Source organism: Halalkalirubrum salinum, from assembly GCF_005543295.1.
GTDB lineage: Archaea > Halobacteriota > Halobacteria > Halobacteriales > Haloferacaceae > Halalkalirubrum > Halalkalirubrum salinum.
This window is the reverse complement of the sequence record NZ_SRSG01000003.1, coordinates 56,033-111,153: the sequence shown is the minus strand read 5'-3', so window position 1 is coordinate 111,153 and position 55,121 is coordinate 56,033. Positions and strand designations below refer to the sequence as shown.

61 protein-coding genes and 1 pseudogene (2 of these 62 running past the window's edge) are annotated in these 55,121 nt (G+C 59.3%); 35 read left to right on the top strand and 27 right to left on the bottom strand.

All coding sequences use genetic code 11. The features are described 5' to 3' along the window. Window positions 1-536: the 3' portion of a non-canonical purine NTP pyrophosphatase gene (locus E5K03_RS01005; RefSeq protein WP_138004519.1), read on the top strand. 91 nt of this gene lie to the left of the window's left edge; only the last 536 of its 627 coding nucleotides appear in the window; its start codon lies off the left edge, out of view; it ends in the stop codon at window positions 534-536. Between the two features lie 18 nt (window positions 537-554). Here E5K03_RS01005 and E5K03_RS01000 read toward each other — a convergent pair whose 3' ends face one another. The 3 genes from E5K03_RS01000 to E5K03_RS00990 all read right to left on the bottom strand — a co-directional run bounded on the left by E5K03_RS01000 (window position 555) and on the right by E5K03_RS00990 (window position 2,362). Next, entirely contained in the window at window positions 555-1,217 is a 663-nt protein-coding gene (locus tag E5K03_RS01000; RefSeq protein ID WP_240729907.1) for a DUF7384 family protein, read from the bottom strand. A gap of 179 nt (window positions 1,218-1,396) precedes the next feature. Further along, on the bottom strand, window positions 1,397-2,053 hold the full coding sequence (locus E5K03_RS00995; protein WP_138004518.1) for a potassium channel family protein: 657 nt from the start codon (window positions 2,051-2,053) through the stop codon (window positions 1,397-1,399). Between the two features lie 66 nt (window positions 2,054-2,119). After that, window positions 2,120-2,362, bottom strand: a complete 243-nt coding sequence (locus E5K03_RS00990; RefSeq protein WP_138004517.1) for a DUF7120 family protein — start codon at window positions 2,360-2,362, stop codon at window positions 2,120-2,122. A gap of 147 nt (window positions 2,363-2,509) precedes the next feature. Between E5K03_RS00990 and E5K03_RS00985 the strand changes: the two genes are divergently transcribed. Then, entirely contained in the window at window positions 2,510-3,313 is an 804-nt protein-coding gene (locus tag E5K03_RS00985; protein WP_138004516.1) for a sulfite exporter TauE/SafE family protein, read from the top strand. Between the two features lie 32 nt (window positions 3,314-3,345). On the opposite strand, the gene E5K03_RS00980 is transcribed toward E5K03_RS00985, so the two are convergent. Beyond that, window positions 3,346-3,762, bottom strand: coding sequence for a thiol-disulfide oxidoreductase DCC family protein (locus tag E5K03_RS00980; RefSeq protein WP_138004515.1), 417 nt, complete (start codon window positions 3,760-3,762; stop codon window positions 3,346-3,348). A 136-nt stretch (window positions 3,763-3,898) separates the two neighbouring features. Between E5K03_RS00980 and E5K03_RS00975 the strand changes: the two genes are divergently transcribed. Further along, window positions 3,899-4,159 carry a glutathione S-transferase N-terminal domain-containing protein gene (locus E5K03_RS00975; RefSeq protein WP_138004514.1) on the top strand — a complete coding sequence of 87 codons (261 nt, stop codon included), beginning with the start codon at window positions 3,899-3,901 and terminating at the stop codon, window positions 4,157-4,159. A 71-nt stretch (window positions 4,160-4,230) separates the two neighbouring features. Further along, window positions 4,231-5,160: a metallophosphoesterase gene (locus E5K03_RS00970; protein ID WP_138004513.1), complete on the top strand. Its 930-nt coding sequence runs from the start codon at window positions 4,231-4,233 to the stop codon at window positions 5,158-5,160. 96 nt (window positions 5,161-5,256) lie between these two features. Here the strand turns inward: E5K03_RS00970 and E5K03_RS00965 are convergent, their stop codons facing one another. From E5K03_RS00965 to E5K03_RS00950, 4 genes are all read right to left on the bottom strand, one after another. Beyond that, entirely contained in the window at window positions 5,257-5,715 is a 459-nt protein-coding gene (locus E5K03_RS00965; RefSeq protein WP_138004512.1) for a hypothetical protein, read from the bottom strand. Window positions 5,716-5,718: 3 nt separating this feature from the next. Continuing rightward, window positions 5,719-6,258 carry a DUF7342 family protein gene (locus tag E5K03_RS00960; protein ID WP_138004511.1) on the bottom strand — a complete coding sequence of 180 codons (540 nt, stop codon included), beginning with the start codon at window positions 6,256-6,258 and terminating at the stop codon, window positions 5,719-5,721. 183 nt (window positions 6,259-6,441) lie between these two features. Then, window positions 6,442-8,232, bottom strand: coding sequence for a translation initiation factor IF-2 (infB, locus tag E5K03_RS00955; RefSeq protein WP_138004510.1), 1,791 nt, complete (start codon window positions 8,230-8,232; stop codon window positions 6,442-6,444). 93 nt (window positions 8,233-8,325) lie between these two features. Beyond that, complete coding sequence (locus tag E5K03_RS00950) at window positions 8,326-10,185, bottom strand: cation:proton antiporter domain-containing protein (RefSeq protein WP_138004509.1); 1,860 nt, start codon at window positions 10,183-10,185, stop codon at window positions 8,326-8,328. A gap of 124 nt (window positions 10,186-10,309) precedes the next feature. Here E5K03_RS00950 and E5K03_RS00945 point away from each other — a divergent pair, with 124 nt between their 5' ends. Continuing rightward, complete coding sequence (locus E5K03_RS00945) at window positions 10,310-10,555, top strand: PRC-barrel domain-containing protein (RefSeq protein WP_138004508.1); 246 nt, start codon at window positions 10,310-10,312, stop codon at window positions 10,553-10,555. After that, entirely contained in the window at window positions 10,556-11,014 is a 459-nt protein-coding gene (locus tag E5K03_RS00940) for an NOB1 family endonuclease (RefSeq protein ID WP_138004507.1), read from the top strand. It abuts the gene before it with no gap. A gap of 48 nt (window positions 11,015-11,062) precedes the next feature. Here E5K03_RS00940 and E5K03_RS00935 read toward each other — a convergent pair whose 3' ends face one another. Continuing rightward, window positions 11,063-11,812, bottom strand: a complete 750-nt coding sequence (locus tag E5K03_RS00935) for a CPBP family intramembrane glutamic endopeptidase (RefSeq protein ID WP_138004506.1) — start codon at window positions 11,810-11,812, stop codon at window positions 11,063-11,065. A gap of 97 nt (window positions 11,813-11,909) precedes the next feature. After that, entirely contained in the window at window positions 11,910-13,202 is a 1,293-nt protein-coding gene (locus tag E5K03_RS00930; protein WP_138004505.1) for a glucose-6-phosphate isomerase, read from the bottom strand. 119 nt (window positions 13,203-13,321) lie between these two features. On the opposite strand from E5K03_RS00930, the gene E5K03_RS00925 reads away from it, so the two are divergent. Both E5K03_RS00925 and E5K03_RS00920 read left to right on the top strand, forming a co-directional pair. After that, on the top strand, window positions 13,322-13,840 hold the full coding sequence (locus E5K03_RS00925) for a hypothetical protein (protein ID WP_138004504.1): 519 nt from the start codon (window positions 13,322-13,324) through the stop codon (window positions 13,838-13,840). Between the two features lie 66 nt (window positions 13,841-13,906). Beyond that, window positions 13,907-14,392: a DUF5812 family protein gene (locus E5K03_RS00920; protein ID WP_138004503.1), complete on the top strand. Its 486-nt coding sequence runs from the start codon at window positions 13,907-13,909 to the stop codon at window positions 14,390-14,392. Window positions 14,393-14,468: 76 nt separating this feature from the next. Here the strand turns inward: E5K03_RS00920 and E5K03_RS00915 are convergent, their stop codons facing one another. After that, complete coding sequence (locus tag E5K03_RS00915) at window positions 14,469-15,872, bottom strand: PAS domain-containing sensor histidine kinase (RefSeq protein WP_138004502.1); 1,404 nt, start codon at window positions 15,870-15,872, stop codon at window positions 14,469-14,471. 135 nt (window positions 15,873-16,007) lie between these two features. On the opposite strand from E5K03_RS00915, the gene secF reads away from it, so the two are divergent. Next, a complete protein-coding gene (gene secF, locus E5K03_RS00910; RefSeq protein WP_138004501.1) occupies window positions 16,008-16,880 on the top strand; it encodes a protein translocase subunit SecF in 873 nt (290 codons plus the stop codon). A gap of 4 nt (window positions 16,881-16,884) precedes the next feature. Further along, a complete protein-coding gene (locus E5K03_RS00905) occupies window positions 16,885-18,444 on the top strand; it encodes a preprotein translocase subunit SecD (RefSeq protein ID WP_138004500.1) in 1,560 nt (519 codons plus the stop codon). A gap of 20 nt (window positions 18,445-18,464) precedes the next feature. Here E5K03_RS00905 and E5K03_RS00900 read toward each other — a convergent pair whose 3' ends face one another. Genes E5K03_RS00900 through E5K03_RS00890 form a run of 3 tightly spaced genes read right to left on the bottom strand, consistent with a single transcriptional unit; the run spans window position 18,465 to window position 20,853 of the window. Beyond that, the gene (locus E5K03_RS00900; protein WP_138004499.1) at window positions 18,465-18,827 is read right to left on the bottom strand and encodes a hypothetical protein; all 363 of its coding nucleotides are present in this window, start codon (window positions 18,825-18,827) and stop codon (window positions 18,465-18,467) included. 57 nt (window positions 18,828-18,884) lie between these two features. Continuing rightward, window positions 18,885-19,577, bottom strand: coding sequence for a ribonuclease HII (gene rnhB / locus E5K03_RS00895; protein WP_138004498.1), 693 nt, complete (start codon window positions 19,575-19,577; stop codon window positions 18,885-18,887). Further along, window positions 19,570-20,853, bottom strand: coding sequence for a tRNA pseudouridine(54/55) synthase Pus10 (locus E5K03_RS00890; RefSeq protein ID WP_138004497.1), 1,284 nt, complete (start codon window positions 20,851-20,853; stop codon window positions 19,570-19,572). Before E5K03_RS00890 ends, rnhB begins: the two co-directional genes overlap by 8 nt. Window positions 20,854-21,075: 222 nt before the next feature. Here E5K03_RS00890 and E5K03_RS00885 point away from each other — a divergent pair, with 222 nt between their 5' ends. After that, the gene (locus tag E5K03_RS00885; protein WP_240729906.1) at window positions 21,076-22,116 is read left to right on the top strand and encodes a DMT family transporter; all 1,041 of its coding nucleotides are present in this window, start codon (window positions 21,076-21,078) and stop codon (window positions 22,114-22,116) included. Window positions 22,117-22,152: 36 nt separating this feature from the next. Here the strand turns inward: E5K03_RS00885 and E5K03_RS00880 are convergent, their stop codons facing one another. Both E5K03_RS00880 and E5K03_RS17040 read right to left on the bottom strand, forming a co-directional pair. Continuing rightward, the gene (locus tag E5K03_RS00880) at window positions 22,153-22,461 is read right to left on the bottom strand and encodes a hypothetical protein (protein WP_138004496.1); all 309 of its coding nucleotides are present in this window, start codon (window positions 22,459-22,461) and stop codon (window positions 22,153-22,155) included. 173 nt (window positions 22,462-22,634) lie between these two features. Continuing rightward, entirely contained in the window at window positions 22,635-22,781 is a 147-nt protein-coding gene (locus E5K03_RS17040) for a hypothetical protein (protein ID WP_171006560.1), read from the bottom strand. A 168-nt stretch (window positions 22,782-22,949) separates the two neighbouring features. Between E5K03_RS17040 and E5K03_RS00875 the strand changes: the two genes are divergently transcribed. The 7 genes from E5K03_RS00875 to E5K03_RS00845 all read left to right on the top strand — a co-directional run bounded on the left by E5K03_RS00875 (window position 22,950) and on the right by E5K03_RS00845 (window position 30,080). Then, window positions 22,950-23,372, top strand: a complete 423-nt coding sequence (locus E5K03_RS00875) for an arsenate-mycothiol transferase ArsC (RefSeq protein ID WP_138004495.1) — start codon at window positions 22,950-22,952, stop codon at window positions 23,370-23,372. 168 nt (window positions 23,373-23,540) lie between these two features. After that, entirely contained in the window at window positions 23,541-23,831 is a 291-nt protein-coding gene (locus E5K03_RS00870; RefSeq protein ID WP_240729905.1) for a helix-turn-helix domain-containing protein, read from the top strand. 2 nt (window positions 23,832-23,833) lie between these two features. Then, window positions 23,834-24,166, top strand: coding sequence for a hypothetical protein (locus E5K03_RS00865; RefSeq protein WP_171006559.1), 333 nt, complete (start codon window positions 23,834-23,836; stop codon window positions 24,164-24,166). A 162-nt stretch (window positions 24,167-24,328) separates the two neighbouring features. After that, entirely contained in the window at window positions 24,329-25,366 is a 1,038-nt protein-coding gene (locus tag E5K03_RS00860; RefSeq protein WP_138004493.1) for an ABC transporter ATP-binding protein, read from the top strand. Then, window positions 25,363-26,169: an ABC transporter permease gene (locus tag E5K03_RS00855; protein WP_240729904.1), complete on the top strand. Its 807-nt coding sequence runs from the start codon at window positions 25,363-25,365 to the stop codon at window positions 26,167-26,169. The genes E5K03_RS00860 and E5K03_RS00855 overlap by 4 nt, the downstream gene beginning before the upstream one ends. A 105-nt stretch (window positions 26,170-26,274) precedes the next feature. Next, window positions 26,275-27,624 carry a M28 family peptidase gene (locus E5K03_RS00850; RefSeq protein ID WP_138004492.1) on the top strand — a complete coding sequence of 450 codons (1,350 nt, stop codon included), beginning with the start codon at window positions 26,275-26,277 and terminating at the stop codon, window positions 27,622-27,624. 77 nt (window positions 27,625-27,701) lie between these two features. Then, a complete protein-coding gene (locus E5K03_RS00845; RefSeq protein WP_138004491.1) occupies window positions 27,702-30,080 on the top strand; it encodes a methyl-accepting chemotaxis protein in 2,379 nt (792 codons plus the stop codon). A 68-nt stretch (window positions 30,081-30,148) separates the two neighbouring features. On the opposite strand, the pseudogene E5K03_RS00840 reads toward E5K03_RS00845, so the two are convergent. Then, window positions 30,149-30,550 (bottom strand): annotated as a pseudogene (locus E5K03_RS00840) (IS200/IS605 family accessory protein TnpB-related protein); the annotation flags it as partial. Between the two features lie 77 nt (window positions 30,551-30,627). Between E5K03_RS00840 and ggt the strand changes: the two are divergent. From ggt to E5K03_RS00815, 5 genes are all read left to right on the top strand, one after another. Further along, the gene (gene ggt / locus E5K03_RS00835; protein WP_138004490.1) at window positions 30,628-32,262 is read left to right on the top strand and encodes a gamma-glutamyltransferase; all 1,635 of its coding nucleotides are present in this window, start codon (window positions 30,628-30,630) and stop codon (window positions 32,260-32,262) included. A 166-nt stretch (window positions 32,263-32,428) separates the two neighbouring features. Beyond that, window positions 32,429-33,028: a tRNA (pseudouridine(54)-N(1))-methyltransferase TrmY gene (trmY, locus tag E5K03_RS00830; RefSeq protein WP_138004489.1), complete on the top strand. Its 600-nt coding sequence runs from the start codon at window positions 32,429-32,431 to the stop codon at window positions 33,026-33,028. A gap of 206 nt (window positions 33,029-33,234) precedes the next feature. Next, window positions 33,235-34,260 (top strand): PAS domain-containing sensor histidine kinase, encoded by a 1,026-nt coding sequence (locus E5K03_RS00825; RefSeq protein WP_138004488.1) that lies wholly within the window; start codon window positions 33,235-33,237, stop codon window positions 34,258-34,260. Beyond that, window positions 34,257-34,607 carry a CHY zinc finger protein gene (locus E5K03_RS00820; RefSeq protein WP_138004487.1) on the top strand — a complete coding sequence of 117 codons (351 nt, stop codon included), beginning with the start codon at window positions 34,257-34,259 and terminating at the stop codon, window positions 34,605-34,607. Before E5K03_RS00825 ends, E5K03_RS00820 begins: the two co-directional genes overlap by 4 nt. 62 nt (window positions 34,608-34,669) lie before the next feature. Then, complete coding sequence (locus E5K03_RS00815; RefSeq protein WP_138004486.1) at window positions 34,670-35,230, top strand: NUDIX hydrolase; 561 nt, start codon at window positions 34,670-34,672, stop codon at window positions 35,228-35,230. On the opposite strand, the gene E5K03_RS00810 is transcribed toward E5K03_RS00815, so the two are convergent. Next, on the bottom strand, window positions 35,231-36,070 hold the full coding sequence (locus E5K03_RS00810; RefSeq protein ID WP_138004485.1) for a CPBP family intramembrane glutamic endopeptidase: 840 nt from the start codon (window positions 36,068-36,070) through the stop codon (window positions 35,231-35,233). 132 nt (window positions 36,071-36,202) lie between these two features. On the opposite strand from E5K03_RS00810, the gene tgtA reads away from it, so the two are divergent. Beyond that, window positions 36,203-37,687 carry a tRNA guanosine(15) transglycosylase TgtA gene (tgtA, locus tag E5K03_RS00805; RefSeq protein ID WP_138004484.1) on the top strand — a complete coding sequence of 495 codons (1,485 nt, stop codon included), beginning with the start codon at window positions 36,203-36,205 and terminating at the stop codon, window positions 37,685-37,687. Window positions 37,688-37,690: 3 nt separating this feature from the next. Here tgtA and E5K03_RS00800 read toward each other — a convergent pair whose 3' ends face one another. After that, window positions 37,691-38,155 (bottom strand): pyridoxamine 5'-phosphate oxidase family protein, encoded by a 465-nt coding sequence (locus E5K03_RS00800; RefSeq protein ID WP_138004483.1) that lies wholly within the window; start codon window positions 38,153-38,155, stop codon window positions 37,691-37,693. A 553-nt stretch (window positions 38,156-38,708) separates the two neighbouring features. Between E5K03_RS00800 and E5K03_RS00795 the strand changes: the two genes are divergently transcribed. Both E5K03_RS00795 and arcS read left to right on the top strand, forming a co-directional pair. Next, entirely contained in the window at window positions 38,709-39,377 is a 669-nt protein-coding gene (locus tag E5K03_RS00795) for a helix-turn-helix domain-containing protein (protein WP_138004482.1), read from the top strand. A gap of 102 nt (window positions 39,378-39,479) precedes the next feature. Beyond that, entirely contained in the window at window positions 39,480-41,237 is a 1,758-nt protein-coding gene (arcS, locus tag E5K03_RS00790; RefSeq protein WP_138004481.1) for an archaeosine synthase subunit alpha, read from the top strand. 14 nt (window positions 41,238-41,251) lie between these two features. On the opposite strand, the gene E5K03_RS00785 is transcribed toward arcS, so the two are convergent. The 5 genes from E5K03_RS00785 to E5K03_RS00765 form a co-directional block, all read right to left on the bottom strand. Beyond that, window positions 41,252-42,754 (bottom strand): J domain-containing protein, encoded by a 1,503-nt coding sequence (locus E5K03_RS00785; protein WP_138004480.1) that lies wholly within the window; start codon window positions 42,752-42,754, stop codon window positions 41,252-41,254. Beyond that, on the bottom strand, window positions 42,747-43,244 hold the full coding sequence (locus E5K03_RS00780) for a hypothetical protein (RefSeq protein ID WP_138004479.1): 498 nt from the start codon (window positions 43,242-43,244) through the stop codon (window positions 42,747-42,749). Before E5K03_RS00780 ends, E5K03_RS00785 begins: the two co-directional genes overlap by 8 nt. 44 nt (window positions 43,245-43,288) lie before the next feature. Then, the gene (locus E5K03_RS00775) at window positions 43,289-44,104 is read right to left on the bottom strand and encodes a DUF5794 domain-containing protein (protein WP_138004478.1); all 816 of its coding nucleotides are present in this window, start codon (window positions 44,102-44,104) and stop codon (window positions 43,289-43,291) included. A 263-nt stretch (window positions 44,105-44,367) separates the two neighbouring features. Next, the gene (locus E5K03_RS00770) at window positions 44,368-45,645 is read right to left on the bottom strand and encodes an McrC family protein (protein WP_171006558.1); all 1,278 of its coding nucleotides are present in this window, start codon (window positions 45,643-45,645) and stop codon (window positions 44,368-44,370) included. Between the two features lie 10 nt (window positions 45,646-45,655). After that, entirely contained in the window at window positions 45,656-47,269 is a 1,614-nt protein-coding gene (locus E5K03_RS00765) for an McrB family protein (protein WP_138004476.1), read from the bottom strand. 230 nt (window positions 47,270-47,499) lie between these two features. Between E5K03_RS00765 and E5K03_RS00760 the strand changes: the two genes are divergently transcribed. After that, window positions 47,500-49,125, top strand: a complete 1,626-nt coding sequence (locus E5K03_RS00760) for a pentapeptide repeat-containing protein (RefSeq protein WP_205742929.1) — start codon at window positions 47,500-47,502, stop codon at window positions 49,123-49,125. A gap of 53 nt (window positions 49,126-49,178) precedes the next feature. On the opposite strand, the gene E5K03_RS00755 is transcribed toward E5K03_RS00760, so the two are convergent. Continuing rightward, window positions 49,179-49,865, bottom strand: coding sequence for a hypothetical protein (locus E5K03_RS00755; RefSeq protein ID WP_138004474.1), 687 nt, complete (start codon window positions 49,863-49,865; stop codon window positions 49,179-49,181). 153 nt (window positions 49,866-50,018) lie between these two features. On the opposite strand from E5K03_RS00755, the gene E5K03_RS00750 reads away from it, so the two are divergent. Beyond that, a complete protein-coding gene (locus E5K03_RS00750) occupies window positions 50,019-50,540 on the top strand; it encodes a redoxin domain-containing protein (protein ID WP_138004473.1) in 522 nt (173 codons plus the stop codon). Next, complete coding sequence (yqeC, locus tag E5K03_RS00745; RefSeq protein WP_138004472.1) at window positions 50,537-51,478, top strand: selenium cofactor biosynthesis protein YqeC; 942 nt, start codon at window positions 50,537-50,539, stop codon at window positions 51,476-51,478. The genes E5K03_RS00750 and yqeC overlap by 4 nt, the downstream gene beginning before the upstream one ends. Here the strand turns inward: yqeC and mobA are convergent, their stop codons facing one another. Beyond that, on the bottom strand, window positions 51,479-52,099 hold the full coding sequence (gene mobA, locus E5K03_RS00740) for a molybdenum cofactor guanylyltransferase (RefSeq protein ID WP_138004471.1): 621 nt from the start codon (window positions 52,097-52,099) through the stop codon (window positions 51,479-51,481). Window positions 52,100-52,227: 128 nt separating this feature from the next. Between mobA and E5K03_RS00735 the strand changes: the two genes are divergently transcribed. The 6 genes from E5K03_RS00735 (at window position 52,228) to E5K03_RS00710 (ending at window position 55,026) form a co-directional block, all read left to right on the top strand. Next, window positions 52,228-52,623: a hypothetical protein gene (locus E5K03_RS00735; RefSeq protein ID WP_138004470.1), complete on the top strand. Its 396-nt coding sequence runs from the start codon at window positions 52,228-52,230 to the stop codon at window positions 52,621-52,623. Window positions 52,624-52,711: 88 nt separating this feature from the next. Then, window positions 52,712-53,008, top strand: a complete 297-nt coding sequence (locus E5K03_RS00730; RefSeq protein ID WP_138004469.1) for a ubiquitin-like small modifier protein 1 — start codon at window positions 52,712-52,714, stop codon at window positions 53,006-53,008. Continuing rightward, on the top strand, window positions 53,005-53,316 hold the full coding sequence (locus tag E5K03_RS00725; protein WP_138004468.1) for a hypothetical protein: 312 nt from the start codon (window positions 53,005-53,007) through the stop codon (window positions 53,314-53,316). Before E5K03_RS00730 ends, E5K03_RS00725 begins: the two co-directional genes overlap by 4 nt. Before the next feature lies 1 nt (window position 53,317). Beyond that, window positions 53,318-53,692, top strand: a complete 375-nt coding sequence (locus tag E5K03_RS00720; RefSeq protein WP_138004467.1) for a hypothetical protein — start codon at window positions 53,318-53,320, stop codon at window positions 53,690-53,692. 288 nt (window positions 53,693-53,980) lie between these two features. After that, window positions 53,981-54,679, top strand: a complete 699-nt coding sequence (locus E5K03_RS00715; protein ID WP_138004466.1) for an AzlC family ABC transporter permease — start codon at window positions 53,981-53,983, stop codon at window positions 54,677-54,679. Next, the gene (locus E5K03_RS00710; RefSeq protein WP_138004465.1) at window positions 54,676-55,026 is read left to right on the top strand and encodes an AzlD domain-containing protein; all 351 of its coding nucleotides are present in this window, start codon (window positions 54,676-54,678) and stop codon (window positions 55,024-55,026) included. The genes E5K03_RS00715 and E5K03_RS00710 overlap by 4 nt, the downstream gene beginning before the upstream one ends. Here the strand turns inward: E5K03_RS00710 and E5K03_RS00705 are convergent, their stop codons facing one another. After that, a protein-coding gene (locus E5K03_RS00705) for a DMT family transporter (RefSeq protein ID WP_138004464.1) crosses the window boundary here: on the bottom strand, window positions 55,027-55,121 show its final stretch. It continues 805 nt past the right edge of the window; the window shows 95 of its 900 coding nt (coding positions 806-900); its start codon lies beyond the right edge, outside the window; its stop codon occupies window positions 55,027-55,029.

The following is a 55,121-nucleotide window of genomic DNA, read 5'->3' as shown; positions in this document are numbered from 1 at the left end:
CCGAGATTCAACACGACGATCTCGAAGCGATCGCTGCGGCCGGCGCGCGCGAGGCGTACCGCGAGGTCGGCGGCCCAGTTATCGTCGACGACGCTGGCCTCTTCGTCGACGCCTTCGACGGGTTCCCCGGCCCCTACTCGGCGTACGTTGAGGAAACGATCGGGATCGAACGAGTCCAGACACTCGCCGAACCGCTGGCGGATCGCTCGGCGTCGTTTCGGTGTGCGCTGGCGTACTGCGACGGCGAGCCGTTTTCGGCATCACCAGATCCGATCGACCGCGACGACCGCACGACAGCGGCTGCGGCAGGCGCCGAACAGGACGCCACAGAGCGCGAACCGCTGCCCGTTAAGCTCTTCGTGGGATCGGTGCCCGGGACGATCGTTGAGCCGCGCGGCACCGGCGGATTCGGGTACGATCCGATCTTCGAGCACGACGGATCGACGTTCGCAGAGATGAACGCTGCTGAAAAGAACGCGCTATCACACCGCGGCCGAGCACTCGCGAAGTTCGCCGAGTGGTACGAAACCCGCTGATCGATGTGCGCATATCCGCTACACGGCCTCACTCGATCGTGGCGGTCGATCGGGCCCCTCGTAAGGCACCTCGTGAACTGACCCGAACAGCGACTCTGCGTTGAACACGGCGGCGAACGCCGCCGGCTCGCGGATGCTAATCGGAAACCGATCGTTGAGCGCCGCTGCGGCTCCCGCCCCCGTGAGTCGATCGTCGTACGAGAGCACGTGCATTGCGCCGCCGCGGTAGGCCGATCCGAGTGCCGGATGATCGCCCGCGGGATGAGTTACCCGCCTTCGCCACGCATCGAGGGTCGATCGCCACGCCGCCGACGGCGACGTCTGTGATTCGTCTGATACATCGGTTGCCGTCGCAGTGTCATCGTCACTTGCGTCAACGACTGCGTCGATAACCGCCACCGCATCGGCGAGGAGGGCGTCGCTCGCGATCACGTCGATCCACGTGTGCTGCCAGAGCTGATCGATCGCCGTGGTCGCCGCCTCGTCGACGCCAAACAGATCAGCAGCCCAGACGTCTGCATCGACAACGATCGCCGCTGGCGAGGGCTCTTGGGGCGTATCGGCCTGCTGGGCTGGCTCGGCACTTGATGGCGCGTCACGACGGCCATTTACCACCGAACTGATCGTCTCGATCGTCGCGTCGTGAGAGCGCGCGCGATCAAACAGTGCTGTCCAGGACATCTCTATGAGCGTAGCAGCCCGTCGGAGTTGGGGCTATCGGTCCGCCGTCAGCGGATCGACAGCCGCCCGTCTGACGGATTCTTTTATATTCGGAGTTGCTATCGATCATCGGGCGCGCCGGGTTCCTCAGTTCCCATCCTCCCGTTTTCAGCGCGCCCCGGCTTTTCGGTGCGCAGTGCTCACGACCCCAACAGTGCCTCGCGAACGTCGGCTTCGGCGTCGCGTTCGATCAACAGCGCAACGCGATCGCCGGCTTCGACAACCGTGCCGGGGAGCGGAATTGTCAGTGGCTCGCGGTGCCGACCGTGTGCGTACAGCCGCGCCGAGGTCGGTAATTCGAGTTCGTTGACGTGGTCGCCGATCACCGGAGAGCCTTCATCAATTGTCACGACGGTCAACTGGAGGGTTTCGGTGATATCCCCGATCGCGTTCAGGCTGCCGCCCAACAGCGCGGTTTTTGCGCCGGCCGCACCGAGGCGCTCGGGATAAATCAGGTCGTCCGCAACGGCGTCGTAGGTTTCATAGCGCTCCTCGGTGACGTCCTCGCTGATCCGAAGCACGGTCCGACAGCCGACCTCGTGGCCGATCGAACAGATCTCGTAGTTCGTCACGACATCGCCCGTCAGCCCACCAATCGCAACCGCCTCCGCAAGGCCGGCAGCTTCGAGCACCGATCGATCGGAGCCATCTCCCTCGACGACCTGTAAGCCGCTCGATCGAGCGCGTTCGGCCTTTGTATGGTCGATCTCGACGACGACGACCTCGTATCCCTCTTCGGCCAACACCCGTGCGGTTCGAGCGCCAACCCGGCCGTATCCTACGATAATCAGTACCATGCTATTGCGTATGATCGTGAGTGTAAAAAAGGTGTAGCCTGCCGTGGCTTGCCACTTACCCAGCGATCAAAACGAGTAGCCGTCGTCGGACTCGGTTCGCCGTGCAGGGTCCTGTTGGTCTTCGGTGACCTGTGAAAAGAGGTCTTCTTCAAGTTCGTCTTCGGTCTCCTCAGGCGTGTTGTACGTCGAAACCCCCATCGTCAACAGCTCTTCGATCGCCTGGTCGCGGTTGATAAACTCACCCTGTGAGACGAGCCGGTCGATCTCGGAGTCAATCCGATCGGGAATCGGAACCTCGAATGTGGCCATAGCGGTCGTTTGTGATTCACCGTGGTAAACGCTGTGTTTCACTCAATGTATCACCGCTGTCGTATCCGATGGCGTGTCGACGCTTGTACCAACACAGTCAAGGTCGATCTCTCCCCATCGGTGAGTACGATCAACTGCTCGGCTCGCATGACACTCCAAGCACTACTCGGGACAGATGTGGTGTTGTTCTTCATCGTCGGTCTGCTCGGCGGCGCACACTGCATCGGCATGTGTGGACCGTTGGTCACCGTCTACGCGAATCGCATGGACGACGGTCGCTCCCGGGGTGTCGAACCCGACGGCGGCTACCTCTCGGTGTACGAGGTCAGACAACACGGGCTGTTCAACCTTGGACGAGCGGCGAGCTACACCGCGATCGGCGCGGTGATGGGCGCGATCGGCAGTGCGGCGTTCGTCTCTGTCGGCCGCGTGACCGACACCGCGGGAACGGTTCGTGGGGTTGTCGGCATCGTGATCGGAATCGCGATCGTCGTGATCGGGATTCGCCACGCGCTTGGGCGGGCACACAGTGGGATTTCCCTCCCCGGCCTCTCGTGGCTCACCACGTGGTTGACCCACCGAGTCGATCGGCTCGCAAACGGTCCGGGAATCGTTGCGCTCGGCGCGGTCCACGGCCTGTTGCCATGTCCGATTATCTATCCGGCGTACCTGTACGCGTTCGCGAGTGGGTCGGCGACCGCCGGAGCGATCGCCCTCGCAGCGCTTGGTATCGGAACGATTCCCGCCGTCTTCGGCTACGGGACGGTGATCGAGTCGATCGACGCGGCCCACAGACAGTGGCTGTACCGTGCGCTCGGTGTCGCCTTTGTTATCCTTGGGTACGTGCTCTTCGCCCACGGGCTCATGAGCCTCGGGATTCACGTACCGCACCCGTCGTTGCCATTCTGGGACCCGATCGATCCTGTCGGTGCCGCTGGCAGCGGTCACTAACAAAACAGCAACTCGGTGGAACTACCGCACTCCTACTCGAGAAAGCGCGACTGGATGTCCTCAGTTGGCATCATACACTGGTCTTTTTTGCCGAACACTCGATAGCGGTTGGCTGCGACGATATCGTATCCCCAGTCACGCAGCGCCCGCGGGAGGAACCGAAGCGGCCGCGCGAGCGCGTAGACGCCGCCGAGGCGGCTCGCGATGCGGATCACCGCGCTGGATTTGACATAGACGTCGTCGCCATCAACGAGGACGATCGAGTCAAGCCGCTCGGTGTCGAGATCGTGTTCGGCAAGTAGCTGCTCGCCAACGTCCGACTGGAGCGACGCAAACTTGAACTGCCCTTCTGGATCGCGAGGGATGAGAAACTGAACGAATCCCGTACAGAGGTTACACACGCCGTCGAAGAGGACGATCGGGTACCCCTCTGAGATGTCCTCGCTCATACATGATCGTTAGGTTGCCACCGGATTTAGTATTCCGATCGCCCAGACGACGCTCGTCCCAACAACCCAAAGCGTACACCCACCCGCCGAGAATTGAACCAAGGTTGATATCCGATCAACACGTTGGGCCGATCGTATGCTGGAACTGTACCAATCAGAGGGCTGTCCGCACTGTGGGAAGGTCAGACAGACGCTTTCGGAGCTTGGCGTCTCGTACGTGACACACAACCCACGGCTGCCCGGAAACGTCGGCGGCGACACGACCAACGAAGTCACTCATGAGGAACTCGTTGCTGGCGGGGAGGACCAGATTCCGTATCTGGTCGACACCGATCGGGGCGTGGCGATGTACGAGAGCGATGAAATCGTCGAGTACCTCGAAACACACTACGGCTAAGCGCGGCAGATACGGCACAAACGGTTCGGATCTGTACATTCTTTTGCATGCGCATGCAGTGATCGCATACGATGGTATTGGATCTCTCGACGGCATCGGCCGTCGACCCACCGGCCCGCGATCGCGTCTCCGCGTTCGGGGACGATGACCCGCCCGCGATCGTCAGTGTGAGCGATATCCACGGCCACCTCGGGGCCGCTCGCAGCGCGCTGCGGACACTCTCAGATCACCCCGAGTACCCGCCAGTCGTGACAATCGATCGCGACGGGACGCTCCGGTGGGCCGACGAGAACTACGTGCTTGTGTTCAACGGGGATTTGATCGATCGCGGCCCGCACAACGAGGAGGTCCTCGATCTCGTTGCACGACTTGTCATCGACGCGCCCCCCGGACGAGTCAGGGTGACCCTCGGCAACCACGAGGCGATCGTGCTCACGCCCGAACCGCTCGGCTTTCGGCAGTGGTTCTCCGGGCAGGCTGATTCGTCCGCTCGCGCGACGTTCCTCAACGCGATCCGCGACGGTCACGTCATCGCCGCCTACGAGGGCCACAACGTCACGTACGCCCACGCGGGATCGCCGGTTCCCTACGACGTCGCGTCGGTTAACGAGTCGCTCCGCTCGGCGGCAGTGTCGCTTTTGGCCGCAGTGGGGACGAACGAAGATGTCCCGACGCAGCGATCGGTCCTTACGGAACATTCCATTGTCCTTGGGGTCGGTCAGGATCACCTCAAGGGGCCTGGCGCAGGGCTCGTCTGGCTGCACTTCGATCACCTCCCGCCGGACGCCCCGCCGCAGGTCGTTGGCCACACCCGACACAATACGCCGCAGCGAAAAGGATCAGTGTACTGCCAGAACATCATCCAGAGCAACCTCGATCGCGACGGCGGGGAGGGCGTGTTTCTCGAGACGCCAGCGTCGCTGTCTGCGGTGCTCCGATCGGACGACGGCAGCGTCGAGACGACGGTGCTCGATCGGTTTGACGGGAAGTCTGGTCGGTGATCGTGATGACGGTATAGTCGGTAGCGATCGTCAGTAGGCCCACTCAGCGTGCCCGATGAAGCTCACCAGTGAGCGATCGGCACATTCTCCAGAAAGTCATGGTTCCTCGTTTGGATACTGGTATGTCGGACGGACGTCCTCGAGGAGCGCTTCGATCACTTCCCAGACGATCAGTGAGGGGGTGTCGTGGTCGAATGTGATTTTCCATCGATCCCGATTATTGGCAGTCGAATACTGGAAATGTGTCCGGCCAAGATCGGGATGATCCTCGTCTTGATGCCAGCCCGCGTGAAAACCAGTGTTCGGATCGGTGTAGTCGATCCGGAACCAATCATGGGGCTCCTGTCGATACCACTTGACGATCAGTTCCGGCGAATCAGGCCCTGTTGGTGGGTCAAGACGGGCTGGATCAAACCGTGCCCGAAGCTGTTTGGCCTCGATATCGTCAGGAATGAACTCGACCGTCGCGATCTGTGGGACACGATCGAGAACATCCCGCTTCAATTGCGCATAGAGGTTTGCGTTCGGATCACCACCGGGATGCGGGACAGACATCCGTTAGCTGGTAACTTCGGTGGGCGCTGTTGTCGGAGTGAGGAAGTCCCACTCACGGATAGCGAATCCGACGATCTCGATACGGCGTTGGAGGTGTTCCCATTCGCGTGCGATCTCACGGCGACGGTCTTCTTCGTCTGCGTCGAGCGCCTCCTCAGCGAGTGTTCCGCGAAGCTGGTTCGGTGACTCGACATCGAACTCTTCCTCCCAGTCGCGGATCTGCGCCTTCATATTCGCGAGGCGATCGGTGAGTTCCTCGACAGTGTGGCCGCTGTCCCGAAGCCGCATCGCTTCCTGCATCGCCTGACGACGGTAGTCGGGATAGTATGTGGTGTGGGTGCCGCTCTCGTCACGGTGGAGGATCCCATCCTCGACGAGGCGTTCGAGGACGCGCTTGGTCGGCTCGTGTGACCAGCCCGCTTCGGAGGCGATCCAGTTTGTGGTCCGCGGCTCCGACAGTTGCCGTGCGACCATTCGGACACGATCTTCGCCCGTTGTCTGCCGTTCAATCAGATTTTCGGAGCCCGATTCGTCTTTGGTCATATGCTACTGTTTACACACTATCTACATATAGGTTGAGGTAGCTTGTTCTATATCGAATACTGTTCGCTACCGGTTCACCCACGAAGCTGAGCCGAACCAAAGCAAATGATCGTCCTAACTAGTCATAAAAAACGGGACGTTTGCTCACTAGCAAAAATAACGGACCAGCCCTTCACGGGTTGGTCACTTGCCCCAGAACGGATCGCGCTTGCGTCGCTTGGCCAGATACCCAGACAGCGCTTCGAGTTCGTCGGCCGGAATTTCGCTTTTCAGCTCCTGTTCGAGGATCTTTGCGTGTTTTTCCGGGAGTTCGATCCACAACTCGTCGCCCTCGTCGATCTGGCGACCAACCGTTGGGCCGTCGATCGCCACGCTGACTCGCGAGCCAGCCCGGGCCTCGGAGACATCGTCGCCTTGTTCTTGAATCCCCGAGAGTTCACCAACGCGGGTCGGCTCGTTGCCCTCGAATTTGACCACACGCATGTTGTTTTTCATCGTGCCGGCCATGACCTCGACGCCAACGACCGCCGGGTTCGACTGTCTGAACACGTGGTCTTCGAGGATCCGAAACCGGGCCGGGCGGACGATCTTATCGAGGATCGTCTCCTGTTGGGCGCGTTTGAGCTCGGTGACGAAGCCATCGTACTCCTCGACGAGCTGGTAGATCACGTCGTCGGCGAATAGCTTGACTTCGGAGTTTTCAAGCTCGCGTTCGGCGTTCGCCAACACGTCCACATTGAATCCCAAGATTGCACGGTGTTCGGGCTCGTTTGCAGTCCCCGCGACCGCGACGTCCCGCGGTGCAATGTCACCGACCTCCGCGCGGAGGATCGGAACCTCCGCCTCTTTAAGCGCATTGGCCATCGCCTCGAGACTCCCGAGGGTGTCGGCCTTGACGACGACGCCGTTTTCTTCGGTGTCGACCTCGATCTCGGCGAGCTCGGCTTCGACCTCGGCGATCACGTCCTCGACAGACCGATCGCGCACGACCCGAACCGGCGCACCAGCGAGGGCGGCGTCGAGGTCCGGCGCAGCGATCTTGATCCCCGCCGCAGCCCCCACTGATTCGACGCGGTCGAACCGCTTTTCAACGCGAATCTCGGCGTTCGGCCGCGGCTGCAACAGCGCGCGGACCTCGGTGACGATCGGCTCGTTCGACGCCCCGACGACGATCGTATCGCCCTCGGCGATCGTGCCGTCGTAGACCACCACGTCGAGCGTCGAACCGAAGCCACGCTCCTCTTTGACTTCGAGGACGGTCCCCTCGCCAGGCCCGGCCACGTTGATCTCCATCTCGGCTTTCATGAACCGCTGGGAGAGCCCCATAAGCACTGCGAGCAGGTCCGCAACTCCCTCGCCGGTCATCGCCGAGACGGGGACAACGCCGATATTCTTCTGGAAGTCCTGGACGCGCCAGTACAGATCCGCCGAGAAGCCGCTGTCTGAGAGCTCACCGATGATCTGATAGAGGTTCGTGTCCAACCGCTGTCGCGCATTGTCGCTTTGAGCGTCGTAGCTGGGTTTGATCGCCGAGTTCTCGTTGGGGTTCCACCCCGGCGTCGTGTCGACCTTGTTGGCAGCGACGACGAACGGTGTACCGGTGCGCCGGAGGATGTCGATCGCTTCCTCGGTCTGTGGCTGGAAGCCGTCGTTAACGTCGACGACGAGGATCGCGATGTCCGCGAGCGCGCCCCCGCGGGAACGAAGCGTCGAAAACGAGTGGTGACCGGGCGTGTCGATGAACAACAATCCCGGGAGATCGAAGTCTTCGACCATGACAAGATCGCCAGCCATCTCTGCCACGGTTTCGAGCGGTACCGCCGTCGCGCCGATGTGCTGGGTGATCGCGCCGGCCTCGCCTTCGCTCACGGCCGAGCCACGGATCCGGTCGAGCAGACTCGTTTTGCCGTGATCGACGTGGCCGAGAACCGCGACGATCGGTGTACGCAGCGACGCAGATGAGTTATCTGACATTGGAACACACCCCAAAGAAGTCTTTGCCGAAGACTATCCGCGATTGGAGTTAAGCCTTTCAACTTCCCGATCAGCCGCCGCGGTCGGTGAAAACTAGTCGTGCGGGTGGAATCGGCGGACTGCACCACGGACGGCTTTCGACTCACCGAGGAACGTGATCCGATCGCCCTGTTGTAATACTTCGTCAGCTTTCGGGACGTGTGAGTCGCCGCCACGGACGATCACCGCGACGATACAGCCGTCGGGGATCTCTTGGTTAACCTCTTTGATCGTTCGCCCGACGAGATCCTCGGCGGTGACGGCGATCTCTTGGACGTCATGACCGTCGCCGAGTTCACTCATCCAGTGGAAGATCGATGGCCGCTCAATCTCGTTGTCGATCGACCACGCGGTGGCCATCGACGCGTCGATAGCGCCCACATCGAGCGCCTCGAACGCCTCGACGTTGTCCGGCTGGTTGACCCGGCTGAAAACCTGTGGGACACCGAATTTTGTCCGCGCAAGCTGACAGACGAGGAGGTTTGTGTCGTCGTCGCCAGTCGCGGCGACGGCCGTCTTGGCATTGGTGATCCCCGCATCCTCAAGGGTTGCGGCGTCAGTGCCGTCGCCGCGGGCAGCCTCGAATCCGTCGACCTGCAGTGACTCGACAGTCTCTTTCCGTTCATCGACAACGATGATGTTCTCTCCGCGGTTCTCCAGTCGTGTGGCGAGTGCGCGCCCGACACGGCCCCCGCCGACGATTATTGTTGGCATCGGTATCACATCCAGTCGCTGTGCGATCTGTCGCGACAGCCCGGCTTCGAACACAACCGTCGCGAAAATCACGAGGAAGACAGTCCCTAAAAGCACCTGCGCGTCAGCGGTCCGGCCAACCTCTTGCAGTTCGATCGCAAACAGCGTGGCCACGCTTGCGGGAATGATCCCACGCGGCCCGACAAGGCTCAAAAAGTACCGCTCGTTTCGGGTAAACTGGCGATCGCGTGCGGACGCAAACACCGCGAGTGGCCGGACGACGAGTGTGACAACCACAACGACCGCGATCCCACCGAGCCCGAGCCCAATGAGCGCCCCAATGTCGACGAGCGCCGCGAGGGAAATGAATACGAACGAAAGGACGAGAAGCGTGAGGTCGCGGGCGAACTCGTCGATCGCCTCTTCGTGGTCGAGCTCCGCGTTCCCGAGCACGATTCCAGCAGCGGCTGCTGCAGCGACACCCGTCTCTGCGAGTATACTAGACGAGAGTCCGTACGAGAGTACCGCGCCAGCGAGGACGACAAACTGCGCAGTCTGTGGGGCTGCGTCTGCGGGGACGTCGAGCCGCTGGAGCGTCTCTCGGACCGCAAGCGCGACAGCAACCCCGACGGCGACGCCGAGGCCGACCCGAACGAGAAAGCCCGTCGGCACCGCGAGCAGGTCTGACTCCAACACGAGCAGTTCGAACACCACGATCGCGAGCACGGCCGCGGTCACGTCGTTGAAAATACCTTCGGCCTCAAGCGTCGTCCCGACGTGTTCACGGACCCGCACGACGTCAAGGATCGGCGTGATGACAGTTGGCCCGGTGGCGATCAAGAGTGCACCGATCAGGAAAGCCACTCCCCACGACGCACCAACAAAGAACCGAACCGCAAGTGCCGTGCCGACGAGGCTGCCGATCGCACCGATCGTGATCAACCCACCGATCGCCTTCGGTGCGCGTTCGAGTTTGTCCCGGCGGAGCTGAAACGCACCGTCGAACACAATAATTGCAACGCTCACACCGACGACTGTCGATAGCCCGCCGCCAGTCCCGAACGTCTCGAGCGTGATAAGACCCAGCCCCACTTCCCCAAGCAGCACGCCGATCGGAATGAGAAACAGCACGCTCGGAATTTTGAGCCGCTTTGCGAGGATCTGGGTTCCGATACCGGCGACGAGAATTATCGTAACAATTGTGAGCAGTCCTGTTGCCACCGAAGGTCCCTATGGTTTGTAGCTCTCTGTCGTATTTAAGCGTCGTGCCTGACTGTTATGACTCGCACCAGCCGGCGTCTGACGGTCCCCAGTGTTTATATGATTACACGCGAATACGCGGAGTATGGTAGATATCCTAGCGGAGAACCTCTCGGGGAAATCCGTCATGGGCGCGGATGGTACCGAACTCGGTGAACTGTACAATATCACGATGGACCTCAAGACCGGCGCGCTCAATGACTTGCTTGTGACACCAAAAGAAGAAATTATTCCCGCCGAACACGGACTCGACACCGACAATCGCGGCAGAATCAGGCTTCCTGTCGGGGCGGTGCAGGCAGTCAAAGACTACATTGTCGTCGCCCGTTAAATGCATATTCTCGACACGTCTGCGTTTATTCACGAGTATCACACCGACGAGCCGACAGCATCGATTCCGCTCGTCCGTGAGGAGCTTGAGGGCGAACACGCCTTCCGATTTGACGCCGACGAGGGTGCGGGGATGCACATTCACATTCCTGCGGAGGGGACCGTAGAAAAGATCGGTCGTGCGGCCGTCGAGACCGGTGATGCCAATGAGCTCTCAGAAACTGATACCCGACTGCTCGCGGCCGCCTTCGAACTCGATGGCGTCTTGGTGACCGACGACTACGCAATGCAGAACGTCGCCGAACACCTCGGGATCTCCGTCGATGTCATCGCTCGCGACGGAATTTCAGAGGAGCGGGCCTGGATTTTCCAGTGTGCTGGCTGTGGCCGGGAGTTCGACGAGCATCATGAGCGGTGTCCGATCTGTGGGAGCGAACTCACGCGGAAAAATCCGAACTGAGTGGTTGGCGATCGTTGCGTGTGGCGCACACAGCCCGGCCGCCGGGGACTACAAGAGGCCGATCGCGCCGGCGTACTGTATGGCGAAGATCACGGCGTTGTTCGCACCGTGGACGATCGCCGGTACCCAGATCGTTCTGGTTCGCTCGTAGAGATAGCCCAAGACGAGTCCCAACAGCGCGATGACAACCAGCGTCGCGTACTGCTGGGTCGGCTCGCCGATGATCGCCGGAAGGTGGATTGCGCCGAAAACTATCGTCGCGAGCACGATCGCGGGCCACGCCCCCCATGACTCTCGAAGTCGTGCCTGTAACACGCCACGGAACAACAATTCCTCGGCAGGGCCAACGAGCAGGAGTGAGATGATGATCATTCCGAAAAAGTACTCAGGGTTGCCGAGGCCGTCGGTGATCGCGCGGTTCGCCCCCGTCGAGATGCCAAGCGAGCTAAAGAGCGCAGAGATCCCCAGCTGTCCACCCAACAAGACGGCGGTTCCGACCGCGATCGCGATCGCGTGTGTGGGTTCGAACTCGTCGAATCCGACCATCTTCCAGCGATCGGTGACTCGAAGATACCAGAACACGACAAGCCCAAAAAAGACGAACTGGATTACGGTCACCGACAGCTGGACGATCGTCGCATCGGGAGTACCACCGGTCGCTGCGACGAGAGGCTCACGAATCACCGCAACCGCGAGGCTCGCGGCGACCAACGCAGCGAGGACGACAAAGACGCCCTCAAACAGCGCCGAGCCGCGACGCATCCAGACCTGTATGTCCGCATCCGAGGAGTCCGCCATTGGGTTCGACGTAAACGCTCGATCGGGTTAGCCGCACCGATCCTGCGCGTTCGTGATAGCCACACCGCTGGCCGTCGACGATCGCAGCTTGCGCGCGTCAGTCGACGACGAGGGTTCGCTTGTCAGAAACGGCGTCGGCCTCCGCGAAGTCACCGCCGCCCAACAGCCCACGAGCGGCTCGTTTACCCCACTCGACGGCAGGTTGAGTAAATGTCGACACGTTTGCGAGCTCGCCGTAGAGCACGCACGCGGCTTCCATCGCGTACAGGAGTTCACCGATTCCCCGTTCGTCGACTGCATCGATCTCGATCCTGACGGAGGGCCGACCCGCCTCCGCGAGGCTTGCTTCGGTCGCCTCGAACTCCGCGTCGAGCAGTGACCCCAGCGAGGAGCCTCCAAGGTACGACAGCCCTGACAGCTCCGTTTCGGGAATCGCAATGTCCGATCGCTCCTGCGGGCGAACGAGCGTGACGAGCTTGTCTCGTGGGCCCGCACGGTACAACTGCAGCTGAGAGTGCTGGTCAGTCGCGCCAAGCGCACGGGCGGGCGTCTGACCGATCCCGTCCTTGCCGAGACTTTCGGCCCACAGCTGGGCAAACCACTCGGCGAAGTACTCGAGTGACTCGCTGTATGGCATCATCGCGTTTGTGAGCGCGCCGCGTTCGGCCAGCGCGTACGAGACAGCACCGTAGGCGTACGCTGGCGACTCATACAGTGATCCCGAGAGCTTCGACGCCTCACTCGCCGCACCCGCGAGAATCGCCTCGAGATCGTGGCCCTGGATGGCTGCGACCGCCAATCCAACCGACGACAATGCGGAAAATCGACCAGGGACGCCGTCGGGGACCGGCAGCGTGGGGAGATCGTGTGTCGCTGCTAGCTCGTGGAGGTTCCCAGCGTCGCCAGTCGTGACGAACGTCCGGTCAGTCCAGTCGACGTCGGCGTCGGTCATCCGATCGCGGACGACCAGAAAGTTCGACAGCGTTTCTGCGGTCGTCCCCGATCGGCTCACGACGTTTACAACTGTTTTCGAGAGATCGATCGTCGACAGCAGCTGCTCGATTGCCTCGGGGTCGACGTTGTCGAGGTAGTACGTGTCCGCGTGCTCAGGGCCCGACAGCGCGGCATCGATCGTTGCCGCGCCGAGCGCGCTGCCGCCGATCCCGACCGTGAGAATCGATTCGGGCGCGTCGAACCCCGAGACGGCGGCCTCGATCGCGGCCGGATCAGTCGTCTCCGGGAGGTTCAACGCCGCGTAGCCGTGGTCGGCTGCCTCCCGGCCGGCGTCGATTCGTTCGTGTGCGGTTGCCACCCGCTCGTCGAGCCGATCGAGCACATCCATCGTGACACCGGGAACGGTGTCGATCGCATTACCGAGGTCTATTCGCATGTGTACTCCCGCGGGAGCCACCATTATAGCAGTTACCGTCTCTGGTGTGAGAGTATTAGCCGGCGCAAATACGAGGCGAAATCCGTGTGATTAAGCGATCACACGGCCTACCCAGGGGTATGGAAGACAGCTACGGCGGGCTGTTCGGCGCTATCCCCTACGCCTTCCGGCAGAGCCGATCGGTGCTGTTTAAATTGTATGTCGTGATCGGAACGCTTGCAGCGGCACTAATCGGACTCATTGTCTTGTTCGGACTCATCGTCCTCATGGGCGAGACCGCCGAGGTCCCCGGCGGTTCACTCACGCTGTCTCGATCGCTGTACGTCCTGTTGGGATTGGCGTTTGCCGGACCGCTTCTCGCGCCCACGCTGTTTGTTGCCCGTCGACATCGAACCGCACGCACGGTGGCCGATCGCTACGATCCAGCCCTGGCACTAACCGGATTCGGCTTTCTCGTGTCGGTATACGTCGGACTCATTATCACTGTCCCACCCGAGCAACAGGAGCCGGTCGGTGGGATCTTCGGGCCGATCGTCGACGTGCTCTACGGGCTCGCCCAGCCAATTGGGCTGCTCCCGCCAGTTGTCGGCGCGATCGCAATTTTTGTCGTCCATTATTTGCTCACGAAGCGCGCATGAGAATCATCGCGTAGACAGATTCCGCTGTCGAAACGTCCAAACAGCTCTGCTATCTACATAGCGAGGATGACCGACGACGCGCCACCAGATGGAAAAAAGAGTACGTTTCTCGTGACCCACGCCGACGAGGATTCGGCGGTGTTGAAAGACGTTCACGACGGACAGGTACACGCGCTCTCGACAAACCCAGGTATTGAGGTCGATGATGCCATCGACGGCGTTGTCGCCCCCGATCCGCCGCTCGAGGTCTCGTGGCAACTTGTGGAGGTTGGTGACCGACGATCGCTGTCGATCGGGGTGAGCGAAGAGCCTCCGACCCAGCAAGAACGAGAGATAGCCGATAGCCAGCCGGAAGGCGAACTGACCAGAAAGCCGCGGGCAGGGATCGGCGAGTTGCACGTGCTAACCGTGCCCGAGGAATCGACTGACGACGCCGTCACAGATGTTGTCGACGATCGGGAGACAACACTCTCGCGGGCCGCTCGGCTCGGAGTCAACCGCGTCGAGGTTCGATCGGCTGCTGGCGTTGTGAGCGTGCGGTACCTTCCCTAAGCGACGGCACAAGGCCCTGAGCGACGACATAGGCCTGTTCGATTGCTGATGAATCTGCGAGCGGCGGCGATCGCACTCAGTACTGCGAGTCGGCCGCAGGAAGTCGAATCGTAATCCGGTTTCCCCCGCGATCGCGCTTTGAAAAGTCGATCGAGCCGCCGGAGAGATCGACGACACAGTAGACGAACCACAGCCCGAGCCCGCTACCGTGATACAGCGGGCCGTGTGCACTTGGTTCTGTGAGCACCGCAATCTCCTGTTCGGGGATTGTGGGTCCACGATCGGCGATGGAGACGACGACGAATCCGTCGGCCTGCTCGACAGAGATGTCGACGATGGGTTCGTTCACACCGGCGTACGTTGCGGCGTTTTGTACCAGTTCGGCAATTGCCTCCTCGATCATCGGAACCGCGACTGCGGGTGCGGACGCCGGGCATGATACGTCAAACTGACCGTTGTCATGTTCACACCGGATCATCTCGACTGCGGTAGTGGCGACATCAACGAGCTCAAGCTGTCGCTGTTCGGTCCGTCGTGTGAGCACGTCGACGATCTCGCGTTGTTTTTCGACTGTCTCGAGCAGGCGTTCGCTGGTGTTGCGAATCCGATCGATCGCCGCTGCAACCGTGTCGTCGTTGCGCTCGGCAGCGACCTCCGCGTAGCCCAAAATAACGTTGAGATCGTTACGGAGGTTGTGTCTGAGCACGCGATCGATTACGTCGAGATGGTGCGATCGTTGTCGTCGCCGCGTAATGTCGCGAACGAAGCCGCCGACCCGTGAGACCGTGCCGTCTTCGAAAATTGGCTGTCCTTGTGCCCACACCCACCGTGTGCGATTCGGATCGGGTTGGATTCGAAACTCAATATCGATCGGAATTCCCGCGGACAGCCGCCCCATCGCGTCCATCGTGCGCTCGCGATCCGCCGGATGAACCACTTCGAGGAAACTCATTGGCTCTGCCTCCAACCGCTCAAGTGGTTGCTCCCAGACGGATTCGTACACAGAGTTGATAAACAACAACTGCTCCCAGTCGGCGGTGTACATCCACACGACGTCGTCGGTGCTCTCGACCAGTTGTTTGAACCGATCGTTGACCCGCTGTCGAACAGTAGTAGCGCGTGTGCTTGGTGTGATATCGACCGAGCTGACCAGACACCCGTTTATTTCACTCGTTGGATCGCTAGCCAGGCGGCTTCGAAGCCAAATATGTGGGTCCTGGTTGGTCAGAAATCGATATTCAACCTCAGTGACGCACACAGAGCCCTCCGCAATCGACGCAAGTGCCGTCGTGACGATGTCGCGATCGTCGGGATGCAGATGATCGACAAATTGGGTCGAAACGAGTGCACTGTCGTCAACTGGGAGCACGCGATCGACTCCGTGGGCCTCGGTAATGACCCCGTCATCGACGAGCAGGTGCATCTCCTGGGTATGCAGTGGTATGGTGGAGGACTCGACTAACTCTCCCAGGATAGCCATACGATCGATACAGAACAATTCATATATGAATTCAACGGCTAAAATATCTATTTTGATATTCTTTACATGATCCGCCAATTGGCCAACTCGAACATGAGAAGGCTTATTCAATGCCCACGATGACCGGAATGTAATATGGTTGCATTCGAGGTACCGGAGATCAACTACACCGAATACAGCAACCGGCAGCTCGCGGCTGTGCCGCTCGCGCTGCTCGCAGTGGCACTGTTGATTCTTGGCGGTTGGTACGTTGTGACCGGCTATCCGGTCGATCCGGGATTAGAGTTCACCGGCGGGACAGAGCTACGACTCGATATCGATGGCAATGATGCGGATGCACGGGCGCAGATCGCCGAAGAGTTTGACGCCGAACCCGATTCTGTCAGACAGGTCGCCACAGATGGGAGCTACATCGTGACGTTCCGACAGGGCGATGCAACCACGACCGAACTCGAAACACAGGCGAACGATGCTGGCTTTGAGATCCGATCGATCGACTCAGTGTCTGGGAGCTTTGGAGCAGATACCCAGCTTTTGGCGATCGGGGGTGTGCTCGTCGCGTTCGGCGGCATGAGTCTTCTCGTCTTTGCGATGTTTCGGACGTTCATTCCGTCGATCGCCGTCGTGATCTCGGCATTTTCTGACGTGATTATCCCGCTTGCGATGATGAACCTCATCGGGATCGAACTCACGCTGGGGACCGTCGCAGCGCTATTAATGTTGATCGGGTACAGCGTCGACTCCGATATCCTGTTGAATAACAGCATCCTCCGACGAACCGGGGACTTCTACGAGTCGACGAACCGCGCAATGCGGACCGGTGTAACGATGACGATCACGTCGATCGCCGCGATGGCGGTGATGACGATCGGTGCGTGGGCGTTTGGGATCGACCTATTGCGAGCGATTGGGATCATTCTCGTCGTCGGATTGCTCGCAGATCTAATGAACACCTACCTGTTGAACGTGAGTCTGCTTCGATGGTACAAATACGAGGGGGTGAGATGATAAAATGTTCGAGCGAATAAAGCAGAACTATCGGGTAACGCTGCTCGTCATTATCTGTCTGCTCGCTGCCTTCGCGCTGTTCTCGCCGACGATGGCTCCCGAGACAGACGTCGGTGGAGAAGACGCGACCGCCCGTGAAGGGGTGACAAATCTCCGATACGGGCTCGATCTGGCCGGCGGGACTCGAATCCAGGCGCCGCTCATCGGGCTGACTGCCGAGGATGTCGAGTTCAGTGGGGACGGTGAAGCGACCGTCGCCAGAGAGGTTGCCGCCGAGTTACCGGACACCGAAGAGACCGACGTGATCGTTCGACAGGAGTTCGAAGATGAGCCGGGGACCGTTGAAGTCGTCAGTAGAAACATCACCGAATCACAGTTCGACGATGCCCTCAACGCCGCTGGTTACGAACATGGGGAGGTTTCTTCGGGCGTCACGCAAGCGACTCGCGAGGAAGCAATAAGCGTCCTCGAGGGAAAGGTCAACGAGGCCGGTCTCTCGGGCAGTACCGTCCAAGAGGTCACGAGCGGGACGGGCGAGTTCTTCATCATGACTGAGGTCCCCGGCGAGGGCCGACAGGACGTCATTGATCTCATCCAAGAGCGGGGGTCAGTTCGCGTTGACATCTACCATCAAAATGACGACGGCGAATACGTGAACGAGACCGCGGTGTTGACCCAAGAGGACTTCCAGACGGTTGGGACCGCCCAACAGAACGATCGCCAGGGACCACACGTTCCCGTGACGGTCCGTGAGTCGTCTGCGACCGACTTTCAACAGGCAGTCGTCGATACGGGGCTCGCACAGGGATCGCAGTGTACGTACTTTGAAGATGCTGAAACTACCGATCCCTGTCTGTTGCTCGTCGTCGACGACGAGGTCGTCAACGCCTTCGGGATGAACCCAGGACTGGCAAACGATATGCAGTCGGGCGAGTGGGCACAGGATCCGAATTTCATTCTCACTACGGGTGATTTTGAGGACGCTCAGCGCGTCGCGTTGAACCTCCGCGCTGGTGCGCTGCCGGCACCGCTTGACCTCGAGTCGGGAACCACCTCGTTCATCTCACCCACACAGGGAGAGGAGTTCCGAACGAACTCGCTCATTGTCGGAATCCTCGCGGTCTTTAGTGTCGCTGGGTTCGTGTTCCTTCGGTACCGTGAGCCGCGAGTCGCTGCGCCGATGATCGTCACCGCACTCTCCGAGGTGTTCATCCTGCTCGGTTTTGCTGCCGCGCTTGGGTATCCACTCGATCTGGCGGTGATCGCCGGCTTCATTGCCGTGATCGGTACAGGGGTCGACGACCTGATCATCATCGCCGATGGGGTGATGGCAGAAGGTGACGTCAAGAGTCGGAAGGTATTCGATTCGCGGTTCCGTCGAGCCTTTTGGGTCATTGGTGCGGCCGCGGCGACGACGATCGTTGCCATGTCGCCGCTTGCGGTGTTGTCGCTCGGTGATCTCCGCGGATTCGCGATCTTCACCATCCTCGGGGTGCTCGTCGGCGTCCTCGTGACTCGGCCGGCGTACGGCGACATCCTGCGGTACCTGCTCACCGACAGATGAGAACTCGCTGATTCGGATACTTACCAGGCGAGAACGAGCAGTCGCAGATTGTAGGCTGTTAAAAACAGACCAACAATGGTGAGAAGCACTGGCGGGAAGTAATACAACAGCCGATCATTTTCTTTCGAGCCGAGCCAACTGATCCAGATCATGATGAAAAACCCGCCGAGCTTGATGCCAACCAGTCCACCCAACCCATAACTGTCTATTGCCCATCGGACGAGCGGATTACCCTCTGCGAGCGCCGGCGTAAAAAACACCATCGCAATGGTCGTAACAATATCACCGACGCCGTACGCCGCCGTGGCGATGATCCACCACCAGTAGAACGCGTTGGGCCACCGCAGATGAAGCGGTGTTCGGCGTCGACTTCCTCCGCTCACATCCGTATTTTTTGAAGGTCTCCATAGAACCTGTCGGTTTTGTCGGACAAATTATTTTCAAAATGAGCTGAGGTCTGATTGGGCCGCAGCATCGAGCAGATCCGCACATGTCGACCACGATCGGCGGGCGCAGGCAGGAACGGCACCGTGTTCCTCGACGTACGTTTGCAGGAACTCGCGGGTGTTCGGATCGCTTGGATAGCCGCTGCCGACGTCGCCGAATCCGGTGTACTCCGCGGCGATCGCGCCTACGCGGCGATCGCGTTCGACTTTCGCGAGCACAGAGGCCGCCGAGACGATCGGATACGTGTCGTCAGCGCCGTGTTCAGCGATCGTCTCGACAGTAATCTCACGCTCGGCAAGCCCCGCAGTGACGCGATCGCCGAAGCGCTCGGCGATCACGTCGCCCGCGTCGACCACAGCCAGATCGCCTTCACAGGCGATCGCCGCCAGCGCACGGACCTGCGCGGCGACAGTGAGTGAGTTCATATCGGTCTCGGGATCGTCGATCTCTTCAACCTCGACGATGCCGAAGCCAACGTCGATCGCGGGATCCGAGCGGAGTGACGTTGCAATGGACGCTCGGCGGGCCGGTGAGAGTCGCTTCGAGTCGTCGACGTCATCGGGAAGCACTGCGGGGTCCGTGCGGATCGCAGCGGCGACCATCGGCCCAATCACTGGTCCTTTGCCGGCCTCGTCAGCGCCGAGGACGGGCCCGTCTGGCAGCGCTGCCGCCGGCAGTTCACTCATGGAAAAACTCCGCTCGCTCGAACGGTTCGTCTTCACCTTCGACCGAGAGCACGTCGAGTGCTGTCACCGTTGCCTCGACGCCGAGCAGTCCCGCGAGACTCGGCTCGGTTCGACCGTCGTCCCCGGAGATCAGCTCTTTGATGTAGAGGCCACCCTCGCCGTGGATTTCGACGGTTGCGTGGCGATCGTCTTCGCGGGTCGCGGTCGCCGAAAATACCTGCCTGGTACGGGTGAGCCCTGCTCGCCGGTGATCGACCCGCTGTGGAGTGTACTGTTCGATCGTCGCGCCCTCGAGGTCGTCGATCGCTGCTGTGAGTGCGTTCTCGTCAACACGATCGCCGAATTCGACCGCAGCGCGGTAGGTCTTCGAGGCGTCGAGTTCTTTGACCCGCTCGACCATATCGTAGCGTGCGAGTCGGAGCCCCTCAACTTCGATTGCGCCCTCGGCGAACGCGTTGATATCCTGCTCTAGGCGATCGGTGTCGATCCGGCGGCGACGTGGCTCTTCAACCTCGACGACGAACGGCCGGCCAGTCCCAAGCATCAACGCGTCAACGTCCTCGCGGCCTGCGCCGTGGAACGTCGAGTCGGTCCCGTCCATTACTTCTTCGGCGATCGGCGCGGTGTAGCCCTCGACGCTGTCTTCGTAGAGGTATCCCGACCCGCCGCAGTGTGTACAGACCTGCTGGCCGATTCGCCCGCTGGCGTGACACTCCCGGCAGGGCCACTCAGTCTGGGGAATGTCGCGTTCGAGTTTGCGGTACCGGCCGTAGACGAACGCGGAGTTGACCGTCGTCTCAACGCGATCGCCGTCGAGATCGAGCGTGAACTGGACGTCCGGGCGGGTGAAATCCACCTCAGCGCCGGTGAGTCCGCCGACTCGCTTTCCGACCTCGCGATTAAACTCGGATTTGAACTGTTCGCCCGCGTCTTCGGGCAGGCCTGCGTCTTCACGGAACAGCAGTTCGTTTTCTTCGATCAACGGCGGCGTCCGGGTGCCAACCTGGTAGGTCTCGAACTCGACATTCACGACCGACGCGGCGGCCCGATCGGCCCACGTATCGAACTCCGCACAGCGGCCCTCACACACCCAACAGTCGCTGATTTCGACGGGCTCGTAGGGGTCGTCCTCGTCGATCGCAACCGCAACCCGCAGGCTCTTGCCGCGTTCTGCGTTCGTCAGCCCAAAACTGCGATCCGCGAAGACTCGTCCCAAACAGGCGTCACAGACCGGCCCAGCGTCGATCCCAGCGCGTGCGTCGGCGAGAACGTTCATGCCCGGTCATTCGGCGGGGCGAATAATTGTCTTGTCCTTCGACTCCGAGCAGACACACGGGTCGAGACACCACAGCACATGTGACGTGCTACCACCCAGAAATATATCGATTTTTCGATTAATCCGGCAATATAATCCGTGAGTAATGGTAGCACTTTTCCGAGAAGACTCAAGTTTCAGCCACTCATACCACTGTTTAGAACCTCCACATCAGAAAATATAATGTTACAAATAGTTACACAAAACCTGATACAATACAGAAATCTCGTCCTGTTCGCGCTGCTTTCAGTCTTCTGGGGATCGTCGTTCGTCGCGATTTCCGCTGGGCTTGAGACACTGCCGCCGTTGCTGTTTGCCGCGGTTCGATACGACATCGCCGGAGCGATTCTGCTCGGCTACGCGATCGTCGCTGCCGAGCAGTGGCGTCCAACAAGCGTCAGCGAGTGGGTACTCGTGACCGTTGGCGGCCTGTTCGTGATCGGCATCCACTACGCGCTGTCGTTCGTCGGCCAGACGTACGTCACAAGCGGCGTCGCGGCGATCGTCCTCAGCACGACGCCGATCCTCACGCCGCTTTTCGCGTGGCTGTTGTTGACCGACGAGCGGATCGGAATCTCCGGAGTCATCGGCACCGTTGTCGGGTTATTCGGCATTGTTCTCATTGCTGCCCCCGAGCCGGGTGCGAGTGAGGGGACCGCGATCGGCGTCGTCCTCCTCGTACTCTCGGCAGCGAGTTTCGCCTTCGGTGCGGTCCTGTTGAAACGGCTGCCAGCCCGGATGGCGCTCGCCCCATCGCAGGCGTGGATGATGCTCATCGGCGCAGCGATGCTCCACGGTCTGAGCCTCGGCTTCGGTGAGCCACAGTTTCGGGCAATTGCTTGGACGCCAGTCGCGGTCGTCTCGCTCGCGTATCTCGCGATCGTCGCCAGCGCGATCGGATTCGTGATCTACTTCGATCTGCTCGATCGGATCGGCGCGATCGAGGCGAGTCTTGTCAACTACGCAGTCCCGATCGTCGCTGCGGTCGTCGGCTGGCTGCTGCTCGGCGAGTCGATTACCCCGGCGACGGTCCTCGGATTTGCGCTCATCATCACGGGGTTTGTGCTCGTAAAAAGTGGGCGTATCTTCGCCGGCATTGTCGCCGTCGAAGCCCGACTCAGTCGCGGCTACGCGGTCGAAGACGAGTTCCTCGACGCCGAGGCAATGGCGTCGATCGAGGCACCTGCGTTTGACGATTCCCGGCCGTATCACGCCGACGACTGATCCGGGTCGATACTGTTCTTGAGGCGACCACACCTGTCACTCGGGCGGCCCATCCCCGAGAAGGCGTACCGTAGACGGCGAAACACCGAAACCAGATTCGAGCCGATCGGCAACTGCCTCGCGGGTTCGATCCGCGAGTTGATCGACGCGCAACTCGGCGCGGGCCTCGACGGTCAAGTCGTTGAGCCCGGGCTGAAGCCCGGCAACGTCGATTGATTCGACGGTGACGCCGTCGATCCGTTCGACCTGTCGGCGGACGCCCGTCTGTAGGTCGCCGGGGGCGTGTCGCGAAACGCTAACGGTGAGGTCGGCCTGTACAGCCAGTCGGTTGAAAGTTACTGACATACACTTCCGTCGCGAGTCGAACGCGTCGGGCCACGTGACCGCTGCTGTGGTCGGTTCGTGGCCCGCACCCGGGCATTGCCCGCGGAAGCGGTGTACTCGCTCGAACGCCGTGCTGTGCGGGAAAAGAGGCAGTCGATCGCACCCCTCGCGGCAGCCGCCGCGTCCCGAACGCGTTATGCGGGGCGGAGCGAGCGATCGACCGTCCGGCCTGCAGGACCGCCATAGAGTCCCGCATTCGGGCCGGTCAGCCACACCCCACCGCGTGCGGCGATCGTACTGGCGAGTGCCAGTACGGTCGCGGTCGCGTGGAATGTGGCCATCATCGTCTTACAGCACAGGTGGATCGATCATAAACGTTTCTCAAGGTTGTCACATCTTCACACAGTCACGACGGCTGTGCTGGGACATACATACGCCTCAATAGCACTATATATCAGATTTCTGGTGAGAACACAACGCTTATTCGCAGTGTCGCTCAACCGGGAGATATGTCAGCCGATCCAGTCCGACTCGGGTTCGTCTGTGTCCAAAACGCCGGCCGCAGCCAGATGTCTGCTGCGTTTGCCGAACGGGAGGTCGATCGCCGCGACCTCTCGAACGTCGAGATCATCACCGGCGGAACCCACCCCGTGGACCACGTCCACGAGGAGGTCGTCGAATCGATGGCCGAACTCGACATCGACATCGGTGATCGAGTTCCGCGAGAAGTCTCGACCGAAGAACTCGATGCCTGCGACGTGGTTGCAACAATGGGCTGTTCGACGCTGGAACTCGACGCGGACGTCGACGTTCGCGACTGGGCACTCGACGACCCAGATGGGAAAGACCCCGAGGGGGTTCGGGCAATCCGATCGGAGATCGAAGCGAACGTCTCGGCGCTGTTCGACGAGCTGTTCGGCGAAGAGCACTAATTTTTGTCAATCCACACTCACGAGGTTTTGAAATAGAACTGAGCACCAGTTGCCCAAACGGCTAATACAATTTAGATACAATAGTCGTACATACCTGTCGATTTCGAAACACATGAACCTGGAAACCCACGTATTGACCTGTCAGAAGGGACCAATGCGAGACAATTGTTGGAGTTCTTACTGCAGACGCCAACCGTTGGATACACACCCGCAGAATTGGCGGCTGAAACCGGAATTCCGCGTGGAAGCATCGGACCGACACTGCAGCGTCTTGCGGCCGCAGGTCTCGTTCGTCATAAAGAACCGTACTGGGCAGCCGCTGAAGACGATCGGATCGCAGCAGCGACAGCTGCGTTCCTCGGGATCGAAGCGACAGCCGCCAGATATACTGACGACTGGTACGCACAGAATGAAGACTGGGCAGAAGAATTGCCCGACTTGAGCGAGGACGAACAATAGCAATGGTGTACGGCCAAGGCGCGGTGGTGATTGCCGAAGACCCGTTCGGAAACAACCCGAAGCGCCCGTATCTGATTGTTTCTAACGATCGTGTACCGTTCTATGGCCAAGAGTATATTGCAGCAGTAATCACGACAACGGATCGGAGTGAAGCGGTTACATTCACCCCAGATAGGTTCGAAAAAGGACGGCTCGCAAGAACCTCCCACGTCTCTCCGTGGTCGGTTCTCACACTCAAAGACTGGATGATCACCAAACAACCTGCAAAGGTGACTATAGTAACGTTTGCAACTCTGTGCAACTGGCATCTCGAAATGCAACCCGAGAGAGCGTGAACCAGCAGTTCCTGAATCGAAGTGGGAAAATAATTGCAAACGCTACTATAACCCGACTGTAGACGAGGTTCGGAAAAGAATGGAGATGTATCTTCAGACGAAATAAGACGATAGCGTTCCGAATCCGCGCGTTTTAACCGACTAACCGCCCTCTTTTCGACAATGACACATGCGCTTGAGATCACCGATCTCCGGAAGTCCTACGGGGGCGTCCAGGCGCTCGACGGCGTCTCGCTGACGGTCCCGGAGGGCAGCTTCTTTGGGTTCTTGGGGCCGAACGGCGCGGGCAAGACCACATTCATCAATATTCTCGTCGGCCTCGTCCGCAAAAGCGGCGGCGAGGCGCTGGTGTTCGGCCACGACGTCGAAGACGACTACCGGGCGGCCAGGGACGCGATCGGACTCGCCCCCCAGGAGTTCAACGTCGATCGCTTCTTTCCGATCCACGAGGTGCTCGAACACAAAGCCGGCTATCATGGGGTCCCCGCGAGCGAGGCCGAAGAGCGGGCCGCCGAAGCGCTCCAGCGGGTGGGCATCTACGACAAGCGAAACACCCGCTTCGACTGGCTTTCCGGCGGCATGAAACGGCGGTTTATGCTCGCGCGTGCGCTCGTAACCGATCCTGATCTCCTTATCCTCGACGAGCCGAGCGCCGGGGTGGACGTTCAGCTCCGCCGCGATCTGTGGGAGCTCGTTACCGAACTCAACGAACAGGGGACGACAATCCTGCTCACGACCCACTACATCGAAGAGGCCGAGCGGCTCTGTGACGAGGTTGCGATTCTCGATTCCGGCCGGATCGTCACCGTTGCGACGCCCGCAGAGCTGAAAGACCGCGGTCTCGATCGCATCGTCGTTACGCTCAGAGAGCCGCTGTCGGTCGCGCCAAGCGTGCTTTCGGACGACGAGCGCGTCGAGTCGATCGAATGCGAGGGCAACCGCCTCGTCGTCACCGCCAGACAAGGCGGACTCATCGCGCCGACGCTCGTCCGCGAACTCGATCGCGGCGGCTTCGAGATTGTCGACATGGAGATCGCCCGGACCTCCCTGGAGGAGGTGTTCGTCGAACTGACGAACTCCGGGGTCGATCGACCCGAGAACCAGCGCGACGAAGGAACAGCAGCAGACGATCGCGATCGCGAGGAGGCCCCACTCGTTACCGACGGTGGCGCGGCGGCTCAACGGGGGCGATCGCAGTGAGCGTCGTCGATCGCGTCGCAGCTCGGACGCCGCTGCCGACCGGTTTTTACACGCTCACGAAGCGAGAGATCCTGCGGTTCGTCCGCCGACCGAAGAACACCTTCGCGCCGGCGATCACGAACGTGCTGTACTTTTCAGTGTTCGGGGTCGTCCTCGGCGCACGGGTCGGCGAGATCATTGGCGTGCCGTACATTCTCTTCATCCTGCCGGGGTTAATCGTGCTCGGCGCGATCTCGAACGCCTTCGAGAACGCCTCGTTTTCGATCTTTCACGGCCGCTGGAACGAGTACATCCACGAGACACTGACCTCGCCGCTTTCGTACACCCAGATGGTGTGGGCGTACATCCTCTCCTCGGCGTTTCGTGGCCTACTCGTCGGGGCGATCATCGCGGCGATCGGCGGCGGGATCATCAGCTATCTCTACCAGCCGGTGCCGATCGAACAACCAGTCTACCTGCTCGCGTTCATGCTCGTCATCGTGTTGTTGTTTGCGAGCCTCGGGGTCGTCGGTGGCTTGCTCGCGACCGATTTCGACGATCTGACCATGATGAACCAGTTCATCCTCCGGCCGCTCGTCTTCTTTGGGGCGGTGTTTTATTCGCTCGAGGACCTCACGCCGCTGCTGCGAGACGTGTCGATGCTGAATCCCATGGTATACATGGTGAATGGTGTCCGCTACGGCTTCCTCGGCGTCGCAGAGGTCGATCCGAACCTCTCGCTTTTCGTGTTGGCCGGGGCGACGGCGGTTGTTGCGTCAATCGACGTCTGGCTGTTCAAACGCGGGTACGGCCTGACTGACTGATTACGGGCGAGGATACAGATTGTCGGCGGATCTGCGCGGGTCTCGATCGAGGTCGACTGTTCCGGTGTCCGTAGCCTCTTGCGTACCGACGACACAGCCCTTCGTATGAGTGAGCTACCGCCAGCGGTGATCGGCGACGCACGAACGAGTTCGTTCGCGTGGGACGTACTGACTGATCTCGCCGATATCGGCAATCGAATGGCTGGCCAAGCGGGCGAACGGCGCGGAGCCGAACGGATCGCCCAGGCGTTCGAGACGGCTGGCCTTGAGGACGTCGCGATCGACGAGTTCGAAATCCCCGGCTGGTGGCGCGACGCCGCCCGACTCGAAATTGAGACGCCACAGAGCCGTGAGTACACGGGAAGCCACGCCGTCATCGCGTTGCCCGGATCGCCGTCAGGATCGGTCTCTGCACCGCTTATCGACGTTGGCGCGGGCGGATACGATGACTTCGAGGCAGCCGACAATCTCGACGGAGCGATCGTCATGGCCTCCAGTAAGACGCCTGAGACGGCCGACCGGTGGATTCACCGGATGGAAAAGTACGCAAACGCCGCCAGCGCGGGCGCGATCGGATTCATTTTCCGGAACCACATCGACGGCTCGCTGCCGGCAACCGGCGAGGTCGGCTACAACAACCGTCCGGGGCCGATCCCCGCGATCGGCGTCAGCGCAGAGGTCGGCGCGCGATTGGCCCGGTATGCCGCGGCGAAACCAACGGAGGTGACGCTCGAAACAGCCTGTCGGAACGAGTCGGCGACATCACGAAATGTTGAGGGACAGCTCGGCCCCGACAACGGTGCGGCGATACTCATCACCGCACACATCGACGCACATGACATCAGTGACGGCGCGCTCGACAACGGCGCAGGGTCAGCGATCGTCGCCGAGGTCGGTCGTCTCTTGACCGCCGTCGAAGGTGATCTCGAACGGCCGGTACGGTTCGTGACGTTCGGCGCGGAGGAGATTGGCCTCCGCGGAGCATACCAGTGGGTCGAAACACACGAAATCTCTGATGTCGCCTGCGTGATCAACGTTGACGGCGCAGGATCGTCACGAGATCTCCGGGTGAACACGAACGGGTTCTGCTCACTCGCGAAGGTCTTCGAGGAGGTCACCGACGATTTCGATGCGCCGCTGTCGACAAGCGACGTGATCGCGCCCCACGGCGATCAGTGGGCATTTGTTCAAGAGGGCGTCCCCGCAGTCATGGCCGCGAGTGCGTCCGAGTCAAGCGGCCGCGGGTGGGGCCACACCCACGCAGATACACTCGACAAGCTCGATAGCCGCGATCTCCGTGAGCTTGCCACCCTGATCACGGAGGCGGCCTACCGAATCGCGACCACGGACGTGTCGACGCCCCACCGAAGCCGCGAAGAGATCCGCGATCGGATCGACGATGGTTACATCACGGAGCTGAAGACCGGCGGTCGGTGGCCCTACGACAACGAATGAGCCGGCCGTTTTGTTCAAAATATCGAATATGATATTTTAATCCGTATCATTAACAATTCGACGAGATTGATTGGAGTATGGACGGCGATTCAGCTGGAAAGAATCCGTTCAAACGAGGATATGATCGGATTCGTGGGCGCTACGTGTTTAAGATTGCAGCGGCGGTAGTTGTAGTGACGATCTTACTCCTTGCAGCAGGAACCTATACGGTACAGACGACACAGGCGAGTGTCTCGGCTGACTCAGAGGAAACTCTGTTGTCGGGAGCCGAAAGCGAAAGCCGGGCGGTTGCAACGTGGATTGATGGTCGCAATGACGATGTCTATACAATTTCGCGGTCCGCAGAAATAAACAGCGGCAGTGTGTCAATCATTCAAGCAGCGATCGAAACAGATCTTGGGCGGCTCGAAGACAGTCACGTTGAATCGATTCATTACTATGACATGGAGGCTCAAGAGGTGCTCGCCAGCACCGACGAGTACCGCGTCGGGACAACACCGAATACAAGTACTCGGTGGGCAGTTGATGCGTCAATGTTCTACAGCGGGAGTCATGTACAGTCGACGGATCCGTATGAGTCTGAAGACGGTATGCAGATGGCATTCATCAGTCCAGCACTCGGAGACCATGACCACGCAGTCGTGCTTGTGGCGAACCTCACAGCCCTCGGCGAGCAGTTCACTTCGCCGGTGGCAGGCGGCACCATCGAAGTTGTAAGCCACAGCGACGGAAATGTGGTCGTTTCTGGAGACGAGGACAAGATGCTCTCGCCGTACTTTGCGCTTGATTCGCTCCCATATTTGACCAACAATCCAAACGCAAATGCACAGGTCAACGCGATCACCGCGAGTTCTGAGACGATCGACGACGACGAACTCCTCGTCGCGTCCGCACCGGTCGAAGGAGCCGGGTGGAGTGTCGTCATCGCAGCCCCACAGAGTGCAGTCTTTGGAACAGTCACAGAGGTCACAGAGAGCCTACTAATACTGATCGCGATCGCCGTACTCGGCCTTGCTGGGCTCGGAGTAGCAATCAACCGAGACATCTCTGGGTCACTGGACGAGATGACTGACTACGCGGAGGCAATCGAGGCCGGAGATCTCGATGTGACGATCGATCATTCACGGACAGACGAGTTTGGCGAACTCGCCAGGCTGTTCGCACGAATTCGTGACGAACTGCAGTCACAGATTGAGGCTGTCGAAGCACAGGCACAAGCGGCCGACGAGGCCAAAGCCGAGGCAGAGGCATTCGCAACACATCTCGAAGAGAAGGCCAGAGAATACGAGTCAGTGCTCGCAAGCTGTCGAGACGGTGATTTAACGTATCGGCTCGACGCTGGGTCCGAAAGCAAAGCACTTGAGGAGATCGGCCAATCGATAAATGCCCTCCTTGAGACCTGGCAACAAACGATCCGAGAAACACAGGCGTTCGCCGATCGCGTCACTGCGTCAAACGACGCACTCCTCAAGGATATTTCTGCGCTGGAAGACGCAAGCGAAGCCGTCGCAGGGTCAATCGAAGAGATCGCTGAGGGCGCAGCGAGCCAGCAAGCGGATCTCGATACGGTCGGAAACGAGATGAGTTCGCTTTCGGCGACGATCGAAGAGATCGCATCCTCGGCCGAGACAGTCGCAGAGACCTCACAGACCGCAGTGTCAGCAGTTCAGTCGACACAACAGAACACAGACGAAGCGACCGAGGAAATCCAGTCGATCAAAGCCCAGGCCGACAAGACTGTCGAAGCAATCAGTACTCTCGAATCACAGGCGGACGAAATCGAAGAAATCACAGAATTCATCCGTGAAATGGCCGATCGAACCAATATTCTCGCGTTGAACGCGTCGATCGAAGCTGCTCGTGCTGGTGAGGCAGGATCAGGGTTTGCGGTCGTCGCCGAGGAAGTCAAATCACTTGCTGGGGAGACCCACGAGGCCGCCGAAGAGATCGAAGCAATCATCACCAGCCTGCAGACGCAGACCAAACAGACGATCGATGACTTCGAGACGGTCCACACGAGCGTCGAACGAGGAATCGATGTCATCGCAACCGCTGACAACGCACTCGAGCAGGCGGCCTCAACTGTCGTCGAAACCGACAGCAACATCGCCGATATTCGTGAGTCTACGGAGTCACAAGCAGTTTCGACTGAGCAGGTCGCCTCGATTGTCGACGATGTTGTTTCGGTCGCCGAGGAGTCGACTGCTGAGGCGATGTCTGTCGAGTCCGCAGCACAGAACCAGCGATCGGTGCTCGAGGACGTAGCCGATCGGACAGACGAACTCGACAGCTCACTGTCGGCGCTGGCAGAACAGCTTGATTCGTTTGTGATTGCTGGCGACGACGGAACCGCGAGCACGAGCCAGTCGGCTGATCGGTTCGGTGAGGAGAGCGCCTCTAGTGCCGTCGGCGACGGAGGATTCAATTTCAAAACCACCAACCCGAATCGACCGTAGCGTTCGACGGGCCACCCACAGTTGCTCGTCAGTTACCCACGAGTTCAGTCGTGGACTTGTCAGTGGACTCTCCCTCTGCCGTCGTACTGACGGAGGCCGGTAAACCCACACGACGAACACCGCAGAGACGTGTATGCAGGACTCACCTGGACGACCTCGATATCGTACATCTCAGCGTTTTATTCAACGTACTGGGACAGCCGTCAGAACGCCCACGCGTGGAATCGCCTCGCACCAGTCATCCGCTTGCGGATATCGGCTAGATTCTCGAACGCGATGTGCGTGCAGTCGTGTTCACGTGCTTCTTCGAGAATCTGGTTTGCGGCACAGTGTAACACGTCCTGCATCCAGCGGTGTTCGCGGTCGTTCATCGACTGGATTGACAGATGCGCCGAGCGCGTCCCACTCTGCTGCATCGATCCGCGAGTCTTCTCGTACTCTCGACATCGATGGTCTATCTCGTGGGCGTTCTCCTCGATGTTGTATAGTGCCAGCAAGCCAGACGGATTACCGCGCGTTTTTGACCCGATCGGTCGAACAGCTACCCATGGATGAGCAGACACCAGATGTCGACGCCTTCAGATCACGGCGATCGACCGTCTACGGGCAGCGGGGAATCGTCGCGACGAGCCAGCCGCTCGCAGCGGAGGCGGGGATCGAGACGCTCAGAAACGGCGGAAACGCCTTCGACGCGGCGGTCGCGACCGCGGCGGCGCTGAACGTCGTCGAGCCGACCTCGACGGGACTTGGCGGAGACGTGTTCGCACTATACCGGACCGCCGACGGGGAAGTTGGTGCAATGCGCTCGTGTGGGGGCGCGCCGGCAGACGCGACGATCGATCGAGTCCGCGAGGCGGTCGCCGCCGAGGCCGAAGACGATATCGGCCCCGAAGACGTCGAGATGCCGTTTACGGGGCCCCACGCCGTAACCGTCCCTGGAACGGCCCGGGGATGGGAGCTGACGATCGAAGAGCTCGGCCGGACATCGCTTGCGACCGCGCTCGAACCGGCAATCGGCTACGCAATCGACGGCTATCCAGTCTCAGAGATTGTCTCCGACCAGTGGCAACACGGCGAGGAGCTGTTCGAGACCGACCACGCCCGCGAGGCGTTTCTCTTCGACGGGCAGGCCCCATCGGTCGGTCAGCGGGTGACGCTGCCGAAACTCGGCCGATCGATGCAAAAAATCGCCGAACACGGCGCGGATATTGTTTACGAGGGCGAGATCGCCGAGGCGATCGCAGCAGAGATCCAGTCAGCGGGTGGGTTCATGACGACCGACGATCTGGCCGCCTTCGAGCCCGAGCTACTCGATCCAGTCTCGACAACATACAACGGCGTTGAGGTCTACGAACTGCCGCCGAACAACCAGGGGCTGATCGCGCTCGAGGCGCTCAACATCGCAGAAGAGATCGGCGCGAGCGAGCATCCGTACGACTCCGCCGAGCGCGTGCACGCCTTCGCAGAGGCGACAAAACTCGCCTTCCACGACGGGCATCGCTATATCACCGATCCCAAATACGAGGAGCTCCCGCCGCTCGGCTCGAAGTCGTGGGCGCGATCGCGCGCGGAATCGATCGACGAGACCGCGGACAACGACGTTACCTTCGGCGTCCCGGACGCACACGCCGAGGACGCGGATACAGTGCTTTTGACCGTCGCCGACGACGAGGGCAACGTCGTCTCGTACATCAACTCGCGGTTTGCGGGCTTCGGTTCAGGCGTCGTCGCCGGCGATACAGGGATCGCCCTGCAGAACCGCGGGGCGTCGTTCTCGCTCGATCCCGAGCACCCGAACCATCTCGAACCCGGAAAGCGGCCGTTCCATACACTCATCCCCGCGATCGCCGAGTTTGGCCCAAACGACTGGGTTGCCTTCGGTGTGATGGGCGGATACATGCAGCCACAGGGACACGTGCAGGTCATCTCGAACATTGTCGACTACGATATGCCGCTGCAGGCGGCACTGGACGCTCCGCGATGGCGATATCTCGAAGATGGGCCGATCGCGATCGAACCGCACTTCGATGGCTCGATCGCCGCGAAACTCGCGCGCAAGGAGCACACTGTCGAGATACACCCGCCGCGGCTCTTCGGGGGCGCACAGATTGTCCGCAACAACGACGGCGTGCTTTCGGGTGCAACCGAACCGCGAAAAGACGGCAACGCACAGGGGTACTGATCGGTCGAGGCGACCGATCGCGTCTCCTCGCGTCTCCTTTCATCTATGTACGCGATGTCTGGCGAACAATGTGCGATCGCTGGCAAACAATGTGTGATCGCTGGCGAACAATGTGCGATCGCTGGCGAACAAACAGAGCCAAACCCCGGGCGATCGTTGCGACAGTATGCGCCAGTTCGTCATCCTCGGCCACGACGTTCCGACCACACCCGATTTCTCACTCGACGACCTGCCGAGCGGCGCGGGCCGCCTCGACGTGCTCTGTCGGTGCGTCAACGCGGCGTTCTTTCTCTCACACGGCCTTCGATCGGACGTCCGCGTCCATCTCGTCGTTGCAGACACCTATACGATCACCTTCGACGGGGGATCGCTGAAGCACCTCCATCCCGACGAGCGCACGATCGCCTCGCGGATTCGCAACGCGCTCGACCGTGCAGACGAAGCGATCGGCCACATGCCCGCCGAGGTGTCTCCGGGCGTCAGCCTGTATCGGTTCGGCTTTTCGGAACTGCTCGATCGGATTGCCGAGCGGGGAACTGTCGTCGAACTCCACGAGAACGGGAGGCCGATCGTCGAGGTCGACTCGCCGAGCGATCCGATCTTCGTGCTCTCCGATCACCACAATTTTACAGACGAGGAGGCCAACGCTCTTGGCGACGCCGCAGCGTACCGGGTCCGTGTGAGCCCAAAGCTGCTGCACGCCGATCACACGATCACCGTTGCGCACAACGCCCTCGACACAGACGGGTTCCGTACCTACGAGTGATATTCCGCTGAGGAGTCCGTGCACGCCGGCGACCGACTGCAGTGTTGCAGCGACACGAACGTATTTGAGTATCCAACTACATTGAAACAATCATATGAACTACCGGGGGATCGTGCTACGAACCTCGAGCTTCACAGGCAAAACCATAGTAAACTATCAACAAGGCTTGAATTTTAGGTCTAATTGTCAATAGAGCATCGTTACTGATGAGCAACACAGATCAAGCGACGGGTCGGTTCGATCGGCTCGTCACGCACCTGCAGGATGCAATTGTTGAGTTCGAATTAGACGGCGGCGTGCCGATCATCCTGTCGGTTAATCCCGCCTTCGAACGGATTTTTGGCTGTGAGAACGACGCTGTGGTGGGAACGTCGCTCAACGAGCTGATCGTCCCGGTAATGCTCGACAGAGAGGCGAGTGCGTTCGACGCTCGGACGGCCGCTGGAAAATCGAACCGTGCGATCATAAACCGACGGACCGCCGACGGAGTCAGACAGTTTCTGTACCGGAGCGTTCCCTATGCGGGAGGCGATCGTGGCGTCGCGATCTACACAGATATCACCGACCAGTTCCGGAACGACCGCCAGCTTGCGGTGTTGTACCGGATCTTGCGACACAATCTTCGAAACGATCTCAATATCGTGGGCGGCTACGCCGAACTAATCGCCGGGCGTACCGAGGACAGATTCGTTGCTGCGTACGCCGAAACGATTGTCAAAACAGCCCAGCGATTACTGGAGTTGAGCAACGAAGCGCGGGATTTCGAGTGGGTGCTCAGCGCCGACCAGACGGTCGAGCCGATTCGTCTCGAGCCGATCGTCGACCGCGTCATCGACACATGCGGCTCGCGGTTCCCTGCGGGGACGATCGAACAGTCTACCGTCTCTGGCCGCACGGTTCGGGCTGGCGAGTCTCTCGAGCTGGCACTTGAAGCGCTCGTCGACAACGGACTCAGACACAACGAGGCGGAAACACCGTGGGTCAGAATCGACGCAACGGTCGACGCAGGCACAGTGGCAATCACAGTCTGTGACAATGGACCAGGAATTCCACCTGCCGAGCGAGCAGTTGTGACCGGGAAGCGATCGATCACCCCACTCGAACACGGCAGCGGGCTCGGGCTATGGCTCGTCGCGGCAGTCGGTGACGTCTACGGCGGTCGTGTCGAGTTCGCCGAACGAGACGGTGGGGGGAGCGAGGTGACGATCCTCCTCCCAGAGGCGGAGCCATGACGGATCGGCCCACCGTGGACGACCGGTTCACGGTCCCGCTCGCTGGCGTCGACGTCGACGAACAAACCCGTTGTGCACACTACAGTACCGATCGCGACGTGATCGCGATCCGGTTTCCCTGTTGTAACGCCTACTACCCGTGTTTTCGGTGCCACGAGGCGATCGCCGAACACCCGACCGAGCAGTGGCCGCGCGATCGGTTCGACGAGCCGGCAGTGTTGTGTGGCCGCTGCCGATCGACGCTGTCGGTTCGTGAGTACCTCGACTGCGAACACGAGTGCCCGAACTGTGGTGCGGCGTTCAATCCTGGCTGTCTGACCCACAGCCCGCGGTATTTTCACGGCTGATCGCTCGGCAGATCGACCGCGCGACCACGGCTGTTTTGTCGACAGGATGCATCGATAGCAACATGAGCGACGAGACAGCCGAATGGGTGACGCGGGCGTCGGCGATCGACTACGAGTGTCCCGGCTTCGAGGTGCGAAAGGACGACGTCACGTTGCCCGACGGCACCGACACCGACTACCACTACGTCGACGAATCACCCGCGGTCGTGATCCTTCCGTTCCTCGACAGCGAGGCGGCCGACAACCGGGAGGTCGTTACCATCCGCGAGTGGCGACAGGCCGTCGGGCGGACGAACCGCGGGCTGCCGGCAGGCTCGATCGAAGCCGACGAGGACGTGCTCGCCGCCGCACGGCGGGAGCTTCGCGAAGAAACCGGCTACGAGGCCGATCGGCTCGAACCCCTCCTCACTGTCGAGCCGACAAACGGGATCACAAACTCCGTGCATCACCACTTCGTCGCCTACGGCTGCCAGCGCGCCGACGAGCAGTCGCTGGATTTCAACGAGACGATCGACGTGCGTACTGAGCCGTACGACGAGCTGCTTGCGGATGTTGTCGACGATCGAATCCGAGACGGGCGGACTGCGACTGCGGTATTACAGTACGAGCTCACCCACCGGTAATCAGAACGGAACAACAAGTGCCGCCTGGCCGGCCATTTCGCCGAGTTCGTCGCCGTAGGCGATCGTGATGTACAACAATCCAAGCAACACGGAGTTGTGGACCCCGTGTAACAAAGCAGGCACAACGATGTTACCGGTGTACTCGTAGATCGCCCCGAACACGAGGCTTGGCACAAACAGGATCGACACCGTGAGTGCCATCGCACCTGCACCGCCGGTTAGCGCCATCACGTGGACGACCGCGAAGATCGCAGAGGCGATGATGATCGACGGGATTGCCGGCAGTGATTCTCGCAGCCGTCCCTGGACGACCCCGCGGTAGAGAATCTCCTCACACGGACCGACAACGAGGAACATCGCGAGGATCAACGGGAGGATAATATCTGGGTTCTCGCCGGCCAGTACGGCGGTTTGGTTTTCCGCGGGCTGGGTCCCGATCGCCTGGATGATTGTAGAAATGATCAAAATCAACGCAAAAATGACGATCCAGCCGCCGATCACCAGCCCGAACTCTTTGAGCGAGGGAAATCGAACGCCCAAGTAGGATCGGACGTCTGCCCACTCAAGCCCGCGGTACCGGAGGTACGCGATCGCAAGTCCCGCAAAAGCGACGTACTGACCGAAAAACAGCCCGAGCGCGAGGGTGACTCCGAGCGAGAGTTCGACCACCAAAGAGAGGAGTGCGATTCCAAGACTCGACAGCAGTGCAATTGCGGGACCGCCGAGTCCGAGTCCAAGCGCTGCGGCGATCGCCCGGCCAGGCGAGTCGGTTGTCGTCTCGGCCGCAGGCGGTGCAGTTCCGGAGACGGTCTCACCGCCCGGCGGAGGGGAGTCGTTCATACATCATATACTGCGGCCATGAGGAAAGGCTTTGTTTCACTCGTTTTGTCTAACAGAACACATCGGTGCGGTGGGACCGTCTTGAGCGTTGCCGAACGCAATCCTTACTGACGCCCTCGGCGAACCGGTGGTATGCGCGAGCACTTTGAGGTCCGAGACGCCGACGCCGTCGGGCGGATCGGCCGGCTCTCGGTCCCGCGACGAGGGGTCACCGTCGAGACGCCGGCGCTTTTGCCCGTCGTCAATCCAAACCTGATCACGATCGAGCCCGCCCGCCTCGAAGCCGACTTCGGCGCGGAGATTCTCATCACCAACTCCTACATCATCCGCAACACAGAGGCGGTCAAAGAGCGTGCACTCGATGTCGGCCTCCACGAGCTGCTCGGGTTCGACGGGGCGATCATGACCGACTCGGGATCGTTCCAGCTCGCGGAGTACGGCGACATTGACGTGACGACCGCGGAGATCATCGACTTTCAGCGGGCGATCGGCTCGGACATCGCAACCCCAGTGGACATCCCGACCCCGCCAGATGTTTCGCGCGATCGAGCCGTTGAGGAGCTACAGACGACACAAACGGCGCTGCAGGACGCCGAGGCGATCGACGCCGGCGACATGCTACTCAATGCGCCAGTACAGGGATCGACGTATCCGGATCTCCGCGAGGAGGCGGGGGCGTTCGCGGCCGAAACGTCGCTGGACGTGTTCCCGATCGGCGCGGTCGTCCCGCTGATGAACGGCTACCGCTACGCCGACATGATCGACGTCGTTGCGGCCGCAAAACGCGGCCTCGCGGTTGACTGTCCGGTCCACCTCTTCGGCGCGGGCCACCCGATGATGCTCGCGCTTGCGGTCGCCGCCGGCTGTGACCTGTTCGACTCCGCAGCGTACGCGCTGTACGCCCGCGACGATCGCTACCTCACCGTCTCGGGGACCGAACACCTCGACGAACTCGAGTACCTGCCGTGTTCATGTCCGATCTGTACGAATCACAGCGCCGCAGCGCTCCGATCGGCCGGCGAGGAGGACCGGGAAACGCTCCTGGCGGAACACAACCTGCACGTCACGTTCGAGGAGATCGATCGGATCAAGGCGGCGATCCGCGCAGGCGATCTCCTCGAGTTGGTCGAACGCCGCGCACGATCGCACCCGGCGATGTGGGACGGCTACCGCGCGCTGGTCGATCACGCCGAGCAGCTCGAACGCGAAGACCCCGTCTCGAAGGGCACATTCTTTTCATTGTCCGCTGAAAGTGCGCGCCGCCCGGAGGTGATTCGCCACCACGATCGGCTCGATCGGCTCGCTGTTCCTGATCGGGTGCTCTTGACCGAAGGCGGCTCACCATCCGGTGATGGCTACGACGCCGACTGGGCCGTGAAGCCGCCGTTCGGACCGTACCCGCGGGCACTGTCTGATTCGTATCCGCTGACCGCCGAGGTGCCCGAGCGGGCCGATCGAGCGGCACAGGTGAGCGCTGCAAACGGCGTCGCCCGACTCGTTGAGGCGAACCCAGCCAGTACGTTCACGCTCGCACACGATGGCTGGCACACCGACGCGCTGGCAATTGTCCCCGATCAGGTAACGATAGAGTCGCTCGACGTGGTGCAGTCGACCTAAGCGTCAACCTGAGGTGTCCGGTTCCACGTCAGCCATCCGCTCGGTGAAGTCCCACGTATACACGCGTCTTGGATCGATCTCGATGTGGACTTCCTCGCGATCGCCCGAAAGGAGTCGTTGGGCCAACGATGACTCTCGATCGCCGAGATAGCGGTCGATGAGCGATCGAAGCTGGCGTTTGTCCTCGTCGATCGACAGCGACGCGGTTCCGTTGCCCCGAACGCCCTTGTAGGGCGGCTCGTTCGTTGATACCTCGAAGGCAACCTCGTCGTCGCCTTCGAGATAGTCGACGACATCAGCGTGTGCGCTCGTCGCACAGTGGAGCCGCTCATCGCGGTATTCGAACCACAGCGACAGCATCCACAGCCGTCCCCCAGTGCTGTGACACGCAAGCCGAATCGGCACAGTCGCCTCGACGAGAAACGACGCAGTTCGATCGCGGTCCCACGCACCACGGAATGTCACCATGTACGTACTGGTTGGGTCGTCTCACTATTCAATATACTGCGTGCGTCGATCGCGAGCAGTGCGCCGAACTGTCAACGGGATAAATGGGTTATAGGGTTAAGCCAGAAATCAATGCCGTCACGCGTCCGCTATCTATATGTATGACAAAGCCAACCCGAGCCGATGAGCAAGCTAGTGCGATCGAATCAAAGTTTTACGTTCCCGCCGGGTCCGATCCGTCATTCGTCAGCAGCCGGTTGGAAGAGCTCTGGGCGAAACTGTTCAACCACGGCGTTAAACCACCGAAATAGCCTCGGCTGAATGGGTGGAAGTCGTCGCACCGGTGTCGGTTGTACGATTTCTGTACAGTTCGTTCTGCCTAACCAACACCCAGCAAACAGACGCACCTGAACGATATTCAGGTATTCAACACTCACCGACCATCTCAGTTAAGTTACCACACGGCCAATGCTACAATCTCCAGTAGCACGCACTGCAATGAAGATGTTCGTCAATCGCCGCAAACGACGATTCACCGAGTATAGTATGATACAAACGACCACCGTCGGGGACAATGGCCGATATTAAAGCGGTCGTCCGGGTCAAGCATCCAGACATCGTTCTCACAGGCGCAGTTTGTCACGACGAAAGTTCAAAAGCTAAATCGGTCTCCGAGGCAGGAACTGACCCGACATCGGGGAAGTTCTTTTATCAAATAGAGTCATCAGATTTCTCTCAGTTCGAAGAGGGATTACGGAACGACACCACGATTAGCGAATTCGAACAAGTCATTGAGACCAGAGACGACGAGGCAATCTACAGCGTAGCGTATACAGACGAATCGAAGATCCTCTCGCCAGTTATCTCGACCGCGAATGGTGTCATACTCGATATGGAGAACGATGGGGATGCGTGGATTCTCACCGTGTGGATGTCCGAGCGAGCGGGGCTGGCCCGGCTGTGGGACTATGCGCAACAAAACGACATTGAGATCGAGTTACTACGGGTGAACGAGTACGCGAGTCTGGGCAATACGGACGCTGGATTAACCGATAGTCAACGAGAGGCGCTCCTTGTCGCAGTCGACACTGGCTATTTTGAAGAACCGCGGGATGCGACGCTTAGTGATGTCGCCGCCGATCTGGGTATTTCTCAGCCCGCAGCCAGTGGCCTCCTTCGGCGTGGAATCAAGCGACTCATCATTTCGTCGCTGATGGATAATAGTACAACGACAAGAGAGTGAACCGTTCCAACTATTCGGCGAGCTCATATTTTCTCAGAGGCGACCCGAGCGCAACTCACCCGACAACGCAAGAGACTACACGATCGCTCTCCCACCACGGGTATGACCGATTATTTCGAGGTACTCGATCGGGACGGGCCGGCCCGTCTCGGCGATTTGCGACTCGCTACGCCGGTGACGACGCCGGCGTGTCTGGACGACGTACTGGTAGATGCCGGGAGCCTCTGGGCGGCCGACAGGGAGGTTCCGGACGGGTCCAACGAGCAACTCACGATCTTGCCGCACCGATCGTTCCCGCCGGGAACCCGCGAGGAGGTCCAGGAGGCATTCGCGATTGAGCATCCGTCGGTGTCGTTCCCGAGTGCCGCGGTCGTGACCGCCGACACCGCCGCAGATGTCGGTGCTGACGCGTACGTGCTAGCGGACGTTCGTGGCTTCGACGGCCACGCCGCGAAGCTCCGCGAGACGATCGTGACACTCAAATCGAAGCTGCCGGCTGACACCGCGCTTATCGCGTCGGGCATTGGGACGCCGGGCAACGTCGCGATGCTCGCGTACGCCGGTATCGACGGCTTCGATACCGCTCGGGCGGTGGCGAAGGGCACGCAGGGCAAGTATCTCACGAGTGACGGCGAGGTGTTCCTCAAGGATCTCAGGGAGTTGCCCTGTTCATGTCCGGCCTGTCAGCGGCCACGCGAGGCGTTCACCCGTGAGGACTGCGTCGAGCACAACAAAAATGCCCTGCGCGCGGAGCTCCGGCGGGTCCGCGAACGGATCCGAGCCGGGCGACTGCGCGACTACATCGAAGCCCAGACGCGACACGAACAGTGGCTAACGGCGGCGTTCCGTGAGTTCGACCAGCAGTACAGCTATCTCGAAGAGCGAACGCCGGTCATCCGTGACACGGAGCTCACCGCCACGACCGGGGACACGATCCGCCGCGTCGAGATCCAGCGCTTTGCCGATCGGGTCACCACCCGGTACAGGAATCGGTTTCAGAACCCCCTCGTGTTAGTGCCGTGTTCGGCAACGAAACCATACAGCGACTCACAGAGCCACAAACAGTTCCTCCGAGAGATCAACTTCCGTGGGCACGTGGTGTCGATGACTTCGCCGATCGGCGTCGTGCCAACCGAACTCGAACTCACCTACCCCGCCCAGCACTACGACACCGCCGTCACCGGCCGATGGTCCGAGGACGAGAAGGCGTTTGTCTCGGCTGTGTTACAGCGGTACCTCGAACGCAACGAATATCCAAAGGTCATCGCGCACGTTCCGGACCACGGCTACCGAGACATCTGCGAACGCGTCGAGGACGCGCTGGGACTGTCGTTCGAGTACACCGTCGCCGATCACCCGACGACCGACAAGTCGCTTTCGGCGCTCTCGGCGGCATTGCACGGCGCAGAGCAGTTCAGCAAGCGAGAACGCGAGCACAACACGGTCAAAGCGATCGCCGACTACCAACTCGGCGACGGCGCTGGCGACGACCTGTTCGGCGCGATCGAGATCCAGACCACCGGTCGCTATCCGAAGCTTCAGGTGCGAGACAGTGAGGGCGAACAGCTCGCGACGATGGTGCCCCAGTACGGCATGTTGGCGTTCACCCTCGCGGGAGCCGAGCGGTGGGTCGACAGTGACGCGCCAATCAAACGGGTGTCGATCGACGGCTTCGTTCCCCACGGGTCGGTGCTCGCTCCCGGTGTGACCGATGCCGACGAGGAGATCCACCCTGGCGACGAAGTTGTCATTGAAGGGCCGAAGGCGTTTGGTGTGGGCCGTGCGACGATGTCTGGTCCGGAGATGCGATCGTCCACACGGGGAATTGCGACGGAGGTTCGACACGTCGAATCCAAGTGAGTGGCGAATCCACGTCACGATTGTTCGACCAGACTATAGGCCCCAAATACGACGGTTGGCCAGCAACAGACAGCCAGTATCAGCCCTGCAGCAACCGTTGATTCGGGTGGAATTCCATGGAGTACCCACAGCCGATTTCCAGCAAGGTGCCACCACCCAAGCAGCACGAACGGCACACTCGCGAGCAGTTCCCAACCAACGATGCGATGGCCTGTCCTGTTGGTATTGTCGCCGCGGAGGAGCGCTGAAAAAAGTCCCAACAGCGTTCCAATCCCGATACAGAGTGTTATACTCATAAGCAACGCCAACACGATATTGACTGCCCACCAAACAGTAAATCCAGATGCAGCTCCGACATCGACCCATGGTGCGATCGTACTCGCAGGCTCGGTCGCAAGGGCAGTAAACGGGAACCAAAATCGGTATGGAGTGAACTCGATCAAGAACATTCCGACGAGTACAACGACAGTACCGCCACCTGCGAGGCGTGGGTCGATATTTCCACCAATATAGAAGACGCCAAAGAGAATAATCCCGAGTGGGACAAATAGCCCTATATAAAACAACAGCACAAACCGACCGAGTAACAGGCCGCCGTTGGGGCTGCCGTGGCTAACGGCGATCGCCATCAAACCAGCTCCGATTCCACTACAGACCGCAATATACCCGGCATAGCGTGGAGAAAGCTGTGGATCGATCGGTTCACTCTGCTGAGAATATACACGGAGTTCGTTACCGAACACAAAAGCGAGACTAAACCCGACAGCAATGGCAGAAATTGTGCCGGCAGACACTGCTAAAAACGTTCGAAGAGGGACTGCGATGGCGTATGCAAGAACAACGACGACGAGTACCCGCGGGACGGCAAATCCAGAGCCATCGCTTGCGTGTGCAGTCTCGTCTTTGGGTTCACCGCGTGGCGGCCGCCTGGTCGACTCCGATGAATGGCTCTTGTCTCGGTTCGTACCTGCCGTATCGGCTGTATTGTCGTCGGTCGTTTCGTCGGTCGATCGCCCCGTTGTCTGCGTGCCCTCGGTCTTTCGATCAGATGCAGACGCAGAGTCAGTCCGACTGTACGATCGCGACTTGGAGGCAGTAGACGTCGATCCTTGATCGTCAGACGATCGCTGTCTACCTGCGTTTGTGGCTCCTGTCGTCGAATTCGTGCTGCTCGCTTCTTGTCGATCGGCCTGTGCAGTTTCAGTCTGCGTTGTTGTGTCAGCTGTTGGCTCCGCAGACGAGCCAGACGACTGCTGGGCGTTCGTCCAGGCGATCCACCGTTTTGCGCCGGTGGTTTTGACGTATGCATCGTGGCCGAGTCGATCGTACCGCCGGCGTTCGACGGGCGAACAGAGCGTTTCACGCGCCGTCTGGAGTCGGAGATACGCATCCTCGCTTCCGCCCTGGTCGGGGTGGTACTGTTTCACCAGTCGCCGAAACTGCGTTTCGATCTCCTGTGTCGAGGCAATCTCATTGACCCGTAACATCGCATAGAACGGCGCTGGATCGTCATTCATACTCGGGACCCTCCCACTCGAATGACGGTGTTTCGGGATACACGTCTACGGCGATGCGTACCGTGAGTTCATGATAGGTCAACCCGAGTGCCTTCTTCACATGCAGCACGTTGTGGTTATGGGCAGTAAGATACAGTGACATTGCGCCGAGGCCGTGGCGGGCAACGCGAAGTGGAATCCTGGGCCGGTATGTTCCCGATGTGAAATACATGCCAGCGTCTTCGACGTCGTGTCGGTATCGAAGTGGACCGACGAGTTCTTCAAGTTGCGCCCAATCTTCGGCTCTCGAGACCGCTCGCGTGCCACCTCCGCTAAACGGAATGACGCCATCAATATAGAGGAGGTCCGCGATGGGTACGGCAACATACTCACCCGCTTCGGCGGTCGGTGACCACACGTTTGTCCGGTTGAGTTCTGGCAGTGTTTCCGTTTGTGCAGGACACGGAGATGGCGACGACGGGGTCCGTGTCGGGACGTAGTATGCGCTCATATCGGACTCCAATACGGTGCCAAATCGGGCATTCACAACGACCTTCATTCTCGGCCCTCCATGCCTCCAACATACGCGTGTTTCACTGACAGACAGAACGAACACCCGATGATAAGCAACACCGGTGCGGTCTCAATAATTGAGGCCAACTCTGCTGCAAGAGTAGTGAGTGCGATCGCACAGCCGACCTCAAAGCGCTGAATGTCGAGGACCCGAACGACAGTCGGACGAAACAGGACGGCACCAACCGCAAGGGTGAGTCCCGATCCCCCGGCGACTATCGATCGGCCGATGAGCGCGTGGTCGGTTGTCACGACAGTAATCGTTTGGTCGATCACTGCTGAAAGTTCGATGCTCCCGGTTGCGATCGAGACCAGTACGTTGAGCACTATGACACCAATGAGGACGCCTCCGATTGTTTGAACTGCTGGCACCCACCACGGAGGGTCCTGGTAGACCATTCGAATCGCGATCAAACCAATTACCACCGCAGTGAGGCGGTTCAGTACCTCCGACCAGAGAACAGCGGCAACGACCGGGGCGATCACTGCTGACAGAGTCGTCCCCACCAGTAGTCCGATACCGATAAAACCAACAATTTGGAGCCCTCGCCGGCGTGGCACATCTAATTCAGCGGTAACAATACCAAGGGTGGCCCCACCACCAAAAATGACAGTCCCGAGACCAACGGCAGTGCTCACTGATGACAGCGCACCGCCAACAATCAAGGCCTGATAGATGCCAGCCAACGGGAGCAACATCACCCACGCAAGTTGGCTTGCACCGTCAACTGAGAACAGCTCTGTGAGCCACCGATACAATCGGTCTACCACCGCGATGAGCGTCAAACTGACACTCATAGCGATCCTCCGTCAGTTGGGGTCGACGGACAGTTGCTCGTAAGAAAACAACGTACCAGCTGGTACGCCGGTGTTGTGTGGGTTTGGAATCGGTTCGCCACAACGGTTGGCGTGGTGTGAAACACCATTAGGATATGCCGACCGGCGCTACCAGGGCACACTACCGAATACGTCGATTGTAGACTCTACTATGGACCACAAAAATAAAAAACTCACGTATTATGGCCGACAATGGCTAACATACACTAAGATAAGAGTGTGAGTTACATAGCTTCGACAAGAGAATTAATTTTTGTTTCAAGCGATCGTTCGAGCTGGTTCGTATATGCTTCGTAGCTGTCTGTTTGTTGCCCAGTTGGCAGTTCGTATACGTCCAATGAATGGCCGCTCTCGATGGTATAGGACGTCTCTATGTGTCCGCCTTGCTCAGGATAAACGAGTAACCCTGGTGTATCGTGAGCGATACAATAGGATACCATTTGATAGAGGTCGGAGTTTCTGATTGATTTCGAGTTCGAAGAGGGGGTTTTCCATTTTGAATCGCCTACCACGAGTGGCTGTCCGCTGGCTTCAAGAACAAAATCTGGTTTTACTGTAACTGGGGGAGTTCCACCGTGGAGAAGACTTGTTGTCTTTTTTTGTTCATAGGCAGCCCAGTGTGGATTGTCGGCATTTTGGGCGATTCGTTCTATTGCACGCCCAATAACGGCCTCAAAAATATGGCTCATATTCATAAAGAAGGAAAACGAAGAGACACCGCCATCGTGGAGGCTATCAAGATAGGAATTTTGCAGTATTGGCCTCACGAGCCGAAGAATATCCGTGTAGTATTCGTTTAATCGATTGAGTCTTAACGCTTCAACTTCGACAGATCGGACCGGACGAAATGTAACCGCTTTTTGTAGCCGCTGGTTGTACCACCGCAGGTCGCGTTTAAGCGATTCGTCTGTGGTCATTCGCTGGAGAACAGACGTTGCATAGAGAATTGCTTGGTTAGCAACGGTATCTTGTGTTAGTTCATCGTACACACACTCAAATTTCGTTGGAAATGGGTGCTGGCGTCGAATCTGTGTATGCACGTCAAGTTGTCCCCGAAGCTGTGGCTCGCGTGTCTCAACACGTTCGTACTCGCTGTGCAGACCACGGTGGAGAATTGTCTGAACTTCTTGACAGAACAACGCAGCCAGCGCATCGATAAACGAATCACCGCCACGGAGCTGTACATCCTGGTCTACGGTCTGTGGATCGATTCCCTGTGAATATCTGAGCAAGTAGAGGAGATTATCTCCGGCGGCCTTTGGTTGGATCCGAATCGTTGGGCCGTCTGGGAGCGAAACAATCCCGACAAACTTCTGTGATTTGAAAATAGTGCCGCCATCGCTGTTGTACGATATTTTCAGCGGAGTCGGGCCATCAGGTCCCTCGATGTGGGTCTCGATGAATCGACGATCAGTGTCTGTGAGCAGGATATCAGTTTCGACGCGGTCGTGTTCGGATAATTCGACTGTATGAGGCACATTATTCGGGCGTTCCGTAGCCATCGTGTCGGTGTTAGGATAACTCATCGTCGGTGCGTTGGTCCTGTGTAGCGGTCGAGTGAACGCCTGCGTGCTGTTTGAAACCCAAAAGAATGTGGAGGGCTTGGACGAGTTCGTCAAGCGTAAAATCGTTGATTTCCTGTGTCGCGGAATTGATAAATATCTCACCCGCATCTCCCAAGATATCTTGTTGGAGACGATCGAGCTGGCCGAAAAAGTACTCTTCAAGAAGTGGAAGAATCTCATATCGCCACGCATCGTATAGTTCTTGTTCGCTGTTTGGATTCTGCAACAGCAGATACGAGTGCCCAATTTGCTTTCCCTTTCCGAGATCTGGCAGGTTGATAATACGGTTGTTGAGACGCTCGAGAGCCAATACTGAGAGACTCTGGAGCCCATTGAGACGCTCGTAGTCTGATGTCGCAATCGCTTTTGTTTGCTCCATAGAACCGAGATCGAACTGTTGGATCAACGTGTCGTACGCAGGCGGAAACGAGAGGAACCGGAAGCGACGACGCAGTGCTGCATCAACGAGCGCGATCGATCGATCCGCAGTGTTCATTGTCCCGATGAGATAGAGGTTCGAGGGGACCGTAAAGCGTTCTGAGGAGTGAGCAAGTTCACTGTATACCGTTTGGCGTTTGTCTGGTTCTAACAGCGTGATCGTCTCACCAAATATCTGCGCGAGATTTCCACGATTGATTTCGTCAATAAGAAGCACGTACGGTGGCGGATCGTGACCGTCCGCATGGGCATGTGCAGCGGCCGTTGCTGCGTCGTCACAGATTTTTTTGAATATCCCGTCCTGTATCGTGTACTGCACTCCAGTTCCGTTCGAATCGTGTGCCGCAGTCAGTCCTTCGAGAAAATCCTCATACGTGAACGAGGGATGAAACGTGACGAGTCTGAGTTGTGACTCTGTCGGTGCAATCGACTGTTCGCTAATCCACCATCGAGCGAAGTGGCGAGCGGTGTAAGTCTTCCCGGTGCCTGGTGGGCCGTGGAAGATCACCTGTTTGTTGACCCGCAGTTGCCGAGCGATCGACTCAAAACGGGGCTGGTATTCGAACGAATCCGAATCGATCGGTTCATCACTCATCGAATTGCGTGCAGCACCACCTAGTGCTGTCTCAACTACTGCGCTGTTCGTGATGTACTGCTCCAGACTCCCGTGTGCATCGACAATTTGTTCCACACCCCGTTCAGCGAGTTTAGTAAAGCCCACTGGGTGTGGTCGGAATAGTTCGCCAGCGTCACTGATTTTGTCTGCATCAATTTCGACCTCGATCACCGCGTCGAAAAAGATGAGATACTCCCAACTGCTATCGGTATCGTCCCAGATTTCGGACGCAAGTGCTGGATTGTGCTCCGTCCGCTGTACGTTCCCAGCGTATTCGTACAGTCCGTTTCCGGTGTAAAATAAAACGAAGTCACCTGGGGAAACCTCATCCCAGTGTGTTTGATTGCCAGCTTCGACACCCCAGATGGGTACAGGGTCCTCGATTGTCTGATCGGAGTGGGAGCTCACCGTTTCGGGTGCCACACCGCGACTGAGTTGCTGGTGGAGATGGCCGAGTGCGAGCGCGTTGTTGCACGGAGATAAAAAGAGTCGCTGGGGTGTGTCCATCACACTATATCAGTTAGATGGGCTACTTGAAACTTTACTCCTTCCCGGCGATTTTTATAAACCGTTTTGACAATAATACATAGATGGGTAATCAAGACGATTCTCGGTGCGGGCATACATTCGATCCGGAGCAGTGGGAATCTACTCTCCCAGGAGTAGAAAGCGACCTAGACAGTGAGTGGACCTGCCACCGCGATTCGCACGCAGATGCCGATCGCTGTGTGTTTCATATGTCGACTGAAACGCAACACGAACTTGGAATCACCAATCAAGAAGTCGTAGAGCAGCTGCTCGAAGAAATACGAACGGGGGGACCAGAGTCAAAGCAATTTATTGACGCGACGTTCAACACACTGGACCTGCGCGATCACGTTATTTCTCCGCCTGATAACGGTACCCTCGATTTTCGGCATACAACGTTCGAAGGGAAACTACGGCTGGAAAATGCGACAATAACGAATGAGATCTCGTTTCATGGGAGCAGGTTCCAACAAGTGTGGATGAACGGTGTCGAGTTTGCCAAAGAGGCAAACTGGTACGGTTGTGAATTCGACGGGACAGTGAAAGCAGACGGTGCAACGTTTGGCGGGAAGCTGTTGTTTGCGCGGTCTGTATTCCAGTATGGGGTCAGGTTCCGAAAATCCCCCACATTTGAGGGGCAAGCAGTGTTTACTGGGGCGTCTTTCAATAGTTACGCACGAATTACGGGGGGACGTTTCGGGGCGTTGGCGTACTTCCGTGATGTGACGTTTCAGCAAGCGAACTTCACAAACACTAGGTTTTCTGAGGCGGTTTATTTTGGGGATGCAATGTTCGAAACGAAAGCACATTTTGCTGAAACTGTTTTTGGGGGACGGACCTACTTTGGTAACAAAGACAGAGACGACGATCGGGACGCTGCGACCATCGCATGTCAACTCAACTTGACGGACGCCACGATTCGATCGCTGATGGATTTCGAGGGGGTCGTATTTCGTGATCAACAGGACGGTTCTGACAGGGATTCTTCGGCAGATGTACTATTAGATGGGTTGACGTGTACCGGAAGGGTGAATTTTGCGCCGAGTGTGCCTGGAGATCAGTACATCAAAATCAACGTAATCGACGCCCGGGTTGACGCAGGGACGTTGGCGCAACCAACGAATGGAACGGCATTGTACGATTTCTGCCGGACAACAGTCGGTGACATCACAGTGACTACCGATCCATATGACGAATCTGCGCTAGATGCGATTCGGTTCGTCGAGTGTGATTTCACAGAGTTCGACTTTTCACGGTATCGGCCTGCGCTCGAACCCGACTATCAAATCCACCAATTCTCAGCGATTGCTGCGATACCAGACAACGATCTGTTGCCGGCGATCGAGGAGACCACGTATCAAAAGGCCAAAACCGGTGCCGATAGTATTGGAGACAACCGGGCGGCATCGGCGTTTTTTATTCGAGAGATGCGCGCTCGAAAGCGTCGATTGGCCGCACAGATCAGTCAAAATACGACTGGAAAAAAGCGCTTCGAGTACCGGCTTCGATACGAGACAAATCGGTTCTTCGATCTTATCGCAAACTACGGCGAGAGTGCGAGGCGAGTGATCGCGTTTTCGCTTGTAACCGTACTTGGATACACCGGAATATACGGACTACTGTACGGAATTTCCGGAAACGAACCATACTCATCGAGCCCGCGATTCATTAGTTACCTATTGTTGAGCCTCGAATCGTTCACTGGACTCGTTCACGAAGGTGGCACATCGGTTGACAGTTGGTTCATCCGGTTGGTAGCAGCCAGTGAGGGATTCGTGGGGGCATTTCTCATTGCCCTGTTCTTATTTGCATTGACCCGCTCTGTCTATCGATGAAAAACCAAAGAGTAGACGCGAGTTCTGAGCCGATCGAGCGGTTCTCGGTGTAGTTAATTATGGGCCTCTGAATGAAGCGGGACAATAGAAATCGAGGGTTCGGTCGGTGGAAGTTCAACATCGTTGGAGTGTGTCGCCTCAAACGGAGATTCAGTATCGTGCTCACGGAGTAGTACAATCTCGCATCTGTTCGGGTCCGTCCAGAACCATTCACCGACGGTCGAATCTTCAACGACAGAATCAACAGTACCCTGACCGAGATACCGGTCATCATGGACGAAAATGAGTGTATCCCCAGACTGCAAAGATGAAATCGGCGCCCGTTCATCGAACGCCCAAAATCGGATCGTGCCTGCTGTGTGAAGCAACGCTGGAACGTCGTCCAGTCGATTCGGATCGACGGCACTGTTTACAATTTGATTGTAGGCCCGTCGTTCGTCGTCGTCAAGCGGGACAAGATACTGAGAAGAACCGGTCTCTTCGGTATCTGTAGGAGATGTAGATTCGGCAAGCTTCTTGATATTGTACCGTCCTCGTTCAACGTTTTTGAGTTCGTTGGCAGCCTGAAGCTCCTGAAGTTTCTGTCGGATTTGGGCCTTTGGGTGATCGTTGTTCGGAAACGTCTCACGCGCCGTTGGGAGGACGATGTCGTACACGTGGTCGGTATCGACGATATCTTCATTTGTTTTTTTATGATAGGCGACAAGCCTATCACGCACCATATCGCGCCAAGCACTCATACGCAGATATTATTGCACATCGTGTTATGAGTTACTGACAGCAATCTGTGAAAGTGATGGCTGAAAGGAATCTACTAGATGAATCAATCACGATGACAAATTCTGAGCACCAATTGCGCGAACGCTTTTGCCGCCCGACGACAACGATGTCGTATGCGCGACGATGGAACGACGGTTTCGAATATTACTGCACCGATCGCAACGCCGGCGGCCGCTGCTGCGGCCGATCGAGGCTCCTACTCGACGAGCGATATTGAGGCACAATCCCTTGCAGCAGCCGCCGCAGATGGCCCGCTCACCCTCGCGTTCTTTCCAGGGGTGTACTCGCGGACATGCACAAAGGAACTGTGTCAACTCCGCGATTGGACCGACGACGTCACAGATATGGATGGAGTGCTCTACGGCGTGAGTGCAGATACCCCGTGGTCTCACCTCGCATTCATCGACGAGTACGAAATCTCGTACCCCCTCATGTCGACGTTCAATAACACGCTCGCCGCGGAGTTCGACGTCGAGCGAACTGAGAGTGTCCTAGCCGGGATTACCGATCGGGCGGTATTCGTCCTCGATCCAGAACTGACCATCAGATACGCATGGACGACGACCGAATCGCTCGTCTTTCCGGATCTCGAGGCGATCGAGTCGACAATCGAGACAATTACCGCCGAGCAATGACGCTGCAGCAGTCACATCCCTGTGTTCGCTGTGGCGTAACGATCGAGCCCGGCGATGTCTTTTCAGCGGTCGACGTGCTGGACGGTGACGGCGATTTGCGGGCACTGTTGTGCGAGGACTGTGGAGACGGCCTTCGGGCGTACGTTGACGGGGGACACGTCGAGTCGGATACTCCTGCGGAGAGCGAACGGGGGTATTCGATCGTCGACGCGCTCGGAGCCGATCGCGGCGTCACCTGCATTGTCGGAGCGGGCGGCAAGAAGACGACGCTGTACGCGCTCGCCGACCAGCTCCCAAATGCGATCGTCACCGCAACCGTCCGCATTCCGATCTTCGACAGTCAGGTCGCCCGGGTAGCCGTCGGTGAGGACCCGCTTTCGGCCCTGTCGGCGGGTGAGGACAGGCCCCTTGGACTCGTCGCAGCGCGAGAGGGTGACAGATACCGCGGCTTTGCGCCGGAGACGATCGACTCGATCGCCGCGTTACACACCGGACCAGTACTGGTCAAAGCCGACGGCGCGCGAACGCGGGAGTTCAAAGGGCCAAACGCGAGCGAGCCGCAGATTCCAGCCTCGACGCGGACGGTCGTCCCGATCGTCAGCGCCCACGCTGTCGGCGAGCCACTGACCGAGGCGGCCGTCCATCGCCCCGAGCGGGTCGCGTCGTTGACCGATCTCGAACTCGGTGACAAGATCACACCCGCGGCGATCGCTGAGGTCCTCGCCTCTCCAGAGGGTGGACTGAAGGACGTGCCGCCGGGTGCGACAGTCGTGCCGCTCATCAACAAGGTCGACACCGACGAGGACGCCGCGGCAGCCCACGAGATCGCCGATCGACTCTTCGAGTCGGTCGCGGCGAATCCCTTCGGTCCGGACGTGCGTCGAATTGTGTTGGCCCGGATGATCGACGCGACGGTCGTCTCGGTTCGACTGGCGTGATCACTTCAGACGGGTTTGGGCTGCGTCGAACTCTGCTTGTGTATTTAGATTCTCGAAGCTCTGTTCGCTGCCGTGTTCGGCGATCGCCGCGTCGTCGACGACCCGGTAGTCGAGTTCGAAAAGCGGCGAGAGGATCTTTCGATCGCCGCGTTCGATGGCGTCCTCACACGCAGCGGCCATTCGGTCGACGTGGTACACCGCGTGGGTTGTCTGATACCACTCGTCGTCAATCCGCGGCACTGCTGCCTCAGCGGTTTCGGCAACAGCAAAGAGGTGTTCGACGAGTGAGGGCTGGACAAACGGCATGTCGCAGGCCACGACAAACGCGTACTCGGCGTCCGTGTCAGAAAGCGCGTCGAGGCCGGTGTGAATGCCGACCATCGGACCGCCGTCTGGGTCAGGATCGATCCCGTAGCGCACCGCAGACGGATAGCCGTCCATCGCGGCCTCGATCGCCGCCCGCTGGTCGGCCCGACAGTTGACGACCAGTGTGTCGATCACGTCGGTCAGTCGGTCGGCGACCCGTCGAATCATCGGCGTCCCAGCCAGCTCAGCGACGGCCTTGTCGGCATCGCCAAAGCGGGTCGATCGGCCGCCTGCAATAATGACGCCAGCGCGCATGAACGACTGTTTCGGGCGGGCGGTCTTGTGAGTTGCGGCAGGTCCTAACGCGGGGCAAAAGCCGCGCTCCCGTGCGTGCGCCAAGTCGAAGCGCGAGGTTTCTTTGGCGTTCGATCCGAAGCCAATCCATGGACAGAGAGCCACTCTCACTTGGCGTGCCGCGACAGATTCTCGAATCGTTGCCAGACGACGAAGGAGCGGCGGCCATGGACATGCAACGGGCCGTCGAGGGGATCGAACGCCGAATCAATCGAGCGATCGACGCGGCGGATGACGAAAGCGAGGCCGTCTCGATCGCCGTCGACGCGATCGAACACATGGAGGCGCAGATCGAGACGTACGACGAGTTCGTCCCCGAACTGCGCGCGTGGGGCCAATCGCCGATCTACGCGATTGCCTGGCGGAACCTCCACGCCGATCTCATTATGCAGCTGTATGAGGTCGAGTGGCTCGCCGAATCGCTGGATACCGAACGAAACTACCGCATGGTCGAAGACGGAATCCGGTTCGGCAAGCGCGACTGACCGCACGTGAAAGGACAACCAGCGCACGCCGTCGGCTGTCGGTTGTCAGAGAACGCAGCTTTTTACTCACGGCCAGCGTGTATCGAGTATGGAATTGACGCTTCGGTTTTTTGCGACCTTCCGGGAATACGCCGGACAAAAGGTCGTCGAGAAGTCCTACGACGAGGTCCTGACAATCGGTGACCTCCTCGCGTCGCTCGAGGCGGAGTATCCGGAGATGAAGGGTGAGCTCCTCGTCGACGGAGACCTCAAACCCCAGATCAACGTGCTCAAAAACGGCCGCGAGGTGTTGCACATCGAGGGCGTCGAGACGACCCTCGCAGACGGGGATACGGTGTCGATCTTCCCACCGGTTGCGGGTGGTGTCAACGGGTGCGAACGATGACCGACGAGTATCAGGTCGAAAAGGCGTTCCGCGGGATCTCCCAGCGGCTCGCGGTCCACTACCTTCGGAATCTCGAGGGCCGGCCGATCGTCGACGGAGTCGAACACGCCGCCGAGTCCGACGTCGAAAGCGAGGGGGTTTCAGAGGTTGTGGGAGATGGATGGGAAGCCACACTCGACAGCAAGAAAGTCAATCCTGCGGGGTCGCTGATGCTGACAGAGGTGTCGGTCACGTTTGTTGGCGAACCCGACGCTGTCGATCCGGTCGTCAAAGCATTCTCTCAGAAGGCGATGCGAGCGGGCGGATAAAATGAAAAGCGAGGGGCCAGGACCGTTTCCGATCGACGGCCAGCCGTTGCTTTTGGCCGGTGCGAAGGCGAGCCTCCCCCCAAGTCGGTTGCCGGAGCTGCTTGCAGCTGTCCAACGGTACCTCAGCGGAGAGCTGGAGACGTATCGTCGCTCCTACGAGCGTATCTATACTGACGACGATCGCGAGGTGTTTGTGGTTCCGACTGAGCACTGGGAATCGATCGGTGAGGCCTGCGGGCTGGATCGCCGAGAGACCGATGGCGTCCGCCGTGCCCACGTCGAGCAGTTCCGACGGCTCGGCTCGAAGACCGATCGCCGCGAAGAGTTCGAGACGACGCTCGAGATCAGAAGCGTCGTGGTGATTGGCTGTAGCTGAACGGCCAAACTATAGTAACGTTTGCAACTTTTTGCATCAAATACCTCAAAAAGCAGTCCGAGAGAGCGTGAACCCGCAGTTCCTGAACCGAAGTGAGAAAATAATTACAAACGCTATTATAGAGTGAAGAGCCGGGCGGTCCGACTAATGTGGGGAGCCGAGCGGTCCGACTAAAGTGCGGAACCGAGCGGTCCAATTGGAGCGAGGTGTCGAATGGCCAACCGACAGCCTGCCGGCGATCGCCGGAGAGATCGGCAGCATTTCATACGTCGCCCCAGGAATTCGAACATGGACCGCCGATTCCCCCATCCGGATCTCCTCGATGGGATCCGTGTGTCTGGGCCAATTCTCCTCGGTATTATCCCGTTTGCGATGGTCGCCGGGATCTCTGCAGCCAACGCCGGAATGACGGTCATCGAGGCCGTGGGAATGTCGGTGTTCGTGTTTGCGGGTGCCTCACAGCTCGCAGCGATCGACCTCATCGACTCGAACGCGCCCTTTGCGGTCGTCGTTGTAACCGCCGTGATCATCAACGTACGGATGCTCATGTACTCGGCCTCGATCGCACCGTACTTTCAGGCGTTGTCAACCCGCGTTCGGGCGCTGTTGGCGTATGTGTTGACCGACCAGGCATACGCCATGTCTGTCGCTGAGTACGAACGCAAACCGGAGCGGAGCCGGCTGTGGTACTACTCTGGAATCGGGTTTACCCTCTGGATCGTCTGGCAGATCGGCACGTTCGTCGGTGCGGTTGTCGGGGCTGGGGTACCCGAGGCGCTCGGGCTCGAATTTGCGCTCCCACTCGTCTTTCTTGCACTCTTGGTGCCCGCGATGAAGGATCGCGGGACCACGACCGCGGCGATCGTTGCGGGTGCAGTCGCACTGGGCGCCGCTGTCGCCGGCGTTCCGCTCAGTCTCGATCTCCCGATCGCCGCAGTCTGTGGCATCCTCGCAGGCATCGCAATCGACGCGTGGGGGAACATATGACCGCATGGTCTTCACCAGCGATCTGGGCGGCGATCGGCCTCATCGGCCTGTGTACGTTCGCGATCCGCCTGTCGTTCATCTACCTGTTCGGCCAAATCGACACTGTCCCCGATCGGGTCGAACACGTCCTGCGATACGTTCCCGCAGCCGTGCTCGCCGCGCTTGTCATTCCTGCCGTCATCACGATCCAGCCGACGATTGAAGCGACGCTCGTCGACGATCGGGTGGCCGCCGCGATCATCGCAGGCGCGGTAGCCTGGCGGACCGAGGACGTCTTTGCAACGATCGCCCTCGGCATGGGCACACTGTGGGCGATCCGGTTTGGGCCGTCGCTTCTGGGGCTGTGATCAGAGGCGAGCGCCCGCCAACTCGGCGAGAGCACGGCGTTTCAACAGTCCAAAGCCGAGCGCGACAAGCCCGAATCCAACGAACGTTGGCCACC

Bases quoted from the DNA above. Each gene is read 5' to 3' on its own strand.
- E5K03_RS01000 (WP_240729907.1), bottom strand. From the start codon at position 1,217: ATGTCCTGGACAGCACTGTTTGATCGCGCGCGCTCTCACGACGCGACG.
- E5K03_RS00995 (WP_138004518.1), bottom strand. From the start codon at position 2,053: ATGGTACTGATTATCGTAGGATACGGCCGGGTTGGCGCTCGAACCGCA.
- E5K03_RS00990 (WP_138004517.1), bottom strand. From the start codon at position 2,362: ATGGCCACATTCGAGGTTCCGATTCCCGATCGGATTGACTCCGAGATC.
- E5K03_RS00985 (WP_138004516.1), top strand. From the start codon at position 2,510: ATGACACTCCAAGCACTACTCGGGACAGATGTGGTGTTGTTCTTCATC.
- E5K03_RS00980 (WP_138004515.1), bottom strand. From the start codon at position 3,762: ATGAGCGAGGACATCTCAGAGGGGTACCCGATCGTCCTCTTCGACGGC.
- E5K03_RS00975 (WP_138004514.1), top strand. From the start codon at position 3,899: ATGCTGGAACTGTACCAATCAGAGGGCTGTCCGCACTGTGGGAAGGTC.
- E5K03_RS00970 (WP_138004513.1), top strand. From the start codon at position 4,231: ATGGTATTGGATCTCTCGACGGCATCGGCCGTCGACCCACCGGCCCGC.
- E5K03_RS00965 (WP_138004512.1), bottom strand. From the start codon at position 5,715: ATGTCTGTCCCGCATCCCGGTGGTGATCCGAACGCAAACCTCTATGCG.
- E5K03_RS00960 (WP_138004511.1), bottom strand. From the start codon at position 6,258: ATGACCAAAGACGAATCGGGCTCCGAAAATCTGATTGAACGGCAGACA.
- infB (WP_138004510.1), bottom strand. From the start codon at position 8,232: ATGTCAGATAACTCATCTGCGTCGCTGCGTACACCGATCGTCGCGGTT.
- E5K03_RS00945 (WP_138004508.1), top strand. From the start codon at position 10,310: ATGGTAGATATCCTAGCGGAGAACCTCTCGGGGAAATCCGTCATGGGC.
- E5K03_RS00940 (WP_138004507.1), top strand. From the start codon at position 10,556: ATGCATATTCTCGACACGTCTGCGTTTATTCACGAGTATCACACCGAC.
- E5K03_RS00935 (WP_138004506.1), bottom strand. From the start codon at position 11,812: ATGGCGGACTCCTCGGATGCGGACATACAGGTCTGGATGCGTCGCGGC.
- E5K03_RS00930 (WP_138004505.1), bottom strand. From the start codon at position 13,202: ATGCGAATAGACCTCGGTAATGCGATCGACACCGTTCCCGGTGTCACG.
- E5K03_RS00925 (WP_138004504.1), top strand. From the start codon at position 13,322: ATGGAAGACAGCTACGGCGGGCTGTTCGGCGCTATCCCCTACGCCTTC.
- E5K03_RS00920 (WP_138004503.1), top strand. From the start codon at position 13,907: ATGACCGACGACGCGCCACCAGATGGAAAAAAGAGTACGTTTCTCGTG.
- E5K03_RS00915 (WP_138004502.1), bottom strand. From the start codon at position 15,872: ATGGCTATCCTGGGAGAGTTAGTCGAGTCCTCCACCATACCACTGCAT.
- secF (WP_138004501.1), top strand. From the start codon at position 16,008: ATGGTTGCATTCGAGGTACCGGAGATCAACTACACCGAATACAGCAAC.
- E5K03_RS00905 (WP_138004500.1), top strand. From the start codon at position 16,885: ATGTTCGAGCGAATAAAGCAGAACTATCGGGTAACGCTGCTCGTCATT.
- rnhB (WP_138004498.1), bottom strand. From the start codon at position 19,577: ATGAGTGAACTGCCGGCGGCAGCGCTGCCAGACGGGCCCGTCCTCGGC.
- E5K03_RS00890 (WP_138004497.1), bottom strand. From the start codon at position 20,853: ATGAACGTTCTCGCCGACGCACGCGCTGGGATCGACGCTGGGCCGGTC.
- E5K03_RS00885 (WP_240729906.1), top strand. From the start codon at position 21,076: ATGTTACAAATAGTTACACAAAACCTGATACAATACAGAAATCTCGTC.
- E5K03_RS00880 (WP_138004496.1), bottom strand. From the start codon at position 22,461: ATGTCAGTAACTTTCAACCGACTGGCTGTACAGGCCGACCTCACCGTT.
- E5K03_RS17040 (WP_171006560.1), bottom strand. From the start codon at position 22,781: ATGGCCACATTCCACGCGACCGCGACCGTACTGGCACTCGCCAGTACG.
- E5K03_RS00875 (WP_138004495.1), top strand. From the start codon at position 22,950: ATGTCAGCCGATCCAGTCCGACTCGGGTTCGTCTGTGTCCAAAACGCC.
- E5K03_RS00865 (WP_171006559.1), top strand. From the start codon at position 23,834: ATGGTGTACGGCCAAGGCGCGGTGGTGATTGCCGAAGACCCGTTCGGA.
- E5K03_RS00860 (WP_138004493.1), top strand. From the start codon at position 24,329: ATGACACATGCGCTTGAGATCACCGATCTCCGGAAGTCCTACGGGGGC.
- E5K03_RS00850 (WP_138004492.1), top strand. From the start codon at position 26,275: ATGAGTGAGCTACCGCCAGCGGTGATCGGCGACGCACGAACGAGTTCG.
- E5K03_RS00845 (WP_138004491.1), top strand. From the start codon at position 27,702: ATGGACGGCGATTCAGCTGGAAAGAATCCGTTCAAACGAGGATATGAT.
- ggt (WP_138004490.1), top strand. From the start codon at position 30,628: ATGGATGAGCAGACACCAGATGTCGACGCCTTCAGATCACGGCGATCG.
- trmY (WP_138004489.1), top strand. From the start codon at position 32,429: ATGCGCCAGTTCGTCATCCTCGGCCACGACGTTCCGACCACACCCGAT.
- E5K03_RS00825 (WP_138004488.1), top strand. From the start codon at position 33,235: ATGAGCAACACAGATCAAGCGACGGGTCGGTTCGATCGGCTCGTCACG.
- E5K03_RS00820 (WP_138004487.1), top strand. From the start codon at position 34,257: ATGACGGATCGGCCCACCGTGGACGACCGGTTCACGGTCCCGCTCGCT.
- E5K03_RS00815 (WP_138004486.1), top strand. From the start codon at position 34,670: ATGAGCGACGAGACAGCCGAATGGGTGACGCGGGCGTCGGCGATCGAC.
- E5K03_RS00810 (WP_138004485.1), bottom strand. From the start codon at position 36,070: ATGAACGACTCCCCTCCGCCGGGCGGTGAGACCGTCTCCGGAACTGCA.
- tgtA (WP_138004484.1), top strand. From the start codon at position 36,203: ATGCGCGAGCACTTTGAGGTCCGAGACGCCGACGCCGTCGGGCGGATC.
- E5K03_RS00800 (WP_138004483.1), bottom strand. From the start codon at position 38,155: ATGGTGACATTCCGTGGTGCGTGGGACCGCGATCGAACTGCGTCGTTT.
- E5K03_RS00795 (WP_138004482.1), top strand. From the start codon at position 38,709: ATGGCCGATATTAAAGCGGTCGTCCGGGTCAAGCATCCAGACATCGTT.
- arcS (WP_138004481.1), top strand. From the start codon at position 39,480: ATGACCGATTATTTCGAGGTACTCGATCGGGACGGGCCGGCCCGTCTC.
- E5K03_RS00785 (WP_138004480.1), bottom strand. From the start codon at position 42,754: ATGAATGACGATCCAGCGCCGTTCTATGCGATGTTACGGGTCAATGAG.
- E5K03_RS00780 (WP_138004479.1), bottom strand. From the start codon at position 43,244: ATGAGCGCATACTACGTCCCGACACGGACCCCGTCGTCGCCATCTCCG.
- E5K03_RS00775 (WP_138004478.1), bottom strand. From the start codon at position 44,104: ATGAGTGTCAGTTTGACGCTCATCGCGGTGGTAGACCGATTGTATCGG.
- E5K03_RS00770 (WP_171006558.1), bottom strand. From the start codon at position 45,645: ATGGCTACGGAACGCCCGAATAATGTGCCTCATACAGTCGAATTATCC.
- E5K03_RS00765 (WP_138004476.1), bottom strand. From the start codon at position 47,269: ATGGACACACCCCAGCGACTCTTTTTATCTCCGTGCAACAACGCGCTC.
- E5K03_RS00760 (WP_205742929.1), top strand. From the start codon at position 47,500: ATGTCGACTGAAACGCAACACGAACTTGGAATCACCAATCAAGAAGTC.
- E5K03_RS00755 (WP_138004474.1), bottom strand. From the start codon at position 49,865: ATGAGTGCTTGGCGCGATATGGTGCGTGATAGGCTTGTCGCCTATCAT.
- E5K03_RS00750 (WP_138004473.1), top strand. From the start codon at position 50,019: ATGCGCGACGATGGAACGACGGTTTCGAATATTACTGCACCGATCGCA.
- yqeC (WP_138004472.1), top strand. From the start codon at position 50,537: ATGACGCTGCAGCAGTCACATCCCTGTGTTCGCTGTGGCGTAACGATC.
- mobA (WP_138004471.1), bottom strand. From the start codon at position 52,099: ATGCGCGCTGGCGTCATTATTGCAGGCGGCCGATCGACCCGCTTTGGC.
- E5K03_RS00735 (WP_138004470.1), top strand. From the start codon at position 52,228: ATGGACAGAGAGCCACTCTCACTTGGCGTGCCGCGACAGATTCTCGAA.
- E5K03_RS00730 (WP_138004469.1), top strand. From the start codon at position 52,712: ATGGAATTGACGCTTCGGTTTTTTGCGACCTTCCGGGAATACGCCGGA.
- E5K03_RS00725 (WP_138004468.1), top strand. From the start codon at position 53,005: ATGACCGACGAGTATCAGGTCGAAAAGGCGTTCCGCGGGATCTCCCAG.
- E5K03_RS00720 (WP_138004467.1), top strand. From the start codon at position 53,318: ATGAAAAGCGAGGGGCCAGGACCGTTTCCGATCGACGGCCAGCCGTTG.
- E5K03_RS00715 (WP_138004466.1), top strand. From the start codon at position 53,981: ATGGACCGCCGATTCCCCCATCCGGATCTCCTCGATGGGATCCGTGTG.
- E5K03_RS00710 (WP_138004465.1), top strand. From the start codon at position 54,676: ATGACCGCATGGTCTTCACCAGCGATCTGGGCGGCGATCGGCCTCATC.